Source organism: Chryseobacterium sp. FP211-J200 (assembly GCF_001643375.1).
Lineage (GTDB): Bacteria > Bacteroidota > Bacteroidia > Flavobacteriales > Weeksellaceae > Epilithonimonas > Epilithonimonas ginsengisoli.
The window spans coordinates 1-56453 of sequence record NZ_LSHB01000053.1 but is presented as its reverse complement, the minus strand read 5'-3'; the positions used below and the strand labels follow the sequence as shown (position 1 = coordinate 56453).

At 36.0% G+C, this 56453-nt stretch carries 64 protein-coding genes and 1 tRNA gene (1 of these 65 running past the window's edge); 28 read left to right on the top strand and 37 right to left on the bottom strand.

Going from position 1 to position 56453, the window contains the following annotated elements:
- Window positions 1-663 carry the 5' portion of a DNA topoisomerase IB gene (locus AXA65_RS15045; protein WP_063970896.1) on the bottom strand. Its footprint begins 324 nt before the window's first position, so 663 of the gene's 987 nt are visible here — the first part of the coding sequence; its start codon is at window positions 661-663; its stop codon lies beyond the left edge, outside the window.
- Between the two features lie 160 nt (window positions 664-823).
- Here AXA65_RS15045 and AXA65_RS15040 point away from each other — a divergent pair, with 160 nt between their 5' ends.
- The 7 genes from AXA65_RS15040 (at window position 824) to rluF (ending at window position 6356) form a co-directional block, all read left to right on the top strand.
- Window positions 824-1723: a cell division protein FtsX gene (locus AXA65_RS15040; RefSeq protein WP_063970895.1), complete on the top strand. Its 900-nt coding sequence runs from the start codon at window positions 824-826 to the stop codon at window positions 1721-1723.
- 1 nt (window position 1724) lies between these two features.
- Entirely contained in the window at window positions 1725-2030 is a 306-nt protein-coding gene (locus AXA65_RS15035; protein ID WP_063970905.1) for a DUF3098 domain-containing protein, read from the top strand.
- A gap of 79 nt (window positions 2031-2109) precedes the next feature.
- Window positions 2110-2928 (top strand): undecaprenyl-diphosphate phosphatase, encoded by an 819-nt coding sequence (locus AXA65_RS15030; protein WP_063970894.1) that lies wholly within the window; start codon window positions 2110-2112, stop codon window positions 2926-2928.
- A 179-nt stretch (window positions 2929-3107) separates the two neighbouring features.
- A complete protein-coding gene (gene truB / locus AXA65_RS15025; protein ID WP_063970893.1) occupies window positions 3108-3803 on the top strand; it encodes a tRNA pseudouridine(55) synthase TruB in 696 nt (231 codons plus the stop codon).
- Window positions 3804-3898: 95 nt separating this feature from the next.
- Complete coding sequence (locus AXA65_RS15020) at window positions 3899-4408, top strand: hypothetical protein (RefSeq protein WP_063970892.1); 510 nt, start codon at window positions 3899-3901, stop codon at window positions 4406-4408.
- A 221-nt stretch (window positions 4409-4629) separates the two neighbouring features.
- Complete coding sequence (locus AXA65_RS15015) at window positions 4630-5529, top strand: T9SS type A sorting domain-containing protein (RefSeq protein WP_063970891.1); 900 nt, start codon at window positions 4630-4632, stop codon at window positions 5527-5529.
- Between the two features lie 101 nt (window positions 5530-5630).
- On the top strand, window positions 5631-6356 hold the full coding sequence (rluF, locus tag AXA65_RS15010) for a 23S rRNA pseudouridine(2604) synthase RluF (protein WP_063970904.1): 726 nt from the start codon (window positions 5631-5633) through the stop codon (window positions 6354-6356).
- Between the two features lie 149 nt (window positions 6357-6505).
- Here rluF and AXA65_RS15005 read toward each other — a convergent pair whose 3' ends face one another.
- On the bottom strand, window positions 6506-7843 hold the full coding sequence (locus AXA65_RS15005; protein WP_063970890.1) for a helix-hairpin-helix domain-containing protein: 1338 nt from the start codon (window positions 7841-7843) through the stop codon (window positions 6506-6508).
- Window positions 7844-7913: 70 nt separating this feature from the next.
- Window positions 7914-8246, bottom strand: coding sequence for a MerR family transcriptional regulator (locus AXA65_RS15000; RefSeq protein ID WP_063970903.1), 333 nt, complete (start codon window positions 8244-8246; stop codon window positions 7914-7916).
- A gap of 79 nt (window positions 8247-8325) precedes the next feature.
- On the opposite strand from AXA65_RS15000, the gene AXA65_RS14995 reads away from it, so the two are divergent.
- Complete coding sequence (locus tag AXA65_RS14995) at window positions 8326-9216, top strand: SMP-30/gluconolactonase/LRE family protein (RefSeq protein ID WP_063970889.1); 891 nt, start codon at window positions 8326-8328, stop codon at window positions 9214-9216.
- Between the two features lie 13 nt (window positions 9217-9229).
- Here the strand turns inward: AXA65_RS14995 and AXA65_RS14990 are convergent, their stop codons facing one another.
- Window positions 9230-10537, bottom strand: a complete 1308-nt coding sequence (locus tag AXA65_RS14990) for a DEAD/DEAH box helicase (RefSeq protein ID WP_063970888.1) — start codon at window positions 10535-10537, stop codon at window positions 9230-9232.
- A gap of 386 nt (window positions 10538-10923) precedes the next feature.
- On the opposite strand from AXA65_RS14990, the gene rpsA reads away from it, so the two are divergent.
- Both rpsA and AXA65_RS14980 read left to right on the top strand, forming a co-directional pair.
- The gene (rpsA, locus tag AXA65_RS14985; RefSeq protein ID WP_063970887.1) at window positions 10924-12729 is read left to right on the top strand and encodes a 30S ribosomal protein S1; all 1806 of its coding nucleotides are present in this window, start codon (window positions 10924-10926) and stop codon (window positions 12727-12729) included.
- Window positions 12730-12972: 243 nt separating this feature from the next.
- Window positions 12973-13956 (top strand): EamA family transporter, encoded by a 984-nt coding sequence (locus tag AXA65_RS14980; RefSeq protein WP_063970886.1) that lies wholly within the window; start codon window positions 12973-12975, stop codon window positions 13954-13956.
- Window positions 13957-14007: 51 nt separating this feature from the next.
- Here AXA65_RS14980 and AXA65_RS14975 read toward each other — a convergent pair whose 3' ends face one another.
- Both AXA65_RS14975 and AXA65_RS14970 read right to left on the bottom strand, forming a co-directional pair.
- A complete protein-coding gene (locus AXA65_RS14975) occupies window positions 14008-14277 on the bottom strand; it encodes a YtxH domain-containing protein (protein WP_063970885.1) in 270 nt (89 codons plus the stop codon).
- Between the two features lie 289 nt (window positions 14278-14566).
- Window positions 14567-15910, bottom strand: coding sequence for a hypothetical protein (locus AXA65_RS14970; RefSeq protein ID WP_063970884.1), 1344 nt, complete (start codon window positions 15908-15910; stop codon window positions 14567-14569).
- Between the two features lie 89 nt (window positions 15911-15999).
- On the opposite strand from AXA65_RS14970, the gene AXA65_RS14965 reads away from it, so the two are divergent.
- The 3 genes from AXA65_RS14965 (at window position 16000) to ggt (ending at window position 19468) form a co-directional block, all read left to right on the top strand.
- Window positions 16000-16923, top strand: a complete 924-nt coding sequence (locus tag AXA65_RS14965) for a bestrophin family protein (protein WP_063970883.1) — start codon at window positions 16000-16002, stop codon at window positions 16921-16923.
- Window positions 16924-17484 carry a pentapeptide repeat-containing protein gene (locus tag AXA65_RS14960; protein WP_063970882.1) on the top strand — a complete coding sequence of 187 codons (561 nt, stop codon included), beginning with the start codon at window positions 16924-16926 and terminating at the stop codon, window positions 17482-17484.
- A 295-nt stretch (window positions 17485-17779) separates the two neighbouring features.
- Window positions 17780-19468, top strand: coding sequence for a gamma-glutamyltransferase (gene ggt, locus AXA65_RS14955; RefSeq protein ID WP_063970881.1), 1689 nt, complete (start codon window positions 17780-17782; stop codon window positions 19466-19468).
- 71 nt (window positions 19469-19539) lie between these two features.
- On the opposite strand, the gene rny is transcribed toward ggt, so the two are convergent.
- The 11 genes from rny to AXA65_RS14900 all read right to left on the bottom strand — a co-directional run bounded on the left by rny (window position 19540) and on the right by AXA65_RS14900 (window position 28082).
- Window positions 19540-21111 (bottom strand): ribonuclease Y, encoded by a 1572-nt coding sequence (rny, locus tag AXA65_RS14950; protein WP_063970880.1) that lies wholly within the window; start codon window positions 21109-21111, stop codon window positions 19540-19542.
- A 335-nt stretch (window positions 21112-21446) separates the two neighbouring features.
- Entirely contained in the window at window positions 21447-21734 is a 288-nt protein-coding gene (locus tag AXA65_RS14945) for a cell division protein ZapA (protein WP_063970879.1), read from the bottom strand.
- A 2-nt stretch (window positions 21735-21736) separates the two neighbouring features.
- Window positions 21737-22039: a hypothetical protein gene (locus tag AXA65_RS14940; protein ID WP_063970878.1), complete on the bottom strand. Its 303-nt coding sequence runs from the start codon at window positions 22037-22039 to the stop codon at window positions 21737-21739.
- A 215-nt stretch (window positions 22040-22254) separates the two neighbouring features.
- Window positions 22255-23064, bottom strand: coding sequence for a porin family protein (locus AXA65_RS14935; RefSeq protein WP_063970877.1), 810 nt, complete (start codon window positions 23062-23064; stop codon window positions 22255-22257).
- 1 nt (window position 23065) lies between these two features.
- Window positions 23066-23791 carry a bifunctional demethylmenaquinone methyltransferase/2-methoxy-6-polyprenyl-1,4-benzoquinol methylase UbiE gene (ubiE, locus tag AXA65_RS14930; RefSeq protein WP_063970876.1) on the bottom strand — a complete coding sequence of 242 codons (726 nt, stop codon included), beginning with the start codon at window positions 23789-23791 and terminating at the stop codon, window positions 23066-23068.
- Window positions 23792-23840: 49 nt separating this feature from the next.
- Window positions 23841-24416: a hypothetical protein gene (locus tag AXA65_RS14925; protein WP_063970902.1), complete on the bottom strand. Its 576-nt coding sequence runs from the start codon at window positions 24414-24416 to the stop codon at window positions 23841-23843.
- A gap of 128 nt (window positions 24417-24544) precedes the next feature.
- Window positions 24545-25582 (bottom strand): bifunctional diaminohydroxyphosphoribosylaminopyrimidine deaminase/5-amino-6-(5-phosphoribosylamino)uracil reductase RibD, encoded by a 1038-nt coding sequence (gene ribD / locus AXA65_RS14920; RefSeq protein WP_063970875.1) that lies wholly within the window; start codon window positions 25580-25582, stop codon window positions 24545-24547.
- A 41-nt stretch (window positions 25583-25623) separates the two neighbouring features.
- A complete protein-coding gene (locus AXA65_RS14915) occupies window positions 25624-26277 on the bottom strand; it encodes a hypothetical protein (RefSeq protein ID WP_063970874.1) in 654 nt (217 codons plus the stop codon).
- A gap of 49 nt (window positions 26278-26326) precedes the next feature.
- Entirely contained in the window at window positions 26327-27118 is a 792-nt protein-coding gene (nadE, locus tag AXA65_RS14910) for an NAD(+) synthase (protein ID WP_063970873.1), read from the bottom strand.
- 5 nt (window positions 27119-27123) lie between these two features.
- Window positions 27124-27558, bottom strand: a complete 435-nt coding sequence (locus AXA65_RS14905) for a hypothetical protein (RefSeq protein ID WP_131797837.1) — start codon at window positions 27556-27558, stop codon at window positions 27124-27126.
- Complete coding sequence (locus AXA65_RS14900; protein WP_063970871.1) at window positions 27558-28082, bottom strand: GNAT family N-acetyltransferase; 525 nt, start codon at window positions 28080-28082, stop codon at window positions 27558-27560. Before AXA65_RS14900 ends, AXA65_RS14905 begins: the two co-directional genes overlap by 1 nt.
- Before the next feature lie 48 nt (window positions 28083-28130).
- Here AXA65_RS14900 and AXA65_RS14895 point away from each other — a divergent pair, with 48 nt between their 5' ends.
- The 8 genes from AXA65_RS14895 to pheA all read left to right on the top strand — a co-directional run bounded on the left by AXA65_RS14895 (window position 28131) and on the right by pheA (window position 34973).
- The gene (locus AXA65_RS14895; RefSeq protein ID WP_063970870.1) at window positions 28131-29114 is read left to right on the top strand and encodes a hypothetical protein; all 984 of its coding nucleotides are present in this window, start codon (window positions 28131-28133) and stop codon (window positions 29112-29114) included.
- 228 nt (window positions 29115-29342) lie between these two features.
- The gene (gene gldC / locus AXA65_RS14890) at window positions 29343-29669 is read left to right on the top strand and encodes a gliding motility protein GldC (RefSeq protein WP_063970869.1); all 327 of its coding nucleotides are present in this window, start codon (window positions 29343-29345) and stop codon (window positions 29667-29669) included.
- Between the two features lie 94 nt (window positions 29670-29763).
- Window positions 29764-30915: a cystathionine gamma-synthase gene (locus AXA65_RS14885; protein WP_063970868.1), complete on the top strand. Its 1152-nt coding sequence runs from the start codon at window positions 29764-29766 to the stop codon at window positions 30913-30915.
- A 110-nt stretch (window positions 30916-31025) separates the two neighbouring features.
- On the top strand, window positions 31026-31523 hold the full coding sequence (locus AXA65_RS14880; protein ID WP_063970867.1) for a GNAT family N-acetyltransferase: 498 nt from the start codon (window positions 31026-31028) through the stop codon (window positions 31521-31523).
- Window positions 31524-31531: 8 nt separating this feature from the next.
- Window positions 31532-32602 (top strand): endonuclease/exonuclease/phosphatase family protein, encoded by a 1071-nt coding sequence (locus AXA65_RS14875; RefSeq protein WP_063970866.1) that lies wholly within the window; start codon window positions 31532-31534, stop codon window positions 32600-32602.
- Window positions 32603-32634: 32 nt separating this feature from the next.
- Window positions 32635-33078, top strand: coding sequence for a hypothetical protein (locus AXA65_RS14870; protein ID WP_063970865.1), 444 nt, complete (start codon window positions 32635-32637; stop codon window positions 33076-33078).
- Between the two features lie 55 nt (window positions 33079-33133).
- Window positions 33134-33922, top strand: coding sequence for a DUF2490 domain-containing protein (locus tag AXA65_RS14865; RefSeq protein WP_063970864.1), 789 nt, complete (start codon window positions 33134-33136; stop codon window positions 33920-33922).
- Window positions 33923-34124: 202 nt separating this feature from the next.
- The gene (gene pheA, locus AXA65_RS14860) at window positions 34125-34973 is read left to right on the top strand and encodes a prephenate dehydratase (RefSeq protein ID WP_063970863.1); all 849 of its coding nucleotides are present in this window, start codon (window positions 34125-34127) and stop codon (window positions 34971-34973) included.
- 4 nt (window positions 34974-34977) lie between these two features.
- On the opposite strand, the gene AXA65_RS14855 is transcribed toward pheA, so the two are convergent.
- Genes AXA65_RS14855 through AXA65_RS14845 form a run of 3 tightly spaced genes read right to left on the bottom strand, consistent with a single transcriptional unit; the run spans window position 34978 to window position 37736 of the window.
- A complete protein-coding gene (locus tag AXA65_RS14855) occupies window positions 34978-35601 on the bottom strand; it encodes a hypothetical protein (protein ID WP_063970862.1) in 624 nt (207 codons plus the stop codon).
- A gap of 10 nt (window positions 35602-35611) precedes the next feature.
- Entirely contained in the window at window positions 35612-36349 is a 738-nt protein-coding gene (locus tag AXA65_RS14850; protein ID WP_063970861.1) for a hypothetical protein, read from the bottom strand.
- The gene (locus AXA65_RS14845) at window positions 36339-37736 is read right to left on the bottom strand and encodes an APC family permease (protein ID WP_063970860.1); all 1398 of its coding nucleotides are present in this window, start codon (window positions 37734-37736) and stop codon (window positions 36339-36341) included. The genes AXA65_RS14850 and AXA65_RS14845 overlap by 11 nt, the downstream gene beginning before the upstream one ends.
- Before the next feature lie 427 nt (window positions 37737-38163).
- Here AXA65_RS14845 and AXA65_RS14840 point away from each other — a divergent pair, with 427 nt between their 5' ends.
- Window positions 38164-38691: a hypothetical protein gene (locus AXA65_RS14840; RefSeq protein ID WP_063970859.1), complete on the top strand. Its 528-nt coding sequence runs from the start codon at window positions 38164-38166 to the stop codon at window positions 38689-38691.
- A gap of 18 nt (window positions 38692-38709) precedes the next feature.
- Window positions 38710-39693 (top strand): hypothetical protein, encoded by a 984-nt coding sequence (locus AXA65_RS14835; protein ID WP_063970858.1) that lies wholly within the window; start codon window positions 38710-38712, stop codon window positions 39691-39693.
- Window positions 39694-39700: 7 nt separating this feature from the next.
- Here the strand turns inward: AXA65_RS14835 and AXA65_RS14830 are convergent, their stop codons facing one another.
- Entirely contained in the window at window positions 39701-40969 is a 1269-nt protein-coding gene (locus tag AXA65_RS14830; protein ID WP_063970857.1) for a hypothetical protein, read from the bottom strand.
- A gap of 129 nt (window positions 40970-41098) precedes the next feature.
- On the opposite strand from AXA65_RS14830, the gene AXA65_RS14825 reads away from it, so the two are divergent.
- The 5 genes from AXA65_RS14825 to AXA65_RS14805 all read left to right on the top strand — a co-directional run bounded on the left by AXA65_RS14825 (window position 41099) and on the right by AXA65_RS14805 (window position 45052).
- The gene (locus AXA65_RS14825; protein WP_063970856.1) at window positions 41099-41893 is read left to right on the top strand and encodes a hypothetical protein; all 795 of its coding nucleotides are present in this window, start codon (window positions 41099-41101) and stop codon (window positions 41891-41893) included.
- A gap of 202 nt (window positions 41894-42095) precedes the next feature.
- Window positions 42096-42497: a hypothetical protein gene (locus tag AXA65_RS14820; protein ID WP_063970855.1), complete on the top strand. Its 402-nt coding sequence runs from the start codon at window positions 42096-42098 to the stop codon at window positions 42495-42497.
- Window positions 42498-42717: 220 nt separating this feature from the next.
- Entirely contained in the window at window positions 42718-43674 is a 957-nt protein-coding gene (locus tag AXA65_RS14815) for a D-2-hydroxyacid dehydrogenase (protein WP_063970854.1), read from the top strand.
- A gap of 227 nt (window positions 43675-43901) precedes the next feature.
- The gene (locus AXA65_RS14810; RefSeq protein WP_063970853.1) at window positions 43902-44918 is read left to right on the top strand and encodes an asparaginase; all 1017 of its coding nucleotides are present in this window, start codon (window positions 43902-43904) and stop codon (window positions 44916-44918) included.
- 47 nt (window positions 44919-44965) lie between these two features.
- Window positions 44966-45052: transfer RNA gene (locus tag AXA65_RS14805), tRNA-Ser, on the top strand.
- A 178-nt stretch (window positions 45053-45230) separates the two neighbouring features.
- Here AXA65_RS14805 and AXA65_RS14800 read toward each other — a convergent pair.
- The 16 genes from AXA65_RS14800 to AXA65_RS14725 form a co-directional block, all read right to left on the bottom strand.
- On the bottom strand, window positions 45231-45932 hold the full coding sequence (locus AXA65_RS14800) for a hypothetical protein (protein WP_131797836.1): 702 nt from the start codon (window positions 45930-45932) through the stop codon (window positions 45231-45233).
- Window positions 45933-46051: 119 nt separating this feature from the next.
- The gene (locus AXA65_RS14795; protein WP_063970851.1) at window positions 46052-46345 is read right to left on the bottom strand and encodes a hypothetical protein; all 294 of its coding nucleotides are present in this window, start codon (window positions 46343-46345) and stop codon (window positions 46052-46054) included.
- Between the two features lie 22 nt (window positions 46346-46367).
- Window positions 46368-47153 (bottom strand): hypothetical protein, encoded by a 786-nt coding sequence (locus AXA65_RS14790; protein WP_131797835.1) that lies wholly within the window; start codon window positions 47151-47153, stop codon window positions 46368-46370.
- 45 nt (window positions 47154-47198) lie between these two features.
- Entirely contained in the window at window positions 47199-48164 is a 966-nt protein-coding gene (locus AXA65_RS14785; protein ID WP_131797834.1) for a hypothetical protein, read from the bottom strand.
- A gap of 18 nt (window positions 48165-48182) precedes the next feature.
- Window positions 48183-48953: an SH3 domain-containing protein gene (locus AXA65_RS14780; protein WP_131797833.1), complete on the bottom strand. Its 771-nt coding sequence runs from the start codon at window positions 48951-48953 to the stop codon at window positions 48183-48185.
- 10 nt (window positions 48954-48963) lie between these two features.
- Window positions 48964-49764, bottom strand: coding sequence for a hypothetical protein (locus AXA65_RS14775; RefSeq protein ID WP_131797832.1), 801 nt, complete (start codon window positions 49762-49764; stop codon window positions 48964-48966).
- A 29-nt stretch (window positions 49765-49793) separates the two neighbouring features.
- A complete protein-coding gene (locus AXA65_RS14770) occupies window positions 49794-50297 on the bottom strand; it encodes a hypothetical protein (RefSeq protein WP_131797831.1) in 504 nt (167 codons plus the stop codon).
- Window positions 50298-50391: 94 nt separating this feature from the next.
- Window positions 50392-50826, bottom strand: a complete 435-nt coding sequence (locus tag AXA65_RS14765) for a hypothetical protein (protein WP_063970845.1) — start codon at window positions 50824-50826, stop codon at window positions 50392-50394.
- On the bottom strand, window positions 50816-51505 hold the full coding sequence (locus AXA65_RS14760; protein ID WP_131797830.1) for a hypothetical protein: 690 nt from the start codon (window positions 51503-51505) through the stop codon (window positions 50816-50818). Before AXA65_RS14760 ends, AXA65_RS14765 begins: the two co-directional genes overlap by 11 nt.
- A 15-nt stretch (window positions 51506-51520) precedes the next feature.
- Window positions 51521-51760 (bottom strand): hypothetical protein, encoded by a 240-nt coding sequence (locus tag AXA65_RS14755; protein ID WP_063970843.1) that lies wholly within the window; start codon window positions 51758-51760, stop codon window positions 51521-51523.
- A gap of 25 nt (window positions 51761-51785) precedes the next feature.
- Window positions 51786-52421: a hypothetical protein gene (locus AXA65_RS14750; RefSeq protein ID WP_131797829.1), complete on the bottom strand. Its 636-nt coding sequence runs from the start codon at window positions 52419-52421 to the stop codon at window positions 51786-51788.
- A gap of 161 nt (window positions 52422-52582) precedes the next feature.
- Window positions 52583-53179 carry a hypothetical protein gene (locus AXA65_RS14745; protein WP_063970841.1) on the bottom strand — a complete coding sequence of 199 codons (597 nt, stop codon included), beginning with the start codon at window positions 53177-53179 and terminating at the stop codon, window positions 52583-52585.
- A gap of 27 nt (window positions 53180-53206) precedes the next feature.
- Window positions 53207-53974 carry a hypothetical protein gene (locus AXA65_RS14740; protein ID WP_063970840.1) on the bottom strand — a complete coding sequence of 256 codons (768 nt, stop codon included), beginning with the start codon at window positions 53972-53974 and terminating at the stop codon, window positions 53207-53209.
- A 160-nt stretch (window positions 53975-54134) separates the two neighbouring features.
- Window positions 54135-54809, bottom strand: a complete 675-nt coding sequence (locus tag AXA65_RS14735) for a hypothetical protein (protein ID WP_131797828.1) — start codon at window positions 54807-54809, stop codon at window positions 54135-54137.
- A 37-nt stretch (window positions 54810-54846) separates the two neighbouring features.
- Window positions 54847-56229 (bottom strand): hypothetical protein, encoded by a 1383-nt coding sequence (locus tag AXA65_RS14730; RefSeq protein ID WP_063970838.1) that lies wholly within the window; start codon window positions 56227-56229, stop codon window positions 54847-54849.
- Between the two features lie 33 nt (window positions 56230-56262).
- Window positions 56263-56453, bottom strand: a 191-nt coding sequence (locus AXA65_RS14725; protein WP_317040358.1) for a transposase, incomplete at its 5' end; no start/stop codon positions are given.

The following is a 56453-nucleotide window of genomic DNA, read 5'->3' as shown; positions in this document are numbered from 1 at the left end:
TTCTACGCCCATTATTTCCCGGATATAGTCGTTCAGGTCCTGACTTTCTACTGTGATCAGATTGTTATCTTTATCATAATACTTGAACAGTCTGTAGCCAGGCAATTCTTCCAGATCGGAGATCACTTTTGTCAATTTGGAATTGATGATATGTTTCTCTTGGAATTTCCCCGATTTCCCTTTGTAAGAAAATATCATTTCGTCTCCTTCGATCGTCAAATGTTTCTTTCGGATGGTCGTCAATCCATAACTTTGGTTTTGTTGTGTGTATTTCGGGCTACCCGGGCGGAAATAGGCAGAATCTAAGAGCCTTACCATCGTTGCCAAGACCTTTTCACGTGTCATTTTTTTCTTTCTGAGATGTTGTCCTGTCACGCGTCGCATGTGCTCCAGGTTTTCTGCGAATTGGAGTATTCTGTCAAATTTATCAGCGTCTTTCTTTGCCCGGAATTTGGGATTGTAGATATACTGTTTCCTGCCTTTTTGGTCTCTTCCAATGGCGAGGATCTTCGCACTTTTATTGGTGGTGATCTCTACATCCGTCCATGCAGGTGGGATGACGAGTGATTGGATATATTCTATCTTTTCCTTGTCTTTTAGCTTTTCTTGTTTATTGGTGATATAGGAAAAATTCTTGCCAGAAACCTGTCGTGTTAATTTCATGATTTTGATTTGGTGATTCCTTAAACAATTAAAATGCCGATTTTATATTTTACTTCAAGTGGTCGTCAAATAAAGATGATCTCAGGCTTTTATGATTTTATTAACAGAGATAAAGACCGCTTATTAAGGGAAAATTTCTATTTTAGCAAAAATTTTATTGATGCCAAAGACAGTTGACGATTTTAATAAAAGCAGACTCAGATCCAGTAATATTACTGTGGTCATCAGTATTTCACTGGTTTTATTCCTTGTAGGATTATTTGGATTAATATTGATCAATGCTCAGAAATATTCAGATTATATCAAGGAACAATTGGTCGTGGAAGCTTACTTTGATGAGTATCTCGACCCACGAGATTCCGCAAAAACGTTGAAGTTCCAAGAGGAGACTTTTGCAAAGATCAAAGAGCAGAACTACGTGAAGCAAGCAAGATATATCTCCAAACAACAGGCAACTGTGCTGGCGAAGAAACAATTGGGTATCGATGCCGACGCCCTTTTCGAGGAAGATATTTTCCCTGCCTCTGTAGAAGTGACTTTGAAGCCAGAGTTTGTAGATCCTGCAAAAATTGACGGCGTGGTGACACAGCTGAAAGCCATTCAAGGCATAAAAGATGTCGCCAATGACAACCAGTTGACCATCGATGTTTACAACAACCTGAACAGGATCCTGACCTGGATCTTGGCATTTTCAATCTTATTCTTGATCGTGGCGATTGTCTTAATTAATAATTCAATTAGACTGAAGATATTCTCTAAGAGGTTCATCATCAAAACGATGCAGTTAGTTGGAGCGAAGCGTAGGTTTATTCTGATGCCGTTCATAAAAGAAGCGCTAATTCTTGGATTGATCGGGTCTTTCATTGGACTGTTGGCTTTGGGCGGACTTTGGTATTACTTTACAAGCCAGATCGGAACGCCTTTCGTACAGGACACAAATCAATATGTTTTCCTTGTGATCATCATTTTGCTGGTAGGTGTTTTCATTACCGTTGCAAGTACTATCTTTGCAACCTGGAGATTCTTACGAAGCAACGTGGATGACCTTTATTATTCTTAAAATGGCTAAAAAAACAAATAAATATTCTGCGGATCAGTATGGTAAAGCCACTGAAACTGTAGAGAAAAAAGCATTCTATTTCGGGAGCAAGAATTTCAAATTGATGTTAATTGGTTTGGGATTGATTTTCCTAGGGTTTATCCTGATGATGGGAGCAGATGCTAATACAACTCCTGATGGTAAGTTTGATCCGAATTATTGGAATGAGGATATCTTCTCTTTCAGAAGGATCAGATTGGCACCACTTCTTGTAATTGCAGGATTTGTGATCCAGATCGTTGCGATATTGAAAAGGAATAAAGATTAAAATTTAAATTAAATACAAATACAAACTTTGTCTTGGTAACCAACTGAGACAAAGTTTTTTTTAATAAAACTAAGGAACAATGGATTTAGTCAAAGCGATCATCATTGCGATCATAGAAGGTCTTACAGAATATCTTCCCATCTCTTCAACCGCTCACATGGGTTTTGCTGCTAGTCTGATGGGATTGGAGGAAACCGAATTCCTTAAGATGTTTCAGGTTTCTATTCAGTTTGGGGCGATACTTTCCGTGGTTGTGGCTTATGGCAAAAAGTTCTTTGATTTCAGCAATCTTCAGTTTTATTACAAATTAGCGTTTGCTGTGATGCCGGCTTTGATCATTGGCTTCTTCCTCGATGATATGATTGAATCTGTTTTAGGGAATCAGATCGCTATTTCATCGGTTTTAGTTTTAGGCGGTGTTGTTTTACTGTTCGCAGACAGCTGGTTCAAGAATCCTGTTGTCCACGACGAGAAAGAGATTACCATCAAAAAAGCAGTGACCATCGGTTTTTGGCAATGCTTGGCGATGATGCCGGGAACGAGTAGGAGTGCTGCATCCATCATCGGTGGAATGGCGCAAGGCTTATCCAGAAAAGCAGCAGCTGAGTTTTCATTTTTCCTCGCAGTTCCTACGATGTTGGCAGTAACGCTATATTCTGTTTTTGTAAAAACCTGGGGTAAGGAAACGCCAAATCCACAGAAAGGTTACGAGATGATCTTACAATCTCAGGACCATATCTTGATCTTTATCGTTGGGAATATTGTAGCATTTGTTGTAGCTTGGATTGCGATCAAATCGTTTATCAGTCTATTAAATAAATACGGTTTCAAACCTTGGGGTTGGTACAGGATCGTGGTTGGGATAGCGTTGTTGGTTTATTTTTATTGGTTTAAATAAAATTATTTGGGCAGCTATTTCCGTCTTCCATTCCCAATCTTTTTGCCTTGGTTTTTCCAGCGTCAAAAAAGGATTTCCATTCAAGCCAGACTACATATGATTCTCTGTGATATGAATTTTTAAAGATTCTCAAAACCTCAAAACCTCAAACTCTCAACTCTCCAACTCTCCAACTCAAAATGACAGCAGAAGACCTACAATCCGGACACATATTTCTATTGGACAAACCTTTGGATTGGACCTCTTTTCAAGCTGTCAATAAGCTGAAGTATAAACTCAAAAATGAGTTTAAGGAATTACCAAAGAAATTCAAAATTGGTCATGCGGGAACTTTGGATCCACGGGCAACAGGATTACTGATTGTCTGCACAGGGAAATTCACCAAGAGAATCCCGGAAATTCAGGACGCTCCAAAAGAATATTGGACAGAAATCAAAATTGGCGTTCAGACCGAATCTTATGACACCGAAAAACCCGAAATCTTTCAAACAGATTATTCCCACATTACCGAGGAACTGGTTCGTGACGCTTTAGCAAAATTCATTGGAGAGATCGATCAGAAACCACCAGTCTTTTCAGCACTAAAAATCGATGGAAAACGGGCTTATGACTTGGCAAGAGCCGGTGCAGAAGTGGAAATGAAATCCCGGAAGACCACGATCCATTATCTAAATGATATAGAGATCAATTTGCCTTACGTTTCTTTTACCGTTGGTTGTAGCAAGGGAACATACATCAGAAGTTTGGCGCACGACATTGGCCAGGAACTTGGCGTTGGCGCTTATCTTACGCAGCTTAGACGTACAAAAATCGGAGATTATTCTGTGAACGATGCAACTGCAGATTTCATCAATGATGATTTTATAATTTCTTAATATCATAGAAGCGGATGAATAGAAATTTACTAGTTTTAACTGTGTTGTTTTCAGTTATTGTGTTTGGACAATCACCTGAAAATAGAAGTAAAACAATGGGTTTTTACATCAGTCCAAATTTGCAAATTGGATACAATTTAGGTAATTCGATAAAAGAGGATCAAAATCGGGATTCGCCTTATTATCAGCAATATGTTGCGCCTTATCTTCCTAATGATTTTACTTACGGCATTGGTGTGGTTGGTGGTTACCATATTTTACCATTTTTCGCTCTGGGAACAGGACTCAAGTATAATTATGTTTCCGACAATCTTCACCTGTTGAATTGGACGATCCAACCAAAATTCATATTTGGAAGGGCAGAAGGCAAGTTCATTGTCGAGTTTGAGTACGGAAAACAATTCAACCAATCCAACATCAATAATACCCATTATTTCGGAGGGAAAATTGGCTATCAGGATTCTTTCTCCAGAAACTTGCTTCAGGAAAGCGGATTGTTTATTTACAGATATAGCTCTGGCGTTTCCAACGCTTATTTTATTGGTTTATCGTTCGGTGCAACTGTGTTTAGCAATAGGAAATATACAGTTTACGGTGTACATTAAAGACAATAATTACCAGAAATAAATATTTTATTTATTTTATTTGCATTCATTTGTTTAAATTCGAAGGTAATTGATGAAAATGATGCATGTGCTGTTCTTTTTCTATAATGGTGTTTAAATATGATAATTTGATTGATTTTGATATTTCCTTGTGTTATTCATAGATTTAATGTATTTTAGCTGTTCGTTTAAAATAAACGTTTAATTAATTATTTTATTTTATGAAAAAAATTCTATTTTCTTTAATTGCGACTTCAGCAATGTTCTATTCGGTAAATGCGCAGACAACAAGTTATTCTTTTGAAACATCAGAAGGTTTCTCAGTAGCTGATATTCTTGGACAAAAATCGAATGTGAACACATTCTTGGATACAGAGGTTTCTGTTGCTGGTGTTGCAGCAGTAAGTTCAGAAAGAGCTTCAAGTGGTGTAAATTCAGTTAAAATCACAAATAGTGATGAAATGCTACAAAGTGGAATTTACATAACTTCTTTGCCTGCATACGCTAAAACAACCTTTTCTTGTGACGTTTTCGTTCCGGAATTCGGTGGTTCTGACAATCTGATAGCCCTCTTTACGACTGACGGAGGCTTGGCGAATGTAAACTTTAATTATCAAGGAAATGTTAGAGTGGCTAATTTTTCAACTTCATTATATGAGACTGTTGCAACCTATACTGCAAATACTTGGTATAATTTGAGAGTTGATATCGATTTTCCTGCAAAGCAAGTGAAATACTATTTGAACAATACTTTGATTCAAACCGCTACAACTACAAGAACTGGAACTACATTAGAAGAGCTTGATTTTATCATCGATAATTTCGGTTCTGATGCTTATTTTGACAACGTACAATTTAGAGATACTTCAACTTTGGCGACTTCAGAAGTTTCTAAAAAAGATATGTTCCGAGTTTATCCAAACCCAACTGTTGATGTTGTAAACTTTGAAGTAGCTGGAAAGATCAATTCTGTAGAGGTTTATGATGCTGCTGGAAAATTAGTAAAAACTGCTAACGACGGCGCCAAATCTATCAATGTATCTGCTTTGAGCAAAGGAAACTATGTTGTAAAAGTGAAAACAGAAGATGCTTCTTACACTAAAAAAGTGATCAAGAAATAATCTGTTTCTTTTTAATTCATCTAGAGCTCCACTTCAATAGTGGAGCTTTTTTGTTGTATTAAGTTGTGATAAAGCATATTTTTGCAAAAGATTTAGAAAGCTTGGAAAAAATTAGAATCAATAAATATTTGTCAGAAGTAGGGTTTTGCTCCAGAAGAGCAGCTGATAAACTTTTGGAGGAAGACAGAATCACAGTCAATGGCGTAGTGCCGGAAATGGGAACCAAGGTTTCTGACGATGACGAGATCTTCGTTGATGGAAAGACCATTAGAAAACCGAAAGATGAAGACTTTGTTTACATCGCTTTCAACAAGCCTGTGGGAATCGTTTGTACGACGGATACGAAACGGGAAAAGAACAATATTGTTGATTTCATCAACCATCCAAAAAGGATTTTCCCAATTGGAAGGTTGGACAAACCAAGTGAAGGATTGATTCTCCTGACTTCTGATGGTGATATCGTCAACAAGATCCTGAGAGCCAGGAACAACCACGAGAAGGAATATTTTGTCCGAGTCAACAAACCGATCACAGAGAAGTTTCTCGAGAAAATGAGAAATGGCGTTCCGATTCTTGACACAATTACAAAGAAGTGCGAAGTCGAAAAAATAGATACTATGAACTTCAGGATTGTCCTCACACAAGGTCTCAACAGGCAGATCCGCAGAATGTGTGAATATCTGGATTATGAGGTCAAAAAATTAAAAAGAGTCCGGATCATGAATATCAAACTTGATCTTCCAGTCGGAAAATGGCGTGATCTCACAGCCGAAGAAATGACAGAACTGAATGGACTACTAGAGGATTCCAGCAAGACCTTTGAGTAATTTTCTACCAAACTGGAAATTATTTATCTCTCGCAGATCATTCATGTGAAGCTAATAATTTCTTTTTTGTATATGTACTGCCCGATTTGCTGAATCTGCGAGATTTTGAAATCATTAATTTTCAACTATCAACTATCAACTATCAATTGTCACTTATCATTGATAATATAAAGTCTCATCTTTTCTTCATATTCAGGTTTTAGTTTCAAAAATTTCCAGATCTTCTTATCATCAGGATTTGTGATTCGATAGTAGATAATTTTATCTGCAGAGAACTTAAAATACGGATGTTTTTTCAGCCAGTCTTCAGGAGCGTTTGCTAGTGTGTATTTTGTAACATTAGAATTATCAAGTTTCGCTGTATAGGTCAGTTTTTCGCCCAAAGCTCTATCGATCTCGTAGGTTTCCAATAATTGATTTTTATTCATGAATCCGCCAAGTTTCTTTCTGAAAGCCAATATTCCTGCAGCATCTTTTTCCGTGAATCCAAATTCTCGAAGTTGTTTAAAACTGATCTCATTGAGATTGGTCTTTCCAAAATCCGTTTTTTCCGAGATGACTTGTTTTTCCTCACTTGTTTTTGCTTTTTCAGGAGTAGAAAGTTTGATCCATGGCTTCATCTCTTCGAATTTTTCTTTCGAAATCACAAAACATCTTTCGATATCATCCAAAGATTTAAAACTTCCCCGGAGATTCTTTTCTCGATAATTTATGATGACATTCGCTTGTTTCTCAGAAAATCCTAACGCTTGCCATTGTTCATGATTCAATTCGTTTGGGTCAAAGTAGTTGTGGATTTTCGCTATTTCTTTTTCTTTCTTTTTCTCGAATTTAGTAGCGAGGTTTTCAGGTGTTTTGGCTGCCAGAATAAGGTAAGGTGACATTTGTGAAAATTGGTCATCATTGATGATAAAGCATTCCTTCAGTTTTTCTTTACTGATGAAGCTTCCGCCAAGATAATTTTTATATTTCAATATGGCCGCTGCTTGCTTCTCAGAAAAGCCGAGATCTTCCCAATCGGTTTGAGAATAATTGTCGGGATTGAATTTCCCTTTGATGTTCAGCTTTTTCTTTTCAAAAGTTTTATAAGTGTAGTTCTCCTTTTTAGCTTCATAGTTTGTGTCAGGAAGTAAAATGTAGTTTTTGAGCTGCTCATATTTCTCGGGAGAAACCGCGTAACATTTCTTGAATTGCTCTTTGGAACTGAAATTTCCGCCAACCACTTCTTTATATTTCAAGATCGTTTTGACCTGCTTTTCTGTGAAGCCCAGGTTTCTCCATTGACTTTCATCCAGTTCATTTGGATTGAATTCCGTAAGGATGATTTCCGACTTGGTTTCCGAAATGAAATTAATGACAGGCTTTTCGTAATGTTGATTCTTCTTGTAAAATGAAAACCCAACTTGTGCCAGGATAATTAGAATTCCGAATATAGCAAGGCTGAAAAGCTGCCTCTTCCGAATCTGGAAAGGTAATTTCTGATTCATCTTCTGTGTTTTAACCAAAGTTAAATAAAATGAATCAAATATTGATCAATTGAATAAAAAAAACTTTAAACTAGTCGTTAAGTGAATTTTTAAGTTTCAGAAGTTCTGCTTTAATGAATTCTAATCTGTCAATGATGGTGATGGTTTCCGAGATTTTGGAGTTGGTTGTCAGCGCCACTCGAGCACCATCCAAAGTATAACCTTTTTCTTTGACGAGGTGGTAGATGATCTTCAGATTCTCTATGTCGGAAGGTGTGAAGTAGCGGTTTCCCTTTTTGTTTTTCTTCGGTTTGATAATAGGAAATTCCTGTTCCCAATAGCGGATCAGAGAAGTATTAACGTCGAAGGCTTTCGCAACTTCGCCGATAGAATAATAGAGTTTGTCCGGAAGATTGAGTTTCATTGTTTTGATCGAATTTTCAAAGATAATTATTTTTAATTCTTTTACACAAATTGTATCTTGCAACTTTAGAATTTACAGTATGAAAAGTTTTTGGAAGCTTGGTTATGTGGCATTTTTGATGATCTTGATGAATTGCAAAGTTCAGAATACAAGTGAGAAATTATTTGAAGTTCCACCAACAGTTCTTTCGAGTCAATTTACTTTTACAGAAGGTCCGGCTTCCGATAAAGAAGGAAATGTCTATTTCACGGACCAACCGAATGACAAGATCTATTTCTGGAACTGGAAAACCAATAAGGTGGAGCTTTTTCTTGCCAAAACAGGACGGGCCAACGGAACTTATTTCGATAAAAACGATAACCTGATCACTTGCTCTGATGACAATGGCGAGATCTGGAAGATCAATAAGGATAAAGAGATCCAGGTTTTATCACAAGGTTTCGAAGGCAAAAGACTGAATGGCCCCAATGACCTTTGGATCGATAAATTTGGCGGGATCTATTTCACGGATCCTTTGTACGAAAGGGATTATTGGAAAAATTTCAAAGCTGAGATTCCTGAGAAAAATCTGTATTATAGAAATCAAAACGGAACGATCACAAAACTGGAAACCTTTGTCCAACCCAACGGAATTGTGGGTAGCCAGAAACTCAAAAAACTATATGTTTCCGATATCAATGCCGGAAAAACTTATGTTTATCAAATTTTAGGAGAAGGCAAACTTTCAGAAAAGAAATTGTTCTGCGAAATGGGATCAGACGGAATGACGCTTGATAGTCAGGGAAATCTTTACCTCACAGGAAAAGACGTGACGATTTTCAATAACAAAGGAGAAAAAATAATCAACATTCCGATCGAGGAAGAGTGGACCTCGAACGTGACTTTTGGTGGGAAAAATAATTCAACATTATTCATTACCGCTTCAAATTCTGTTTACGCTTTGTCAATGAACGTTTCCGGGATCCAATAAAAAAGATCGCTTATTAATAAGCGATCTCTATTTTTACTTTCTTGCCTTTCAACTTTTCGTTGGCTAGTTTTTTCAGCAATTCGATGGTCTTTTTACGATTGACAGCGACGTAAGAAGTGGTGTCCTTGACTTCGATCAAACCAATGTCATCTTTCTCAAGTTCTCCTTTTTTGATGAGGTAACCTACGATGTCTACTTTGTTCACCTTGTCTTTTTTTCCGGCACTGATGTATATCGTCTGGTTCGGTGTTCTTTCTGGAACACGGTTGCTTTCCGAAACGTTTTCTTCCGGCGTATTGCTTTTGATGAATGGGAAATTCTCGTCCTCGGTCATGATTAAATAAGCAAAACCTTTCGCGTTCATTCTTGCAGTTCGTCCGTTTCTGTGGATGAACGCATCTTCTTTTGGAGGTAATTGATAATGAACGATGGATTCTACTTCGGGAACGTCCAAACCTCTTGAGGCCAGATCTGTTGTGATCAATATTCTTGCCGAGTCATTTCTGAATTTTAGCAAAGCGCGCTCACGCTCGTCCTGTTCCATTCCACCGTGAAAGGTTTCTCTCTGGATTCCTTTTTCTCTTAGTAATTCTGAGATCCTATCAACGGCATCTCGGTGATTGCAAAAGATCAAAGTTCTTTTGTTCCCGATTTTACAGATCAATTGGAACAATGTATTCAACTTATCTTCGGAAGTCGTCATCACTTTTCGAAGTTGGATGTTTGGTTTTGATTCGTTTTCTTTAAGGAAATTGATCTTCTTTTCATTGTCCAGTTCTACAAATCTCGGGATGTTGTCCATCACAGTTGCAGAAGTCAGGATTCTTTGAGAAAGACCTGTCAAAGACCCAATGATGTATTCCATATCCTCTTGGAAGCCTAGTTCCAAAGCTTTGTCGAACTCGTCCAAAACCAAAGTTTTGATTGTTTCCGGATCGAAGTTTTCGTTTTTCAAATGGTAAGCAATTCTTCCTGGTGTTCCTATCAGAACTGCTGGTGCCTCAATCAAGTTATTGACCTCGATTTTTTTGTCGTGACCACCATAAGCGATAGAAACTTTGAAATCTGTTCCCATCGATTTGAAAACCTGCTCGATCTGCAAAGCCAATTCTCTAGCCGGAACTAATATCAAAGCTTGAATTCCTTTAACATCTGTTTTTAAATTCCTGAGAACAGGAAACAGAAAAGCTAAAGTTTTTCCGGAACCTGTTGGAGACAACAAAATAATGTCGGTTTCGTTTTCTGAAGCGGTGTATGTAGATTTCTGCATTTGATTCATATCCTGAATCTGCAGTTTTTCGAATATCGGTTGTAATTCCATTTTGCAAAGATAAGAGATTTGGAAGATGGTTGAAAATTCTAAATTGCATTGTCTAGTTAAATATAACGACAAAACCAATAGCCCCGATAGTAACGGTTACCCCACAGCAAGCGATGGACAAAAGCTCTGGCGCGAGGAGTAATAGTGGATAGCGGGAAATAGCTCCTAAAAATTCGCATAATATTTATTTGATTATCAGTAAGTTATAATTAAATTCAAGTTCTTTGAAAATATTGTTCATTTCAAATATTTTGCTTAATTTTGCACCACTTTTGTGAACGCACTTTCGGCGAAGTAAAACATTAACAATTAACATCTTCCATATTTTTCAGGAGTCACAGCAAAGCCAAAGTCTGAAGTAATTAGGAATACAAATTTTTTAGAAAATGTCAAAAGAGACAAATTCAGCAGAGGTTCTATTGAACCAAAACGTAACACCAGAACAATTTGATTGGGATTCTTTCGAGTCAGGTCTTAACGCAGAAGACAGAAGCGAGAAGAAAGAATTGGAAGAGATCTACAACGGTTCTCTTAACAATCTTGCAGACAACGATGTGATCATCGGGAAAGTTGTAAGATTGACAGATAAAGAAGCGATCGTAGATATCAACTTCAAATCTGAAGGTGTGATCTCTCTAAACGAATTCCGTTACAACCAAGGCCTGAAAGTAGGTGATGAAGTTGAAGTAATGGTTGACAGAAGAGAGGACAAAACAGGACAATTACAGTTATCTCACAGAAAAGCTAGAACGCTTAAAGCTTGGGATAGAGTAAACGAACTTCACGAAACTGGAGAGATCGTAAACGGTTTTGTAAAATCTAGAACTAAAGGAGGTATGATCGTTGATGTTCACGGAATCGAGGCATTCTTGCCAGGTTCTCAGATCGACGTTAAACCGATCAAAGATTACGATCAGTTCGTAGGTAAAACTATGGAGTTCAAAGTTGTGAAAATCAACCCTGAGTTCAAAAACGTAGTTGTATCTCACAAAGCACTTATCGAAGCGGATCTTGAAGGACAGAAGAGAGAGATCATCGGTCAATTAGAAAAAGGACAGGTTCTTGAAGGAACTGTTAAAAATATTACTTCTTACGGTGTATTCGTAGATCTAGGAGGTGTTGACGGATTGATCCACATCACAGACCTTTCTTGGTCTAGAGTGAACCACCCATCTGAGATCCTTGAGGATGGACAGACTGTAAAAGTGGTTATCCTTGATTTTGATGACGAGAAAACTAGAATCCAATTGGGTATGAAGCAATTAGAAGCTCATCCTTGGGATGCTCTTTCTGCTGACATGAAAGTTGGTGACAAAGTAAAAGGAAAAGTAGTAGTTCTTGCTGACTATGGTGCATTCGTAGAGATCGCTCCAGGTGTAGAAGGATTGATCCACGTTTCTGAAATGTCTTGGTCTACTCACTTGAGAAGCGCAGGAGATTTCGTAAAAGTAGGTGATGAGGTAGAAGCAGAAGTATTGACTTTGGATAGAGAGGACAGAAAGATCTCTCTAGGTATCAAGCAATTGAACAAAGATCCTTGGGAAAATATCGAAGCTAAATATCCAGTAGGTTCTCAACACGTTGGAACTGTAAGAAACTTCACAAACTTCGGAGTATTCGTAGAATTGGAAGAAGGAATCGATGGATTGATCTATATCTCAGACCTTTCTTGGACCAAGAAGATCAAGCACCCATCTGAGTTCTGTGCAGTTGGAGATAAATTAGATGTTATCGTATTAGAACTTGATACGCAAGCAAGAAGATTGTCTCTAGGTCACAAACAATTGACTGAAAACCCTTGGGATAAATTCGAAACTAAATACGCTGAAGGAACTGTACACGCTGGAAAAGCTACTGAAGTACACGACAAAGGTGCATCTATCCAGTTCGAAGACGTAGAAGTTGAAGCTTTCTGCCCATCAAGATTATTAGAGAAGGAAGACGGATCTAAAATCAAAAAAGGTGACGAAGCTCAATTCAAAGTGATCGAATTCAACAAAGAATTCAAAAGAGTAGTGGTTTCTCACACAGGAATCTTCCGTGACGAAGAGAAAAAGAATGTAAGAGATAACTCTAACAGATCTAACAATAACAGCAACACATCATCTTCTTCTAACAATGAAGAAAAATCAACACTTGGTGATATCGATGTATTGGCAGAATTGAAAAGAAAAATGGAAGAAGGAAACTAATCCAAAATTCTTTTTCAAATAATAGAAACCGCCTTGTTTTTAACGAGGCGGTTTTTTTATATCATTAATTTTATTAAGCGACCTAAAATGGTTTAAAATCAATGATTTGCAGATTGTGTTTTGTTTAAAATTTCAAAATCAAGATTTCCCTGTGAATACATCAATAACTTTCTAAATCAGATAGATTCTAGATATAATTAATTTTAAATTTTATATCGTAAATTCGCCCGCTCAAAAATAGTTATGGAGAAAAAAAACATATTAAAAGGCGTTCTGTTTGTCGGAATCGGAGCGAGTATCTACGGAATGCTGGCAACGTTTGTAAAGATGTCCTACAAGGATGGATTTACCACTTCTGAGGTGACAACAGCGCAGTTTGTATTAGGATTTATAGGATTGTTGATATTGAATTTGATCCAAACCAAAACCTCAAAAAAACAATTATCAAAACCAACTTCCAAGGAGATCAGAATGCTGATGTTGGCAGGAACTTCTATGGGATTCACTAGTTTGTTCTATTACATCGCGGTTCAATATATCAATGTTTCCATCGCCATCGTTTTGTTGATGCAATCCGTTTGGTTCAGCGTAGTTGTTGAAAGTTTTATCGCGAAGAAATTCCCAAATGCCAGAAAAATAATTGCTGTGATCATCGTTTTGACAGGAACCGTTCTAGCCACCAACCTGATCAATATGGAAGGCGAGATCGACTGGCACGGCATCTTCTGGGGCGTTTTGGCAGCGGCATCTTTCACGATGACAATGTTCACCTCAAATACGATCGCAACCCATTTGCCAGTCCTAAGGAAAAGTATGACAATGTTGACTGGCGGTTTGATTGTGGTATTTTTATTCTTGTTCTTTGCCCAAATTGGACCTTTACATTTTGAAGGACTGAGATCTTTCTATCTCAATTTCACAGAAAATACACAACACATTCGACCATTCGATTATTCCATTTTCTGGACTTACGGATTTGTTTTGGCATTGTTTGGAACCATTATTCCACCGATTTTGTTTAACGTTGGATTCCCGAAGGCAGGTTTGGGATTGGGAAGTATCATCTCGTCTTTGGAGCTTCCGGTTTCAGTGACAATGGCTTTTATGTTATTGAACGAAAAAGTAATTCTCATCCAATGGCTAGGAACTGTATTGATACTTTTCGCAATCGTCTTGATGAATTTACCATCCAAAAATGAGGTCGGGCCAGCCAAAGCTTACCATTAAAATATTTGCATAAAAAAAACGTCTCATTTTACTGAGACGTTTTTTCTATTTTTATTGTGCAGCGTTCTGAACATCTGTTTTCACTTCTTCAGCTTTATTTTTGAACTGATCTGCTGTTTCATTAGCTTTCTCTTTCAATTGTTCTGCTGTTTGGGTTGCTTTATCTTTCAGGTCATTTCCGAATTTCGTCAGATTATCTTTCGCTGTGTTGATGGTATCTTTCACTTTTTGCTGATCTTCCGGAGAAGATTTTTTGTATTTCCACCAAGCCAAAGCTCCTAATCCTAACAATGCCAAAAGGCCATTTGTTTTATTTCCCATGATATAATTTTTTATTGTTAAATATTAATTACTCAAGTTACAAGAAAAATTTGTGCCAACAATTTAATATTCAGAATATTTTTGGCGTGCCCCTCTCCAAAGCTTGTCCAATGCTCGGGTCGCGCTGTCCGTTCCTATCTTTTTATTTTTTCAGGACGCTTGGGTTCCCAAATTTTGATTTCAGACAAAAAAATAAAAAGGATATCCACTACCATCGCTCACGCGCTTCGCAGAGCTGAACCTTTTCAAATCAAATGACGTTTCTCAAAACCCTAAAACTCTCCAACCCTCAGACACTCAAACTTTCCAACTTACCAGCCAATTCCTTGGTCAATTCTCTTCGACTGAATTCATTAATATTAGCCGAATTCTGAATCGATTTTCCATTTTTCCAATCTTCATAAAGCAAAAATATAAATTCCTGAATCTCAAAAGTTTCAGAATAATCAAAATGTTTCCCAGCTTTGGTTTTGTGCAAAATCGTTTCCACATCCGCATTTTTCGGTCCAAAAGAAATGATTTTTTTTCCAGTCGCCAGATATTCAAACAACTTTCCCGGAATAATACCTTTGGAACTTTCATTTGGGAAATTGGTGATCAAAAGAAGGTCAGAACTTTCCATTTCCTTCACAGATTCATCGTGCGCCAAATAACCAAGATTCTTTATGTTATTTTTCAAAACAGAATTCTCGATCTGATTCAGGATCTTATCATCCACTCGTCCCACAAATTTCAATTCAAAATCTTTAGCAAAATCCTGATATTTTTCAGAAAGTGCAATCAAAGCCTTCCAAAGATTCTCCGGATTTCTTAACTGCTCCAAAACGCCAACATAACTCAAAGTGAATTTTGTAGAATTGTTATTTTGTAAAATCGTTAAACTGTCAATATCATTTTTTACAATTTCACGATTTAACGATTCAACATTTTTATCAAATCCATTCGTCACACAAAAAGCATTCGCGCCGTTTTTCCTGAAATTCTCTGCATCCGTATAACTTGTCGCTAGCGTCAAATCAGCATTTTTAAAAACCGATTTCTCAAGTTCTCTATGTTTTCTGTCAGAATCAGAAGTCAGTTTCAAATGTTTATAATAAGAGATCTCTGTCCAGGGATCACGGAAATCAGCGATCCATTTCAGGTTTGGTAATTCCTTTTTCAGTCCTAGTCCGATCAAATGCAAACTATGTGGCGGACCAGTGGTGACAATCGTATCAATATGATTTTCGGTCAGATAATTCTTTAAAAATTTGATTGAAGGTTTCACCCAGAATTTCCTTGCATCTGGAATGAAAAAATTCCCTCTTATAAAGATTGAAAGCTTAGAAACCAAAGACTGATTCTTCCCAACATCAAACTGCCCTCCTTTGAACTTTTTATTACTCTTACTGAATTTCTCCGCGATCTGATAAGGTTCCCAAATATTAGTTTTCACTATTTTCAAATCTTTAGGAACTTCTTTAGTCAAAGTTTCGTCCACCAAAGGGTAACTCGGGTTTTCTGGCGTGTAGATGATGGGTTCCCAACCAAACTCGGGAAGGTATTTTGCAAACTTCAGCCAACGCTGAACGCCGGGTCCACCAGCGGGCGGCCAATAATACGTGACAATTAAAACTTTTTTAGAATTTTCCATTTAAGAATTTCGGCTTCATCAAACTATTCAGTAATTTTATATACTTTTTTGAAAGGTCTAAAATAGGACTTTTTATAATTTATTTTACCATGATCATTAGAGAAAGAACCAATTGGTTGAAAATGCTGTTCGTCTGGAAAGGTTCTGTTCTTCGCAAGATCATTCCACAATTGTTGGTCATCACGATTTTTTCGCTGGTTGTCCTCTATTTCAAAGGGAATATCTACGATTATAAAGTGCATCTCAATCCCGCGATCTTTACTTTGCTAGGTTTATCTCTGGCAATTTTTATGGGATTTTGCAACTCTGCCAGCTACGATAGGTTTTGGGAAGGACGCAAACTTTGGGGATTATTGGTCATAGAAACAAGGTCTTTAACACGTCAGGTTTTGACATTAATTAATGATGATTCTCCCGATTCAAAAATTAAAAAACAGGAATTTGTCAAAATGATCTCAGCGGTTTGCTGGGCGCTCAACTTCCAACTGAGAAACAAAGATGCGAATGACAGACTGAAAGAATTATTGTCTGATGAGAACTTCGAAAAAATAAAGGATAAAAAATTCAAACCGATTATTTTGTTGGATATCATGGGCGAGTGGATCAATACTCAGAATCGAGAAAAGAATATGGACACCATCGTTTTAACTTCCTTAGATCATCAACTGAATCAATTATCAAACATCGTAGGTGGTTGTGAAAGGCTTGCGAACACGCCTTTACCGTTTGCCTACAACGTTTTGCTCCACAGGACGGTCTATATGTACTGTTTTTGGTTGCCATTCGGTTTGGTAGACGCTGTCGGTTGGATGATGCCGATCATCGTTTTGCTCATCAGTTATACATTTATTGCGTTGGATGCTATCATCAAGGAGATCCAGGATCCGTTTGATGAGGAGGAGAATGATCTCGCGCTTAACGCGCTTTGCAAAACGATAGAATTTTCCATCTTTGAACAGGCGCAGATTTCACAACCAAAAATTGAAGCTTCCAATTCTTATTTTATAGACTAAATGAATTATTTCTCAGAACAAAAATTTACGAAAACCGATTTCACTGAATTGGATAAGGCAGATTATGAAAATTGTGTTTTCACCGACATCAATTTTTCTGGTCAGAATCTGTCCGATTTCAAATTCTCAGATTGCGACTTCAAAGATTGTGATCTCAGCAATGCGAAGATCCATCAGACGGCTTTTCGTGACGTCATTTTCAAGAATTGCAAGATGATCGGACTCAATTTTGAGGATGCGCATTCGTTCAATATATCTTTCAAATTTGAAGATTGTATTTTGGATCATTCGTCGTTTTATCAATTGGACATTCGGAAAACAACGTTCAAAAATTGTAGTCTGAAAGAAGTAGATTTTACAGAAGCTAACCTTTCAAATTCATTTTTTGACCAATCCAATTTGACAGACGCGGTTTTCGATAGAACAATTCTTGACAACGCCAATCTCAAAAACGCTATCAATTTTTCCATCGATCCCAATAAAAATCAACTCAAAAAAACCAAATTTGCAAAAGATAATCTCTCTGGATTGTTGGACAGATTACAGATCATTATCGATTAAAAATTAAAATTTTATGGCAGCTATATCCGTCTTCCGCTCCCAAACCTAACGAAGTGGTTCGACGAAGTCAATCTTTTTGCCTTTGCTTTCCATCCGCAAAAAGGATTTCCGCTCAAGCCGGGCTGCAGATCGAGTATAAAACAAACGTCAACATAAAAGCGAAATTTTGTCATTAGATCATAGTAAAAACTTTTGAAGTTGTTTAGAGAAGTCAACGACTACGAAGACAATTTAGATTCCTACGGAATGACATAATTGAAAAAAAAATTATCAAAGAAAATTAAAAAATATCAATATGAAAAAAGTATTATACGCAGCTTTCTTCTTATCCATCACCGTTTCTGCACAATATACAGACATTAACATCATCAAAGAGGTCAAAGTGCAAAACAAAGGTGTCGTGGTTTGTGCCCATCCTCTGGCAAGTGAAGCCGGTGCACAAATGTTGAAACAGGGCGGAAATGCCTTCGATGCTGTCATCGCCACCCAGTTGGCTTTAGCGGTCGTTTATCCGCAGGCCGGAAATCTCGGTGGTGGCGGATTTCTGGTCGCAACAACGGCGGAAGGTAAGAAAATAGCCTTGGATTACCGTGAAACTGCGCCTTCCAAAGCGTCGTTTGATATGTATTGGGATAAGAAAGGAAATGCTAATACAGACCTTTCACAATATGGGAGATTGGCGGTGGGCGTTCCAGGAAGTATTTCCGGAATGTTCGAAACTTTGAAATATGCAAAATTGCCGTTCTCAAAATTAATTGAGCCAGCAATCGCTTTAGCAGAAAAAGGTTTCGCGATCACGGAACCCGAAGCTACGTTACTGAATACACACAAAGGAGATTTCCTGAAAAATAATAAGAACAAAACAGTTTTCGTAAAAGATCAGGATTGGAAAATTGGAGACTTGCTCATTCAAAAAGAATTGGCGGAAACATTGAAAAGAATCCAAAAAGGTGGCGAGAAGGAATTTTATCAAGGCAAAACGGCAGATCTAATTCTTGCCGAAATGAAATTAGGAAACGGCATTGTCCAATCTCAAGACCTTAAAAATTATAAAACGAAAGAAAGAACGCCCTTGGTCTTCGATTACAAAGGTCATCAGATAGTAGCGATGCCATTGCCCTCAAGTGGCGGAACTTTGCTAGCTCAAATGTTGAAAATGGCGTCTTACGAGGATCTATCCAAGTACCAGCAGAATTCTGCAGAGGCAGTTCAGATCATGGTAGAAGCAGAGAGAAGAGCCTTTGCCGACAGGGCTGAATATATGGGCGACCCGGATTTTATCGAGGACAAAACGCAAATGCTGATCTCTGACGAATATTTGAAAAACCGTTGGAAATCCTACAATCCGAAACAAGCGACGCCAAGCAAAGATGTTGGAAATATCATCAATACCAATCCAAAGGAAAGCATGCAAACGACGCACATCTCGATCTTGGACAAGTTCGGAAATGCCGTCTCTGTGACTACAACGCTTAACGGATATTATGGAAGTAAAACCGTGGTTTCCGGAGCTGGATTCTTCCTGAATAACGAAATGGACGACTTCTCCATAAAACCTGGTGTCCCAAACATGTTCGGTGCCGTTGGTGGAGAAGCAAACAAAATTGAACCGGGGAAAAGAATGCTATCTTCTATGACGCCAACATTAGTATTAAAGGACAACAAAGTTAAAATCGTCGTAGGAACGCCGGGGGGAACTACAATTCCGACGTCGGTATTTCAAGCGATCGTAGGCGTCATTGATTTTAAACAAAATGCCAACTTCTCTGTCAACGCTCCGAAGTTCCATCACCAATGGTTACCAGAAATCGTGAAAGTCGAAAATAATTTCCCTGAAACGACCATCAAAGCTTTAGAGCAAAAGAATTACAAATTTGAAAAAATCAAAAAGATCGGAAAAACTGAGATGATCGTGGTAGATGATAATAAAACCATTCACGCTGTTGCAGATGGGAGAGGTGATGATTCTGTTGCGGTGGAATAAGTTTTTATACAATATTAAATAAGAAAGGCTTCCAAATCTGGAAGCCTTTTGTTATTATATCAAACTGAAAATTATCTCGCGATATTCACAGATCTTGTTTCTCTAATAACCGTTACCCTTACTTGTCCTGGATAAGTCAACTCATTCTGGATCTTCTCAGAGATGTCATAAGACAATTGATGAGCATTTTCATCATTCACTTTGCCGCTTTCCACCATTACTCTAAGTTCTCTACCAGCCTGGATAGCATAAGCACTAGAAACACCATCAAAACTCAAAGCTGCAGCTTCTAGGTCTTTCAACCTTTGGATGTAAGATTCCAAAACTTGTCTTCTTGCACCTGGTCTTGCTCCTGAAATTGCATCGGCAACCTGGATGATCGGCGATAGGAGAGAGGTCATTTCGATCTCATCGTGGTGAGCTCCGATTGCATTGATGACTTCCGCATTTTCACCATATTTCTCCGCCCATTGCATTCCAAGAAGTGCGTGTGGCAATTCAGATTCCTGCTCAGGAACTTTCCCGATATCGTGTAATAGACCTGCACGTTTAGCCAATTTTACATTTAATCCTAATTCGGCTGCCATTGTTGCTGCAATGTTTGCAACTTCTCTGGAGTGTTGCAGAAGGTTTTGTCCGTAAGATGAACGGAATTTCATTCTACCAACTACTTTTACCAATTCTGGATGAAGACCGTGGATTCCAAGATCGATGATGGTTCTTTTACCAACCTCAATGATCTCTTCCTCGATTTGTTTTCTTGTTTTTTCAACCACTTCCTCGATTCTCGCTGGGTGGATCCTACCGTCTGTCACCAATCTGTGAAGGGACAATCTCGCGATCTCTCTTCTCACAGGGTCGAAACAAGAAAGAAGGATAGCTTCCGGCGTATCATCTACGATAATTTCAACACCTGTTGCTGCTTCCAACGCACGGATATTTCTACCTTCACGCCCGATGATCCTACCTTTGATCTCATCAGATTCGATATTGAAAACAGAAACCGAGTTTTCAACGGCCTGCTCTGTACCAATTCTTTGGATAGTCTGGATAATGATTTTTCTCGCTTCATTTTTCGCATTCAACTGCGCTTCTTCCATAATGCTTTGAACGTGTGCTGACGCTTTGGTCTTAGCTTCAGCTTTCAAAGATTCTACCAATTCGGACTTGGCTTCTTCTGCCGAGTAATTGGATATTTTCTCAAGCATCTCTACTTTTTGAGCTGTTGCAACTTCCAGATCATGTTGTTTCTTCTGAACAACTTCCAGTTTTTTGTTGTAATCGCCAACTTGTCTTTCAAGGTCTTTTTCTAATTTTCCGGCTTTGCTAAGCTCGTCGTTCAGTTTGTTTTCCTTGTCTTTGGTACGTTTTTCAGCCTCCTGCATTTTTCTTTCTCTTGATTGGATATCCGCATCGTGCTGGGATTTCAGTTCAAGGAATTTCTCTTTTGCCTGAAGGTGTTTTTCTTTCTTTACAGCTTCGGCTTGTACATTGGCTTTTTCTATAATGTTTTCGGCTGTCTTTTTAGCATCTTCTACTACGTATTGCGCTTTTGTGTTCAAAGAACTCTTTCCGAAGAAAAGTCCTGCAACCGCTCCTACGATGAGTGCTACGACACCGATGATAATGGTAATTGTGTCCATAAATTTATATATATGTTGAGTTTTGTTTTTAATTTAATGTACAAGGTAAAAAGTACAATGTACAAAGACTTCTCAGGTCCTTTTTTTATTTAATATTATTTTTCTTGATCTTAGTACTTATACATTTTGACTTTGTACATCATACATAAAAAAAACCTACAACAGTTCAGTTATAGAGTAAACTCCATAAAAACACGATTTGAACTGATTTTCATTCTCTGTAATCTGCGCAAGGCAGCACGCCATCAAATGAACTTTCGTCCGGTAATTTTTAATTGTTGAGTTTACTTCTTTGTGTTAGAACTATTGTAGGCAACTTGTAAATTCGAAAAATCTTATTTTTCCAATTGCTCTAGGAGTGCATTGATCTTCACCAAGCGCTCGTTTGTATTTTTAATATTTTTCTCATTGTTTAAAGAATAGACTTCTGCGTTGGTCCCGAGTTTCAAAACACACATGGCAAGTGCATCCTGCTTATCTCTCACATCGAAATTGGCTTCGAAGTCCTTTATCATACTTTCTATCTGCTTACCGACTTTTCTGAGGGTTTCTTCCTCGGCTGCTGGTACGTTCAGCGGATAGTTTCTTCCGGCAATATTTATAGTTATTCTTCTGAAATCCATAGTTATAGGCCGGTGTTTTGTAATTCAGAAACACACATATCTATTTCTTTTACCAATCTGTTGATGTGATTTTTCATCAGTCGGTTGTGTTCTGCGTTTCCTGATATTGCTGAATAAAGTTTTAATTCTTTGTTTTCTTCTGCTAAGATCTGGTTTCTGCGTTTCTCCTCCATGTATTCCTCCCTCAATTTTTGTAGCTCCTCAGACGTTTCTGCGTGTTTTTCCGAAAGATTCTTAAACTTCTTGTAAAGATTGAGGATCCTTTTTTCTAAAGCAGAAAAGTTGTTTTCTAATTCGCCTAACATAACCAGAATTAAATTCTAACTTTTACAAAAATAGGAAAAATTAATGATGATTTAATACGTTATTTCTCTTTTGTTAGATAGATGTTGCTTCTGTTTGATTTTTAATGATTTAACTTTAAGTAGTCCATCAAAATAATTAAAAATGAAAGCGTTGAGAATCTTCTAGTTTGATATTCGACAAAAAAAAGAGCCTTAAAAAAAGCTCGATTTATATTTTATTCAAATTTCAGGACCAGCATAAAAGCTCTGGTCTGCATCGTCGATATGGCTGGCGTCCAATAAGGTGGTGTTGTGGCTTTGTCGGCAACCAATTCATTATTAGTAAAGAATGTCCCACGAATCGCTGGCGTAAATTTAAATCTGCTGAAATACAACTGGATCCCGATCTCTGCGCTCCAACCAAAATTGTGCGTGGTCGTACGGAAAGTGTTTTGCTGATTATCATCCAAAGAAGTTTGATTGGATTGCAGATTCACCAAATAATTGATCCCTGCAGCGGCATAAGGACGTGAGTTGTACCAACGGTCGCCATGCACTTCCAACAAGATCGGAATGTCAATGTAAGTGGATTTTACAATTTTTTTAATTTGTTCTTCACCTGGTTGTGTGATGACCTCGGAAAAAGTGCCATCGGGAAGTGGTACACCTCCAGGAAATAGACTATTGACGTGGTCAAACGTGTTGAAGGTCAAATCTCTTTGTACAAAGTGCAAACCTGGTTCTATACGGAGGTCAAAGAATTCATTAAGTCTCATTTTCCCTATCAAACCGGCGCCGAAGCTGTATGTAGATTTCGATTCTACAAGATTCTGATTACCATCCATCCCATAGATCGGGCTGAGATTCATTTTATAGTCAAAGTTGTTGGCAGCAAGAAAAAATCCATAGCTGAATTTCTTTAGGTCAAAGTCTTCCAGATTGTCCATTCTGTCTTTGGTCCTAAAAAGATTATTGTAGGTCTGGGCATCGAGATTGCTGCCAAGAAGTACTGCAAATGATAAGATCTTGAGTAATTGCTGCTTCATTCTATTTTGTAGCTTTATAAATGGTGGCTATTCCTAAACTTAGTTTTTTGTATTCTACCTTCTTGAAACCGGTGTTCAGAAGGATGGTTTTCATCTTTTCTCCAAAAGGGAACGCGTTCACAGAATCCGGAAGATATGTGTAGGCACGGTTGTCTTTGGAAACCAAACGCCCAATGGCAGGCAAAATGTTTTTGAAATAAAACATATAGAACGGTCCCAAAAATCCTTCTACTTTTGAGAATTCTAAGATATAAATACTTTTGTTCTCTTTCACAACTCTTCGCAACTCTGCCAAACCTTTTTCCAGATTTTCAAAATTACGCACTCCAAATGCAACGGTAACGCCATCGAATTTATTGTCTTCGAATGGAAGTTGTTCTGCATCGCCTTTCTGCATAGAGATCTTGCCGTCCAGATTTTGCTTTCTGATTTTCTCTATTCCAACATTCAACATTTGTTGGGAAAGGTCCAAACCTACAACGTCTGCGCCAGTTCCTTTTTGTACAGTAATTGCCAAATCTCCCGTTCCAGTTGCAACATCCAACACCAATTCTGGCTTATCATTAGAAAGCATCTTAACCAATTTGTTTCTCCAAAGTACATCAATTTTCATTGACAGAACGTGATTCAAAAGATCATATTTCGGCGCAATATTGTCAAACATATCTTCTACTTGACTTTTTTTGCTGTACTCTGAGTTGTATGGTGTTACGTTGTTGTGTTCCATTTTTTATGAATGATAGTTAATAAATGATTTTTGATAATTAATTTCAAAATCATTTAAAATTGTAGTAATTTTTGTAATAATTGATGAAATCTTGCTTTCTGAAGATTTTGGTTCGGCTTTCTACCTTTGCCACGTTTTTTACGATTTTGTCATAATCCTCGTCCAGGTTATAATAGAAATCTTCTGTGTAAAGTTTGCTGATCTTTTTAACGTCGCCCAGATAATGCTTTTTATCGATCTCTATCCCTGGTTTTGCGGTCATTAGCGAATCTTTATTCAGTCCGTAACCATAATATTGGTAATTGACGTAATAATCTTTATTCGTAATGTTTAGTAATCCTCTGATCTTGTTCACTGTAAAGGCAGAATCGTAGATCAACTTTTTATTCTGGTCAAAGACTGCAATTTTATTTTTTCCTTTATGAAGGTCAACTTTCAGGTATTGTCCGGCGGAAAGGATGTTTTCCTCGCCATTGTTGAGCTTAAAATAATAAGTTTCCGGCGTCGGATTATCCACCAAATAGTAGTTGGGTTTTGACAGAAATACGAAGTAAATAGCAAACGCAATTCCCATTGTCAAAAGAGAAATAATCAAACCTTTAATAGATGGACTCAGATTTTTCATAAGTAGATTCATTGTTTTTCGAGTCTGGAATTGCATTTAATGAATGACAGTTTCAAGACTTAGAAAATCAAATTAAAGGTGCGAATTTACGGATTTTTTTCCGAGCGTTGATTTTTATAATTCTGATATTAATCAAGACTTTGATTCGTGAAAAACAAAACTTCGCAATCTCTCAGCATTTCCGTTTTTTCTGGCTTGAAATTGAAATTTGGTGCTTTGGTTCCATTCTCAAGATTCAGATTTGGATTTTTGAAGATCACTGTTTCGTCCCAAAGATTTTGATCAATGAATTGTTGCAATGTAAATCTTCCGCCTTCGATAATAATCGACTGAATTTGCAATTCATACAACTTATCTAAGATTTTGTTTAATGAATTTTCTTTTTCTATTTTAATGAATTTCAGATTTTTATCTTCAGAATTTTTAATTGAATTAAAGATGATAGTTTCCGCTTCTTCATTATAAATATTAAAATTCTTAGGAACATCAAGATTAAAATCAATCAAGATCCGGATTGGATTTCGACCTTCGATCTCTCTCACTGTCAAACTTGGATTGTCGTGGAGCGCTGTGTTTTTTCCAACCAAGATAGCGTGTTCCTCACTTCTCATTTGATGAACCAATTGCTTCGAAAGTGAATTGCTGATCTGTGTTGGTTTGAAATCTTTGTCCATAAAACCATCTGCAGATTGTGCCCATTTCAAAATGATGAACGGCCTTCTCTTCTCGTGATAAGTGAAAAATCGTTTATTAAGTGCTCTGCATTCATTTTCTAAAACGCTGGAAACAACTTCAATTCCAGCATCAATAATGATTTTTTTGCCTTTTCCGTTCACTTTGTCGTGGCTGTCCATTGCACCGATCACCACTTTCTTGAAACCAAGTTCCACGATTTTCAAAGCACAAGGTGGCGTTTTCCCAAAATGTGCGCAAGGTTCCAAAGAAACATAGATCGTAGATTCTGGGATCAGATGTCTGTCTTCCACTTTTATAGAATTGATCGCGTTGATCTCAGCGTGCGGTTCACCAGCTTTTTTATGAAAACCTTCACCAATGATTCTGTTATTATGAACAATCACAGAACCAACCAGCGGATTTGGGTAAGTTTTTCCCAAAGCCTTTTCGGCCAATTCTATGCAACGTTTGATGTAAATTTCGTCCTTCATTAATATCTGACTTCTAGCCTCTAAAATCTAATTTCTTCAATTTATTTCTTCGCTTCAACTGCGGTAGGTTTGTAGGTCACAGGCGGAATTGCCATTGTGATGACGCCTTCCATCAGTCTGCTTCTTTCCTTTGATAATGATTTGGTAGCATACTTCAAATCACCTGCTATTCTTTTTGAATAAGAAAATATGACAAACGATTTTTTGCCACCAGCGTCATAATTTTTGAAACGGTCGAGGTTATATTCTGCGTAAGATTCGCCTTCTTTCGGAACAACGGTTACGAGGTAATCTACCACGATTTCTTTACCGTCTGGACTTTCCGTCACATTAACGAAAGAATATTTGTCCTGAGTTCTCTCTTTTCTTTTTTCAACATATTCTACTTTTTGTTTTACCGCAGTTTCGATATCGATCTCTTTATCAAAATAGGAAATGTTGATGAGTTCTTTATAATTATTAAAATCATCATCTCGCAAAATATATTGCTGTTGTGCCCAAGTAGGCGAGTTTTGTTTGCTCCAGGTCAAGATGTATTCATTTTCCCGAAATGTCAGCGGACCTGGAATATTGAGTCTGTCAATCACTTCAACCGGAGCTGAAACGGCTATTTCTTCTTGTTTTGTTTCCTGAGAATTAAACGCCGAAGTGAACGCGAAAATGCTAATAGCAGAAAGCAGAATTTTATTTTTCATAAATAATGATTTATTGATGTCGTGGATTTTATATCTTTTCTTGTGAATATTATTTCAATTCCGTCGGAATCTCACAAACAGGAATCGGATTCATCTTATGTTGTGTCGCTCTGTTGAATCTCAGATAAATGGTCATCACTTCTTTTTCTCTTCCATCAAAATCAGCTTCGGTTTTTCCAGCTTGTTGCTGTTCCATCGCCCACTCCAATTCTGGGTAGGTTGCACCAATTTGGTCTTCGTCTGTTCTTTCCACTTCCCAAAGTCCATCGGTTGGTTTTGCCACTTGAATACTTTCCAAAATTCCCAATTCTTTTGCAATTTCATAGATTTGAGTTTTGTAAAGGTCTGCAATAGGAGAGATGTCCACACCGCCGTCACCATATTTTGTGAAAAAGCCAACACCAAAATCCTCCACTTTATTTCCTGTTCCTGTAACCAAAAGTCCATTGATCTGTCCGTAATAGTAAAGGGTCACCATTCTCAATCTCGATCTTGTATTGGCTTCAGCCAGATTTTTGCTCGGTGAATCATCTTTATAACCTTCCGTTGTTTTTTCGAAACTTTCAAAAGTTGGTGTCAGATCCACACGGAAACCTTCTACATTTGAGAAATTAGACTTCAAAAAATCGATGTGATCTTGAGCCCTGTCTACTTGATCGGCTTTTTGACGGATCGGCATTTCCAAGACCAAAACCGGTAATCCCGTTTTCGCCACCAAAACTGAAACCACGGCAGAATCTATTCCTCCAGAAACGCCTACTACAAATCCTTTTGAGTTGGCTTTTGTTGCATAATCTTTTAACCAATTGACGATATGATCTATTACTTTTTGTGTCTGCATTGTTTTTATTTTATTTTAATTTCTTCAAAGACATATTCTTTTTCTACTCTGTCTACTTCGATTGTCTTTCCAATCAAACTGTTTTTCACGTACAAAAATTGTTTGATATTAAGTGGCTCGCCATATCGGGTCAGCTTTTCAACTTTCACAATATTTCCTTGTATGCTATAATTCGTTTTATATTTATTTTCAGAAATGACTCCACATTCGTTTTCATTTTTTTCATTAACTAAAACAAGATCATTTTTGAAATTTAATTCCAGAAAAACGGTGTATCCAGCACAGGGTTTCGGCTGATTGGTTTCTACACACATACTTCCTACAGATGTTCTGAAGGTCTTATTCAAAACTATTTTGTTGTCTTTATTTTGAGTTTGTGAACACGCTGGAACAGACATCAAGAATAAGAACAAAAATAATAATAAGTGATTCGCTTTCATTAATTGTTTTTTTCTAATTCGTACCAATAGCAATTGTCGCCATTATCAAGAAAAGCGCCTTTGTTTTCGAAACCTAATTTTGTGAGGATACGATTGGAAGATTGATTTTCCACGTCAGCGTAAGCATAGATTTTATCAGCCCTTAATTGGTTAAAACCTAATTCCAACGATGCTTTTGCAGATTCGGTTGCATAACCTTTTCCCCAGAATTCGGGAAGAAATCTATAACCCAGTTCGTAAACATTTTTGAAACCGTTGACTTCATCTGTCAAAAGTTTAATGCCGCTCCAGCCGATAAATTTGTTGGTTTCTTTTTCAATGACAGCCAGTCTCCCGGTTCCGTTTTTTTCGTATTGGTTCAGCAGACTTTCGATCAACTTTAAAGTTTCTTCTTTTTTTGTAAATGCTTGGATGCCCACATACTTTACAACTTCCGGATTGCTGTCTAATAAAAAGAGATCTTCCAAATCTTCAGAAGTTATTTTTCTTAAAATCAATCTTTCGGTAATAATTGGAAGCTTCATCCTTTAAAATTCTTATTTTTGCTTTTCGAAAATCTTAATGTAAAAATAATGAAGTTTTTCCGATATATCTCTTTTTCGGCCATAATTGTTTTCAGTTTGTCGGCTTGTAAAAAGGAAAACGAAAACAAATGGGATGTTGAGATCAAGAATCCTGTCAAAAAAGTAAATCTCACCGATCTGTCTGGCGAATTCTATAATTCATCAATCAAGTTGGAAGATTTCAAAAAGAAGTATCCTTGGTTTCAAGGCTCAGTTCCCGACGCTGATTACGATGGTAGAAGAAAAGATACAATGGAAGTGCGCATCTATAAAGAAGCGATTTCTAAAATAGATAAATCCAAATTAAATAAAGATCTGTTAGGTCTATTTTCTCATATCAAAAATTATTTTCCGAAGTTCCAGCCGCCTCATATTTATCTTTACTCATCTGTGATCGATCCTCAAAATGTGACGGATCCGATTTTTCTGAGAGAAGATGAGAATATGCTTTTCGCTGATATTACAGGATTTATGGGCGATGGAAATAAGAATTACAAAGGTCTCGATCTCTATTTTCAAAAATCGATGAACCCGGAAAATTTGGTTCCGAAAATTTCTGCGTTTTTTGCGGCAAGATTAGTTCCTGCACCTATCGACCAGCAAAAATTTTTGGATCAAATGGTCTATCAAGGAAAAGTTCAGATCCTGCAGGATGCTTTCCTGCCTAATGTTCCCGAATATTTGAAAATGAATTATTCCAAACAACAATACGATTGGGCGGTTGCGAATGAAGCCAACATATGGAATTATTTTGTGGAAAACGATTTGCTATTCAGTGCGGATGCCGATCTTTCTGAGAGATTCATCACACCTGGGCCATTCTCCAAATTCTATACAGAAGTTGATAGAGAGAGTTCACCACAGATTGCGATCTGGACAGGCTGGCAAATTTGCAAACATTATCTGAAAGCTCATCCAGAAGAAAAATTGAATGTCTTTTTGAAAAAAAATGCAACAGAGATTTTCAACGGATCAGATTACAGACCGAAGTAATATTAATAAATAAGTATTTGGGCAGCTTGATCCGTCTTCCGTTCCCAAACCTAAAGAAGTGGTTCGACGAAGTCGATTTTTTTGCCAAAGCTCTAGCCAACACAAAAAAGGATTTCCACTCAAGCCGGGCTGCGGGACTTGGCATCATAATTAGTTTAAATGATAATTTAATAGTTTCAAAATCATTTAATCATTTAATTTTTTAATCAATAAATTTTAATATAAACAATGCGTAAAACAAAAATTACAATAGATATCGAACTGGACGAGAATCACGTTCCAGAAAAAATGACTTGGAATGCAGAAGATGGCGGCGTTCAAAATCAAGAAACAAAAGCTGTGATGATCTCCGTTTGGGACGAGAAAACTTCTGAAGCTTTGAGAATCGACCTTTGGACAAAAGATATGCCTGTCGATCACATGAAACGTTTTTACCACCAGATCATCGTTTCTTTGGGACAAACTTATTTGAGAGCAACTGGTGAGGAAGATGTTGCTGGTTGGCTCGAAGAAGTAGCTGAGGAATTTGCGGTAAAGTCGGCGATAAAAATGTAAATTGTAAAATAGCAAAACTGTAAAATCGTTTATAAAAGTCAATGATTTAACAAATCATCAAATCAGCGATTTTACGACTTAACAAATTAACAATATGAAATTCAATACAAAAGTTATTCACGGAGGACAACAGCACGAGCCAGCGACTGGCGCAGTTAACGTTCCTGTATTTTTAACATCAACATTCGCACAAAAAAGTCCGGGACAATTGATTTCTGGCTACGAATATTCAAGAGGTGCAAACCCGACAAGACAAGCTTTAGAAGATTCTTTAGCAAGCATTGAAAACGGCGCGAGAGGTTTGGCTTTCGGTTCAGGTTTGGCGGCAATTGATTGTGTCCTTAAATTATTAAATCCAGGTGATGAAGTCATTGCGGTAGACGATCTTTATGGTGGTTCTTACAGGATGTTCACCAGGTTATTCGAAAAATACCAGCTGAAATTTACGTTCATCGGTTTTGATAATGTAGAGCAATTGGAAGGAGTTATCACTGACAAAACAAAACTGATCTGGCTAGAAACACCAACGAATCCATTAATGAAATTAGTGGACATCAAAATGGTAGCTGATACTGTAAAAGGAAAAGATATTTTGGTAGCGGTAGATAATACATTTGCAACACCTTATATTCAAAAACCTTTGGGTCTGGGCGCGGACATTGTGATGCATTCTGCAACCAAATATTTGGGTGGGCATTCTGATGTGATTGCTGGAGCATTGATAGCAAAAGATGCAGAATTGGGAGAAAAACTACATTTCATCCAGTTTGCGAGCGGTGGAATCTTGGGTCCTCACGATTCTTATTTGGTTTTGAGAGGCATCAAAACTTTGGCGCTTAGAATGCAAAGACATTCTGACAACGGCTTCGAAGTGGCAAAATATTTGGAAACGCATTCTTTGGTTGACAAAATATACTATCCAGGATTGTCTTCTCATCCACAATATGATTTGGCAACACGTCAAATGACCGAGTTCGGTGGAATGGTTTCTTTCACTTTCAAATCTGGAAAGAAAGAAGATGCAGTGAAATTCTTGGAAAACATTAAAGTTTTCACTTTGGCAGAATCTTTGGGTGGCGTAGAATCATTGGCTAACCTTCCAGCTTTGATGACACACGCATCAATCCCGGAAGATAAAAGAGCTGTTCTTGGAATCACCGATGACTTGGTAAGATTGAGTGTCGGAATTGAAGATGCAGAAGATCTGATTGCTGATTTGGAACAAGCATTTAACTCGATTAATTAAATCGTAAAATTGTTGATTGGTAAAATCGTTTTAAAGTTTTAATCAAGTTAACGATTTAAAAGTTTAACGATTCAACAAATTTACAAATCAACATTTTAACCATAAAAAAGATGACTTTTCGAGACGCCACTTTAGATGACCTTCCAAAGATCGTAGAGATCTACAATTCTACGGTGGCGTCGCGATTGGTTACTGCCGATCTGGAGCCAGTTTCTGTTGAGAGCAAAATTGATTGGTTTAATGAACATCATCCAGCAACACGTCCGCTTTGGATCGTGGAAGATGCTCAGAAAAACACGATTGGCTGGGTCAGTTTTCAGGATTTTTACGGACGACCGGCTTATCATAAAACGGCGGAAATCAGTATTTATATTGATGAAAATTTCCGAGGCAAAGGTTATGGTCAACAAATTTTAAAGTTATCCAAAGAAAAATGTCCTAGTTTAGGCATCGAAAATCTTCTCGCATTTATCTTCGCTCATAATTTGCCAAGTTTGACCTTATTTGAAAAATTCGGTTTCGAACTTTGGGCAAACCTCAAAAATATCGCTGAACTCGACGGCGAAAAGCAAAGTCTTATCATCTTAGGTAAAACCATCAAAGACTAAATTTATATATGGAAAACTACACGTATTGTCTGTACTGGATCATTTCCATATTAGCTATCTTCTCTGTTTTGATTCCTTCAGTCAAAAATACTTTTTGGACGTTTAGGATCTTCGATTATCCTCGTTTTCAGAAGTTTGTCATCTTGTTGGTTCTCATTGTTTTATGGAAATTCGCTATTCATGAACCGACGGATTACGATAAAATCCTTCTGGTGTCAGAAATTGTAGTTGCGCTTTACCTATTCTATATCATTATTCCTTACACGAGATTTGGAAAGACGATGATCGATAAAATTCTGCCAGAACCTAATGAGACAACGCTCGATATTTTGGTTTGTAATGTTTATCAACACAACCGCAATTACCAAAAACTGATCGACCTGATCAAAGAAAATGACCCTTCCGTTTTGTTCTTTCTTGAGACCGATGAAGAATGGAAAAAGGCCTTGGAAGTGGTTACAAAAGCTTATCAATACAAAATCGAGGTTCCGCTCGCAAACACTTATGGCTTATTGTTTTACAGTCATTTTCCGGTTAAAAATTATGAGATCAATTATTTGATCGATGATGATATTCCGTCCATTGTTGCCGATCTGGAATATAATAATAACATCGTCCGATTGTACGGAATCCATCCAACGCCGCCTGTTCCTCAGGAAAATCCTGAAAGTACGGAACGTGATGCAGAAATTCTATTAGTAGGCAAAAAAGCTGAAGAATATGGGAAACCAGCCATTGTTTTTGGTGACCTGAACGATGTCGCCTGGTCACAAACTACCAAATTATTCCTCAAATCCAGCGGTATGTTGGATCCCCGACGAGGCAGAGGAATGTTCAATACCTTTCACGCCAAATACTGGTTTCTGCGTTGGCCTCTAGACCATTTTTTTGTGAGTCCACATTTCCGACTGGTGGATATGAATGTCACAAAGTCCGTAGATTCTGACCATTTTCCGATTTGGATATCGCTTGTCATTAGAAATGAAGATACGGAAGGTCAACTGGAAATTACTGATGAAGAAGAAGAGGAAGTGATTGAAAAAATAGAGGAAGGTATAGAAAAAGGTGATGCCAATTAAATTTTGTATCTTGAAAACTAAATTTATTAATCATGAAAAAGATCATTTTTAGCTTCGTACTTTCCTTCGCTTTTATTTTAAATTCAGCGCAGACAACCGCTCCGAAGCCAATTGTCATTGTTCAGAATGTGGTGATGGGAAATCTGACCTTGAATAGTTTGGATCCAAATAAGATCGAACAGGTTCAGGTTTACAAAACACCTTCTACCGAAACTGCGAAATTTGATGATCTGATAAAAAATGGTTTGATCAACATCACGCTCAAAGAAAAGATGACCATCGAAAGTCTGACGATTGCAGAAGCGAAGAAACGATTCAAATTACCTTCAACTGCATTGGTTTTCCTTAATGATATCGAAGTTCACGATGGGAATATTCTGATTGCCGAAGATCTTTTGAAAACTTCCAGCGTGATCAATCCTGACAAAAAAACGAACAATTTCAGCGCAGCCGTTTTAAAGATAAAAACTGATTAAAGTTGTTTTTCCCTTTCTGAATCTCTATTTTTGCTGAAATCGATATTTCAAAAATATGTTTTTTACCAAGGCAAAATTATTTTTCAGTTCAGCTTTTCTAATTTCAATTTCATCCACATTTTCCGCGCAAAACAGAATCAGCGATCATAATAACATTGGTTGGTACGCTTACAACGGAACTTTCAAACTCGATTCCAGATTTTCCATTCACACAGAATATCAGTGGCGAAGAAATGATTATATCACCACTTGGCAACAAAGTCTTTTGCGGTTAGGACTCAATTATCAGGTGAATCCAAATTTGCAATTACGAGTAGGTTACGCTTGGGCAGAGACTTTTCCGTACGGCGAAATCCCAATCAACGGAATGGGAAAAGATTTCACAGAACACAGGATCTATGAGATGGCAACTGTCACAGATAAAATTGGAAAAATCGATATGTCACACCGTTTTATGCTGGAGCAGCGTTGGGTCGGGCGATATTCCAATGCTAACTTGACTTCTGAAGATCAATATCCATTTATGAATAGGGCGCGATATATGATCCGTCTTCAAATGCCTTTGAAAGGAAATTCTATTGCGGACAAAACGCCTTACGTTGCTGTTTATGACGAATTGATGATCGGATTCGGTAAAAATGTCGGGGAAAATATCTTTGACCAAAACCGAATCGGAATTTTATTGGGTTACAAATTCAATAATTTGGTAAGAGTAGAAGGCGGTTATTTGAATCAAATCGTACAATTGGGAAGGGAAGTGGAAGGCAAAAATGTATTCCAGTATAACAATGGATTTATCGTTAGTGCGAATTTCAATTTTGATTTTTCTAAGAAAACGGATTAACCACAAATCGAAGATTCGACGAAGTCAAAAGGCACAAAAGTTTTTTGATTGAAAAGGTTTCGACTCCGCCCAACCTGACATTGTGAATATTTGGTAAATTAGAATTCGAGTTGTCATCCTGAGCGGAGTCAAAGGATTTTTTGTTTAAGAATAAATCTACTTTTGTGACTTTTGTGGTTCAAAAATTCTTTAATTTCGCAAAATGAAAATCGCATTCCTAGGACCCGAAGCTTCTTTTACGCAGTTGACCGCAACACAGTTATTCCCAAATGACGAATTGATCCCAAAATCAAACATCTTGGACTGCTTCCTGGCGATTCAAAACAATGAAGTGGACAAAGCGGTGGTTCCATTGGAAAACTCGATTGAAGGAACGGTTTCTATGACCTTGGATTATCTTTATCAAACGCCCGAGATCAAAATCGAGGCTGAAGCGGTGATGCCGATTGCACATCATCTGATGATCCATCCAGGTCAGGAAAATCAAGATTCTATTGAGAAGATCTATTCTCATCCGCAGGCTTTAGCGCAGAGTTTTCATTCACTCAATAAAAATTATCCCGACGTTCCGAAACAGGAATTTGCTTCCACTGCTGCGGCGGCAAAACGGGTTTCCGAAAATCCAGAAAGAAAAATTGCGGCTGTTGCGAATAAATTTGCTGCCGAATTGTACGGTTTGAAGATCCTTAATGAGAACGTCCATGACGTGGAGGAGAATCACACCAGATTTATCATAATTTCCAAAACCGAGAATTCTTACGAGAATCATCTGGAAAATATCGGAAAGAAAACTGCGATGCTGATCACTTTACCGCAAGATCACGCTGGAGGATTGCATCAGGTTTTGTCGGTTTTTGCGTGGCGAAATATGAACCTTAGCAAAATCGAATCACGTACTTTGAAGACCAAATTGGGAAATTATTTCTTCTTCGTGACCGTTGTTGGCGGTTGGGACAATGTGCTCTACATTAATTCTGTGGACGAACTGAAAGCGATCGGCGCTGATGTGAAGTTTTTGGGGAATTACAAGGAATATTTGTTGGAAGGATAATCGATCATAACATCGGAATCTCTCTTTGAATATTTTCTCTCGCCATCTTTTCATATTTCTCTTTGAAGTGATCTGTTTTGAAAATCTCATCAAACTCCAGGAAGTGAGTTAGAACTTTTTTTCGTCCAGGATTATAGAGAAAATCTGGATATATAGAATATTCCTTTCTGATTTGTTGAATGTAATTGTCATAAACTTTCCAATCTTTTCCAAGAATGGCTAAGTCGGCATCGAGTAGAAAATTGGTGTCAGAATCATCACTTCTTTTATGAGATTTTGTCGCGAGAATTTGATTGTAGATTTTTGTTATTCTCTCATTGGAAATATTAAGTTTATCCAATCTTGTTTTTGCAACTTCTGCACTTTTTTCTTCGTTATCTTTAGAAGTTGCTTTATAAATGATGTCGTGATAAAAAACTGAGAACAACATAATATCATAATCTGAAATTTCATCTTTCACATTTTCCAATTCCAAGATCATGTTCTCAAGATGATTTAGATTGTGGTATTTTCTGCTTTTTTGAGAATATGATTTTTCAATTTCTTGCCAATAATCAGTTTTTAAAATTTCATCATTGGAATATTTTGAGATTAAATCAGAAAATATATAGTTTGAATTAATTGACATTACTTAAGAATTAAAAATCTAAAAATAATAAATATTCTGAATCTGAATTTTTATAAGTAGGAGAATAAACTATAATATTTTTCTTTATTAATGCCAACATTTTCTTTTCATTAAGTCCAATTTTTTTAATGGATTGTATTTCGATAATATTATTTTCACTATCAGTTTTGACTTTATAAACTCCAAATTTGTTTTTTATTTTTTTTCCAAAAATAATTTCAAACTCATTTGTTGTCATTTTTTTTATATGATCCCAATTCTCGGATTCATCATCGTAGTCTATAAATTTTAAATCTTTGAACAGGCTTTTGTTTTTCTCTAAATAATTGAATTGTTTGCTGTATTTATTGACTTCATTTAGACTGTTATCATAAATTTTATACATACTGCTACAAAGAGACACAACATAGTCTCCATTTTGATTTTTACTCGTGAGAAGAAGATATTTTTCTCCAGCTTTGACAAGCTTTTCACAACTTCCGGAACGAGCATTATTAGTGCTGCCAAAAATTATTAATTCTTCAAATTTGTTTCCTTTGTATAATTTGTCGAAATTTATTTTAGCTCTATAAATTCTTGATCCAAATATTTTTTCTTGCAGCTCTTCATTTCCATAAGTAGATTCTACGGTAATTATTGCAACAATGTCGGCTTCAAAATAATCCTGCGCAATGACATCTTTTTTGCACTTACAAGCTGAAAGTTTAAATGATAAGAAAATTAATAACAGCAATAATTTAATCTTCATTAGTATTTATGCTTTTCTTATTAATAAAAAAATAAACCGGCAACCCAAGCAAAATCAATCCCAATCCTGGCAACGTATAATCTGGTTTATAGATCAAAAGCAGAATACAAAACGCCGTTCCAATCAAAAGGTAAAGCACAGGCGTGAAAGGATAAAGAAAAGTTTTGTAACCTCTTTCCATTTCAGGTTTTTTAATTCTTAGGTAGATCACACCGAAAACAGTCAGCATATAAAACAGAACGATCACGAAGGAAACCATATCCAAAAGATTTCCGTATTGTCCGCTCAGACAAAGCAAACTTGCCCAGATTCCCTGCATCCAAAGTGATTTTTCCGGAACGCCATTTTTGTTGTTTTCAACCGCAGATCTCAGGAACAAACCATCTTTTGCCATGGTTTGGAAAACCCTTGCACCAGCCAAAACAATTCCGTTCACACAACCAAAAGTCGAGATCATTACAAGAACTGCAATGATAATCGTTCCTGCATTTCCAAACATTTTCTCCGCTGCGGAAACCGCAACTCTGTCATTCGCTGCAAAAGCGATAGAATCTCTGTCAAGCGCGTTCAGGTAAACAAAATTTACCAAAAGATAAAGAATCATCACAGCAGAAGTTCCCAAGATCATCGCTTTCACAACATTCTTTTTAGGATTTTCGATTTCTCCTGAAATGAAAGTCACATTTTCCCAAGCCACAGAACTGAAAACCGAACCAACCATCGCTGCAGCAATTCCGCCAAGGATTGTGGCACCGGAAATTACCGTCCATTCTGTGTTTTTCAGGTTTTGGAACGCTTCCCAGCCGAAACTCATATTGGAACTCCAATTGGATTTATCAATCAAAATAAAACCTAAAACAATCAATCCAAGAAGTGCGATAATTTTTGAAGAAGTAAAAACATTCTGCAAGATTTTCCCGAATTGAACACCTTTCGTATTCACAAAAGTCAGGAAAAGAATTACGACAATCGCTAAAATTTGAATCCATGTAATTTGAAATTCGCCACTTTTAAAAATTGGTGCTGCGTCATTCAAGGAAGGAACAAGATAAGCTGTAAACTTCCCGAAAGCCACAGCTACAGCTGCAATCGTTCCGGTTTGGATCACCGTAAACATGCCCCAACCGTAGAGAAATCCCATAGGTTTTCCAAAGATCTCCGTAATGTAAGTGTATTGTCCACCCGCTTTTGGGAACATTGCCGAAAGTTCGCCGTAGCTGATCGCAGCTGCAACGGTCATCACAGTTGTGATCAGCCAGACCACGATCAGCCAGTAGCCGGAACCGAGATTCCGCATGATGTCGGCGCTCACGATAAAAATCCCGCTCCCGATCATGGATCCCATCACGATCATCACTGCGTCCCAAAGTTTGAGTTTCTTTTCCATAGTTTTTTATTCTTCATCAAATATAAAAACATCTTTGGTATTTTGATGACGGCGAACGAATTAAAAGTTTTTATAATAGTTTAACGATATTAATTTATTTATAACAATTGTCTAAAAAGAAGATTTACCAATAATTTTTATCAATAATATGGATGAAAATATTATTTTTGATAGAAATAGCAAACAAATGAAAAGTTACTTATCACATATTCTATTTTTTAATTTTTTTTGTTACTAATATAAAAGCATGAGATTTAAGAGAAAAAGTAATTTTGAATGGCTTGAATTTCAAAAATTAAGAAAATGCCCAAATGGATAGCAGTGATTCAAGCTTATCAATTAACGGGAATTGTTTTCATTCCGCTGTCATTGTAAGGTTAAAAAGAAAAGAGATATTCGATAAAACTATAACTAAAAAAATATTAAAATGATCATTACTGCAACTGTATTCTACATTTCACTGGCTGTTTTGGCCGCTGTTATCTATGGTGTATGTCTTTTTATCGAAAACAAGTATGATAAGGAAGATTTCAAACGCAAATCGTTTTTGGTCATCTTGCCGCTTGGAATCCTGATCTATATGTTCTGCCCGAAAATTTACATCATCCAAAATTGTACTACCAGCGAGGAAAAAGTGATGGTTTTTCCAACTCAAGGATTTACATATGGTAATGGGAAGTGCTACGTTATCAATCAATCGACAGAAGTCTTGGGAATTGTGACTTACGTTTACGGGAATCCGCCGGAAGAGAAAGTAAAGGAAAAATCTATCAATGTCGAGATCTTGCCAAAAGCTACGCAAATGATCCCGAAAGGTGTGATCTCTTATTTACTAGAACCTGCGCCAACTACAGTACGAACAAAGTCGGATTATGAGTTCCATCACAGGTTGTTTTGCGTGTCTCAGGAAGACGCGGGAACGGATGGTCAAGAAGGAGATTACAGCACAGAATAAAATTTTGAAACATAAACAATGACAAAATTTCAATCTGTGAACGATGGAAAAGCTTACGAAATATATCCTTTACGAGGCTATATTTCTATTCTGGTCTATCTTCTGCTATTTCTTCTGATAGCGCTAGTTCCTATTCTTTATTTTATCTCAGATGATTTCATCATTGAAGAAGTTTTGAAGCTCGTGTTTTATTCTTTGCTTATCAATCTGATCATCTTTTTTCCAGTTGGTCTTATTTTGTATCATTATTCATACCATTTCGATTGGGCAGAAAAGAAGGTCTATAAAAAGATATTCTTTTATAAAAAGATTAAAATGAAAGCTGAAGATATCGAGATTGAGAAAAACAGCTACAAGGTCATTGACAAAACCGACCGATTTTCAAACGTTATCAACTTGATATTCTTCGGCATAAAATTGAAAGGTAGCTCAGAGAAAGCTAACGAATTCATTGGTCTCATCAATGAAAAATGGCTCAATAAAATCCCTGAAACTAGAGATGAAAAAATCATTGGTCTTAATAATTTGGAATATTTTAAATCTATTGATGATAATGAATTTGAGTTGATCACAAGGAACAAGCTTCATATTGTATTGTTTCTTGTTTTCTGTATATTATTCATTTATCAGCTTTACAATTTGCAGTCAAAAAGTACTTCGGATATTGAGTTTATAGATTTCATAACAGGAATTCCGGCTTTTATTTTTCTAATCATTATTTCAACTCGAAAAATTTTCAATCTTAAAGAGAGAATGGTTTATACTAAATTTTTATGGGTCATTCCCTATGAAAAAATGAATCTTGACCTGTTTTATAATTTTGAGGTCACAAAACATCATACCAATGGTATCTACACTGGAACTTCACTCAATATGCTTTTCTCGAAGAAGTCCAATCCAAACAAGTACAGACATCTGACCATCGTTTCTGCCACCAAAAAAACAAAACCCTTTGAAGCTGTTATGACAGAGATCGGGTTTCTATTGTCGAAGATGAAGTGATCGTAAATTACTTTTTGCGTTGTATTGTTACACCTGTGATGGCGCCGTTTCCATCGTAGATCAATGCTTTTCCTTCACAATTTTTGTTGATTTGGGAAACAGTTTTGGATTGAACTTTTCCATTCGTCGTACTGATGAAAGTTTCTTTGCCGTCGACAATCGTGTTGGTGTTTTCAGAAATATAAGTTTCATCGGTAGAAACAACTTTCATTTTAGAAAAGCGGTTTTGCTCCTTGTTTTCGTATTCATAAAAATTGGTACTCAGTTTTTTTCCAGAAGAAAAGGATTCTTCCCGAATCACTCTTCCAAGATCATCGTAGAAGAAATGCTGTTGAGATGTTGGATTGTTTCTTTCGTCAAAACTTATTTTTTTTGAGATTTCGAATTTGTCGTTTAGAAGATATTCATCGCGAGATCGGCTGTTGTAGAATCTGGTAACAATGCGTTGCGGAAGATATTTGAATTGGGTTTCGTAGTCCTTTTTATGATTCAAATGAAAAACAATAGAATCTACCAAGCCTAGAGTATTGAAATGGTATTTCTGTCCGGAAATTTCTCCGTTTCTTTCATATTCACTGCTCATGATCTGCCCATTTTTGTAAGTCACAGAAGAGCTGTAACTTAGTTGTTTCTCAGCAAGGTCGATAAAAACTTGGGTTTCAATTGTCCCATCACAATTAATTGCGCTTAATCCGAAAACAGGAGGCGAAAAATTGCGTTTTAAATTTTTCAGAAGGCTTTGTGCGTATTTCTGATCTGGTTTGTAAGCAATCGACCAAATAGAATCTACTACAGATCTTGTAGCATTTTCTTGTTTGAGTATAGTTTTAGTTTGCTTTTTTGTATTCTTTAGATCATTTGATAAGTAGAGTTTCACCAGAGGCAGGTATTTTTCGATATCATATTCGATCATTGGTTTTTCTGAACCGTCAAAGAGGATCATTGCAGTTCTTTTCGTCATTTGGTTGACGTCTACAAACCATGTTTTTTTTCCTTTGGTAAATTTAAAGGTCTTTGCATTGGTTCTGCCAACTAACATCAGATCTGCTGCTGTGCCAAATAGACCATAGATGTGATCTGCTGTTCCTGTATGCTTTTTTACCAATTCTTCTTCGGCTTGGATATTTTCGTTTTCAACAAAAAAAGCAGCTTTGGAAGGTGACGTAATTCCGAAGTCTGATCTTTCACCTTCTTTCCAATTGCGGATAATTTTGGGAGAGCATGATATGCTTGTCAATAAAATGATAATCGTTGATATTAGGAAATTTTTAATCATCGTAGTTTATGTTTTTTCTAAATCAAATATATTCAATTATAACCAAATTTTCATTTTTCTATAACAAGTGATAAATAATCGGAGGTTTTTTATTAATATATTTACCAATGAAAACTAATAGCTGATAAAATGAAAATAGATTTGAAAAGAAAACTCGTTTTTACATTTTCCATTATTGTAGCCATATTTATGCTGATTGGATTTATTTTTTATACGAAACCACCAATAGTAATTACCGAGATGAAAGCGGTAAACGATCTTTCTGAAAAGATAAAGCCTGTGTTCTCTGAGACTTCGGACAGTGCTTTGGTTCTCATTCCTTACAAGATTACAATTTCCAACAACAGATTCCGAAGAATAAGTCTGTCCAAAGTGTTTTACAGATCCAATCATTCTGAATATCTGATTTCCTCCTCTTCTGCCAGTGGTAATGCGCTTTATTTTGATTCAGATGGAAAGCAACTGAATCAATATTTGATCAAGAGCAATTCTGAGGAAGGAGACAATGGGGAGATTTCTTTGATGACAAAGTGGAAAAAATGGAAAGAAGAAAATCGTGACATTATTTTTCCGTTCAGTTCAAAAAGTATTTATTTCTATAAGAGCACAATGCTTAAATACAAAACAGACCGCAACACATTTGCCGATCTAAGTGATGATTTTCAAGAAAGACAAATACGATCCATCTCAGAAGTTCCTATTGTAAGATTTTCTAAAAAAAAGATAGATTCTCTTTACCAAGCGGATAAAAACAAGAAAATTGCTTTTGTGTTGGCGACCAATAAAAAACATGGTTGGTTTGAGATCCATTATCAAATGAAAGACGGGACACAAAAATTCTACAATATGTATGATTCTATCCGTAAAATGAATCGTGAAGAGCTTCTTAAATTATTCAGTGGTGATCCAATCGAAGGTCTGTAATTTTTTGAAATTAAAAGAAGTTGAAAATGCAAATCTGTTTTTTTTAACTTAAAAATATTCGCTCACTTCCTATTTTGGATAAAACTAAAAGGAAATTTTTCTTTAAAATATTCTATAAAATTAAGATTCTATTAAGCATTCGATAATAGTTTGTTAGTTCACAGAGAAAAGCCTAATTTTGCAACTTCAATTTTACCACAATATGGAATTAGAATACGTAGAACATCTGAGCCCAATGCTGAAAGGCGACATCAAGAATTATCTGATCGATATCGACGGAACGATCACCGAAGATGTTCCTAATGAAGAACCAGAAAGAATGGTGACTTGCGAGCCTTTTCCGGATGCTTTGGAAACGATCAACAAATGGTATGACGAAGGTCACCAGATCTGTTTTTTCACTTCCAGAACAGAGGACCTGAGAGAGGTGACAGAAACTTGGTTGAACAAACACGGTTTCAAATACCACAGCGTTCTACTGGGAAAACCAAGAGGCGGAAACTACCACTGGATCGATAACCACCTTGTAAAAGCGACTAGATACAAAGGGAAATTCACAGATATGGTTGAAAGACAAGTGACCATAGAAGTTTTCCGTGACTAAAAATATTTCAAATCAAAAAATTCCCGCGTTCAATTCTCGGGAATTTTTGATTTGATGACAAAACCCGTAGCCCTGATAGCAGCGGCATCCTTTTTTGTTTCTGATAACTTCGATTTCGCTAAGTCACCGGAAACAAAAAAGATATAGCGGATAGCAGGAAATGGCTCCTAAAAAAATCAATAATGAACAGAAATGTTCTCCCTAAAAATATTAATTTAAAATGAAAGTACTTGCAAATGACGGATTGACGCAGTCTGGAATCAATGCGCTATTAGAAAACGGATTCGAGGTGATCACTGATAAAGTGGCTCAGGAAGATCTAATTACTTATATCAACGAAAATCAGGTGACGGTGCTGCTTGTAAGAAGTGCGACGAAAGTGACCAAAGAAATGGTGGATAACTGCCCAAGTATGCAGATCATCGGTAGAGGTGGCGTTGGGATGGACAACATCGAGGTGGCTTACGCGAGAGAAAAAGGAAAACACGTGATCAACACGCCGGCAGCTTCATCGGAATCTGTGGCGGAATTGGTTTTTGCACACCTTTTCTCAGGCTGCAGATTCTTGCAGGATGCGAACAGACAAATGCCAGTGAAAGGAAACACCGAGTTTGCAAAACTTAAGAAAAAATACGAAGCCGGAATCGAACTGAGAGGTAAAACCATCGGGATCGTAGGCATCGGAAGAATCGGACAAGAGGTTGCAAGAATCGCACTTGGACTGGGAATGAAAGTGATCGCTTCTGATACAAGAATTGGAAAAGCGAGCGTAAGAGTAGATTTTTACAACAGCCAATACATCAATGTGGAGATCGAGACTGAGCCATTGGAGCAATTGATCCAGCATTCAGATTTCATCACGCTTCACGTTCCTGCTCAGGATGGCCCGATCATTGGCGCTGCAGAGTTGAATAAAATGAAACCTGGCGCAGCTATCGTGAACTGTGCGAGAGGTGGTGTGATCGATGAAAATGCTTTGATCGAGGCTTTGGACTCTGGAAAATTAGCATTTGCAGGTCTTGATGTTTTCGAGAACGAGCCTACACCTTCCGATAAAATATTGAACCACCCGAAGATCTCTTTGACGCCTCACACAGGTGCTGCGACGGAGGAAGCTCAGGACAGAATCGGAACAGAGTTGGCGAATCAGATCGCAAGTATCCTTTTGGTTAAATAATTTAACTTAAACATAGATAAAATGCTCGTTTTTTAACGGGCATTTTTTATTTTCACCATTCAGATTAAAATTTTACTTTTGTTGGGATTTTATGGCAGCTTTTCCGCCTTCCGTTCCCAATCTTTTTTGCCAACGCTTGTACCCAAGCAAAAAAAGGATTTCCACTCAAGCCGGGCTGCAGTTTTCAACCTCGAAACAAACTATTGCCAGAGATTTGGCGTTCAACTATGAATAGAAAAGTACTTCTCATCTACACCGGCGGCACGATCGGGATGGAAAAAGATTACGAAACAGGAAGTCTGGTTCCATTTGATTTTTCCACGATCTTCAAGAGAATTCCGGAAATGAATCTCCTGGAATGTGAGGTTTCCGTCCATCCGTTCGAGAATCCCGTAGATTCTTCTGATATGGGTCCGCAGGAATGGCGAATGATCGCTGACTGGATCTACAAGAACTACGGCAATTTTGATGGCTTCCTGATCCTCCACGGAACAGATACAATGTCTTACACGGCATCAGCTCTCAGTTTTATGTTGAAGAATCTTGGGAAACCAGTCATTCTTACAGGATCACAACTACCAATTGGAGATTTACGAACCGATGCGAAGGAAAACCTTTTGACAAGTCTGTATTACGCCAGTCTTTATGAAAATGACGAAGCGGTCATCAAAGAAGTCGCGGTCTATTTCGAATATAAATTACTGCGCGGAAACCGAAGTCTGAAATATTCAGCGGAGTTCTTCGATGCTTACCAAAGTCCAAATTACCCGATCCTTGGTCAATCTGGCGTTCATCTGAATGTCGATAAGAATGTATTGTGGAAGCCAAAAGGCGAATTCGAACTCGATGATTATCTTAATGAAAATATCTTGTTTTGCAGGATCTTCCCTGGAATGAACTTCGAATCTTTGTTGGAGATCAAAACCGCTGAAGCTATTATCTTACAGGTTTTCGGTTCTGGAACCATATTTAACAATGAGAAAACTCAGAATGTTCTGCAGGAACTTAGGAATAGAGGCGTTGAGGTCGTCGTTATCAGTCAATGTATTTCGGGCGGAATTAGTTTTGGGAAATACAGCAACAGTAACATCTTCACAAAGATCGGTGCCATCAGTGGAAAAGATATGACCGCAGAGTCCGCCATCACAAAAGCAATGCATACTTTGAACAATCCAAAATACAAAAAGAGCTTTGCAGAGCTGTTTATCGAAAACATTTCGGGAGAAATTACAGAAGAGTTTTAATATTCTTTTGAGAATTCAGATATTTCATTATATTTGCAACCTCAAATAGAGAGGTGTCCGAGTGGTTGAAGGAGCTAGCCTGGAAAGCTAGTGTGCGGGTAACTGTACCGAGGGTTCGAATCCCTTCCTCTCTGCAAAACAAACCTCCGATAGAATTTCTATCGGAGGTTTTTGTTTATCATTACATTGTTTTTAACACAATTTTTAAGTGGGTAATGATAATGATCTGCAGTTTCAGTTTTGATATCTCTCTTCATTGAAATATTATGATTTTCGTAAAACGTTTTATATATCTATTCTTTGCCAGAATTTTCAAAACATTTCATAGATACGTTTGCCCTTGATATCAAAATATTCGTCGATGTGATTCCAGGCGTCCAACATTTTCTTTAAAAATCCAAAACTTGACAAAAGTCCAGCAATTGCAGGTGCTACATATTGACTGACACCAAGATAAAGCAATACCAACATACATACGATCATTCCTATATTGTAGATCAGAACATCTTTGAGTTTGAAAAATTGGGCGATGTTTCTTTGTGATAGATAAGGAATAAGAGATCCGGCATTGAGCATTACTAATATAAATGAAGAAAGGATCATTTTATCTGAAAATGAAAGCATCTCTGCGGAAGAACCTTTGTCGAAAATAAGTAGATTCATCGGAAATGCAACAAAAATAAACGCATATGCAAAAACTCTAAGCATAAAGATACTTAGTTGTCTTTTTCTATCCGGAGAGTTGGAATCATTGATATAAGAAAGTCTGAAATCGAGAAAAATAAGTAATAAAAACAGGCTTAGAATGAAGCCCCATATTCCGTACATGAAATTTCGGTCATATGAGATTCTAGACTCTGAAAAATACATTTCAAACTCTGCATGAGGACTGAAAGGTAAAATATTTTTTTCAAAATGATGCTGGAATACCCAATTTACAACAGGGTCAACAGAAAATAGTATTCCTATTGAGACGATCAAACATAAAATATTTATTACCGAGATGTTTTTCATATTATTCTATTTCTTTTTTATCGAGGCGATTGACATAGCCTTTATCAATTGACCATATTTTTTTGGTCGCCCTTTTTGGTTTGATACTCAAATTGTATCTGTAACCATTTATAAATCATTTATTGTTCGCAATATCTCCCAACATTTCCTCTCAAATCCTTCACATACAATCTTCTTGCGCCGTAATGTAAAGTTATGGTGTCAACGATTCCGATTAATGAATCTTTATTATTCCAAAAGATGCTGTCGTTTTTTACAGAGCAATATTTTTCGTTAAAAACAAAAACATCAGGAAGAAAAGCACCATTATCTCCGCAAAATTTCCAAGTGGTATTTTCCAAATTCTTTTTCTCTTTTTCTGAATTACAGCTTAGGGAAATGATTAGGATTAAAAATAGAATTAGTTTTTTCATTGGTTTTCGAATGTATATCAATTTAATTGATCTTCGCAAAATAATATTTGTAAGTTTTAAATTCATTTCCGTTTTCATCCAGACTAGATTTGTACATTTTAAAATAAATCTTGTCATCATTCTTCCAGCGGATTTCTTCTATAGATAAGCCATTATCTACAAAACAACTCGAATATTCTTTTAAAAAATGTTTTGAAGGCTGTGTTTTATCAATTTTCAAAACGGCGATACTCAATGTTTTAGATTCGTATTCCGGATTTTGAAAATATACCATAAACTTATTATTCATCGACATTTTTGGGAGAGAGACACTCCAATCTCCCAAAGAAATTATTTCGTAAACAAAATTGGTAGAGCGATGAATCAATGTCATTTCTGCAAATCCTAATCCTTCGGTAACAGAATTATTTTGCACAGCAAACAAATCCAAATTTTTATTGAATCCTAAATATTCGCTTCCATTGTGCTCATTGTCGCCGTATTCTTTGAATTTTAGTTTTTGCTTAGAGGTTTGAATATAAAAACAGTTGTTACTTTTTTCAATTTTATCCACAACAAAATCTTTGGTTTCCGCTTGCACATTAAATTCAGCTTCCGAGGTAGGATCTATCACGAATTTCGGAAGTTTCTCAAAAGTATCAACAAATCCAATCTCGATTTTATCCTTTACGGTATCAATCTCAGAATTGGTTTCATTGTTTTTTATGGATGTTTTCTCGGTAGTTTTTTCATTTTTCTTCTCGCAAGATTGCACTCCGAAGCCTAGTGAAATTATTATTAATAGGAGAGAGGTTAATATGTTTTTCATATTGATTTTTGTGCTTTTTTTTAATATTTGTTAATTTCCTCGTACCTAAAATGTGCTGTGATGGATTGGGGAAATTTCTTTTTTTAGCAAAATAAGTTCGTTTTCTTTGAGTTCGAAAATATGTTTTTCAGACCAATTCCAAGATGTTTCTTCACGCATATTAATTCCGCTTGCTTTGAAAGAAACGATGATTTTGTTGCCCGAAGTTTCTAAATTTATTTCATCAAAGGTTTCCTGAATCGTTGCTCCATCAGGTGTTGTTGGGCAATTTTCAAGTTCTTTCAAAATTTCGTTATCATTTCTAAACCAAAACCGAAGAAGACTCAAATGTTTTTGCGAGCATTGATAACCCAAATCTAATGCACCAAGGATTTTACATTTCATATTGCTTCTATTTTCATTTGCATCTCCGTCCCAACGGCATTCGTTTCCGATGAAAGTTGCAACATAAGCCAAGGCTACTTTTTCGTGTTCGGAAATTGTTTTTATATAATTTTCATTAAGTATAATATGGTTGATATTGGTTTTTAGATCCTTGTCATATTGAGTTTCACGCCATAAAAATTTTGTTTTTTTATCAGTAAGTTTAACAGGTTTTATTTTTTTTGCGGAAACCAAAAACTCCCGATAATCCAAGAAATCCGAATCTCCTGCAGCTCTCATGCTATCCATTTTCCACTTAATTTCTAGCTCATTTCCTCTGAAAAATTGCAGGTCTTCATGATTATAAATCAAATGAATCGTATCCTTGTTTTTTTTCACCAGAAATTGCCAATCGTCTGTATAATCTATAAACTGTATAAATTTCACGGTATCGGTATAGATTTTTCCAAGCTCAATATTTTCGTTAGGCCTTATCTTACTTTTGAATTTGCTGGGAATTTTTTCTACTTCTGTTTTTTTCTGGGTTGAATTTTCTTTTGTTGGATTTTCAGTTTTCTTCTCGCAAGATTGCACTCCGAAACCAATGGAAATCATTATTAATAGGAGAGATATAAATCTATTTTTCATTTGTTTAGTTTTAAATTTTTAGCAACCTCTTGTGTAACTCCAGAGATTGGGCTCTCCGTTGTCATCAATGATTTTTAGCCAGCCTTCAGTTTGGGATTCTATATTTTCTGCTTCTTCCAAATCGGTGTTGCAGGGATGCTCTTTGTATTTTGTGACTTTCACTTTGCACCATTGTCCGGAGATATTTTTTGTAAGTTTTATTTCAAATAAATCTCCTCGCACCGAGCCAATTATTTCACTTTTTGAGTTGGGTTCTTTTCGCAATCTCAATCCGGGTTCGTTGGCATAATAGCCTAAAACACCTTTGCTTTGCTCAATCATTTGGTCACGCCAGTTCACCGTCTTAAAACCGTTCTTTTCAATTTCAGCAACGCTGAGCCAATAGCTTTTTGAAGAATCAACAACCTTTACAAAGCCTTCGGCAGAGTCCGTATAATTGATGGCGAAAATTTCAGAACTGATCTCCCGAAAATTTTCTATTTTTACTTTTTTGTCGCCTGTAACCAAATAAATTTTATAAGGGACCTGGTTGTCTTCTTTGATGTTACCCATCCTTTTAAGAGTTCCAATGATTTTTCCTTTCGGGTTGTCATATACCGAAAAACCTTGTTCGGGCGAAAGAACGCAACAATATTTTTCCGAATATTTCAAACTGTCAATTTTGGGAACAATGATGCCTTGTTTGGTGGCTATTTTTTCGGTTTCAGTTTCAGTTTTACTTTGACACGAATGCATTGTAAAAGCGAAAAAAATTATCAATGATAGAAGGATATTAAATTGATTTCTCATTTTGCGTTTTTTACTTTTCAACTATTTTTACCTTAAAAAACTTTGTGTTCACACCAAAATTGCTGTCTTCTGTAAGAAATAAAGTTTTCTCATCCGCCCAAAATGAATCTCCGATGATGCAAAGCCAAATTTTTGTCAATTTTTCAAATTCTTCATCCAACTGAATGACTTTTACATACTCATTATTAATGCTTTTTTGAATAAAATAGGAAGAACATTGTTGTCCACCGAAATGCCCGTTTAACCGGAAATTTTCTTTAGGAGAAAAAACAAAAACATCAGGATTTCCCGTTTCTTCGGTTTCTTTTCCGTTTTTTAAATTAAAACTTACATCGCTTGCGTGACCGCCTTCGCAAAGCAATATATCTTCTTGTGGGTAATATGCAATGAAAAAAGAATAATCAAAATCTCCATTGTTTTCATATTTTTTTCCGTTTCTGAAATGTATTTTTTTAACACCTGGATTTGCGCCAAAGTCTTTGTTTTCATCAAATTCTACAATTCCTTTCAGAAGTTTTTTTGCTTCATTAATGTCTGTAATTTTTGCAATAATTTTCTTTTTCGGAGCTGTTTTTTTCTTCACAGAATAATATTGCAAAGAATCAATTTTTTCAACGGTAATGGAATATTGCAGCGTTTTTTCAAGCATCTCAACTGAAACTGTTATTGAATTTACGCTGTCTTCCGTTTTTTCAATTTCGGATTTGGGAATATTTTCTAATTCGTATTTCTTTTCTTTTTTACAAGATTGTAAACAGAAAACAAAGGAGATCATTAAAAAAAAGAGAGCAGGAGTGAGAGTGTTTTTCATCTTGTGTTTACTTTAGATATTCTTAAATGTTAATCTGTTAAAATGCCTGACCGTATCAATTTCGCTCCAAAATCAGTAAAAGATTGTTGTGCACTTTCTGTGAAAATTTTTTCGATGTATTCATCAGATTTTTTATTTCTGATAGTGTTGATATTGCCATAACTGAAAACGTAAGTCTCGTCAAATGTTTCGGTTATTTGCTCATCAATGTACATATCTACTTCGAATGTCACTTCAATTGACACTTGGTTAATTTGATTGATTTCTTTCACTTTGTAAGTCATCGCACAACCACTTCCGCAACTTATTACAAAACTTTGGTTTTGTATTTCGCTAATTTTTTTTTCAGAAATAGTGCTTTTTGTTTTTTTTGTTGTAATAGATTTTATACTGTCTTCTAATTTTTTATTTTCATACATTTCAAAATCTGCTCTTTTTGGTTCTCTTCCACGTTCCCAACCTGTGATGAAAATATAAGTCAAAACACTGAAAAACACGAATAAAACGGAAACAATGATAAGAATCTTTTTCATCAATGTCAATTTAGAAATGTTGGATAGAATGATTATCAACACGCATAAGACGATTAAAAATAGTATAAGTTGAAAAATTTATTTCTATTATTAGTTAATAACTTGTTTCAATGTTTTTTAGTTTCCAATTTCCTTTTTTATTTTTTTCAAATTGAATGTAAAAACTGTCGTTATCAATAATGTATTTTTCACCAGATTTTTCCGGATATACTTTTAAGATTAAGTTTTTTACTTCCTCGGAAATAAACTCGTTCTGAGAAAATTCTTCTTTTGAGATATTTTCATTGAAAGGAAAATCACAAAAATTCATTAATTCAGATTTATTATTCAAAGATTTTCTTAGTTGCTCATAAAACTCCGGGAAATCTTGATAATCATAATTCTCAGTCAAGTTTTGATGAATTACAGAACTATCTTTTTGAGCCGAGTTTGTTAACCCTGAATTGGAATTTTTCAGGGTTTTCTTCTCGCAAGATTGCAAACCAAACCCAAAAGAAATTAATAATAGAAAGGATATTTTATTTTTCATTTTTTTTAGCAGAAGAAATTAGTTTTGTACTTCCATCTTTAGAGATTTGTATGTGTTCTTCTTTCACAAATGCTGTCTTTTCTTCATCTGTGTCAAATTCCTTTACAAATAAGTCTCCTTCACGATTGAGATAACCAAGTCTCATTCCAACAGCAAATGGATAATTTTGGCATGAATAGATATTTACTTTCTCTTTAAATTTAGATTTTGAAAAAATAAGCAAATCAATTTCTTGGAATGTTGGAGGCCAATCATATTGCCCATTTTCGGTTTTATAGGATTTGATGTAAACAAAACTTATATCTTTATTTGAAATTGAATCTAAGATAAATAATGAATCAATTTTTTGATTTTTTTCAGTTAAAAAAGTGTTGTAAAATTTAGTCTTTATCAACCGACCTTTAACCGAATCAAAATAATCTAAATCATTTAGTTTTTCTTCGAAATAAACGGCTTCTTTGGTCATTGGTGGTGCTTCACTATCATTATAAGTTTGAGTATTCCAATAGTCAGGAAATTTCACATCAAGTATTTCTTTGCGTCCTATTTCAGTAAATTGAAATGTTTTTTTAGTTGAATTTGTAATACCAAGATTGGAATTTTTCGGGATTTTCTTCTCACAAGATTGCAATCCAAGCAAAATCATAAATAATAGGAGAGAAGTGGCTGTATTTTTCATTTCAGAAATTTTAAATTAAATAGCTTCATCACTAAGTCCAAAAAGAATGATGAAGAACAGGAAAATCGAAATAATAGGCACAAGAATAATGGTCAATATCTTTAACCAAGGTTTTTTATTCGATTTTAGGATAAGAAAAAGTCCCGATATAAGGAAAAATCCGAAAATCCAATAATTAAGAATAACATAGAAACTGATGCTTGCTAAAGCTAAAGAAAGTGTTCCGAGAGAATAATAGATATTGTTTTTGTTCATTTTGCGTGTTTTCTAATTAAAATTTTTATTCGTTTTTGATGATTACTTTGAAATTTTTATAGTTTGGATATAGCTTTTTATCAATTTCCAAGGCCATATTGGTTCTGGAATGTTTTCCTGCTGTTGCACAGGGAAAATTGGGTTCGTGCCAAATAATAAATAAGGAATCGCTGATTATTTTGGCTTCCATTTCGGTTGTTTCTGCTACAAAACAGCCACCACCAATCACGAAAATATATTTTGCTTTGTGTTTATAAAAGGCGTCCAACTTATCAGTAGTAGCCTTGTTTTCAAGCTGAGTAAAATTCTCAACATTTTTTAAGACCTGGAGCTCGTCATTTGCATTTTCTAACCATTTGTTTTGGTCTTCATCACTGAAAAAAAATTCTTCAAATAATATGCCCTCTGTTTTTGGTGCATTGCGTTGTGTAAGCAAGGATACAGCAGGTAAAATTGCAATTATAATCGGAACTGCGATTATTGTAATCGCTTTTGTCGCCGTTCTTTTGCCGGATTTTAGGATGAGAAAAATGCCTGCTAAAACCACTAATGAAAATAGCCAAAAATATGGAAATGACATAAAAAATACGATGTAAAGTATGATGCATCCTAAGGTTTGAGTAAGTATTCCCAGGTAGTAATAAAGATTGCTTTTGTTCATTATGTGTTTTATTTCAATGAATAATTTTTATAGTTTAGAAATAGCTTTTTACCAATTTTTCAAAGCCATATTATTTTTTTGCTTCCAATTCTGTCGGTTCTACCGTAAAACAAGCAACACCAATCAAGAAAATATATTTTGCTTGTAAAATGCGTTCAACTTTAATAAGTAAAATCAAATGGCGTAAAATCTTTTAGCTTGGGTAGTTCTTGCATTTTTTGTTTCGTTTTTGTGTACTTTAATATCTTGACTGTTTGATAATCGGTGTGTTTATCGACCTTTTCGCCTGTTGATAAATTGTAATCTGTATGTTCGATGTATCCTGCGCTTGCATTGGTGTACGTATATCCAATCAACTCGAATTCTCTGTTTTGAAACCTGAATTTATGAATCATACTTCCTCTAATCATGCCGTTTCTAAAGATTAAAATTCCGTTTTTTATTTGCAAATTTTCCAGTATCAATTCGGTTCGTTGGTCACCATAAGGATATTTTTCCATCACCGCTTTTGTCGAGGTGAGTACGGTTTCGTATTTTCCATTTTTATTTTGAAAGAATATTTCCAGCAAATAGGGATGGTGTTTATCGGTATTATCTTCTTTCACGACTACCAGATCCGGAATATTATCTTTATTCAAATCTCCAGAAATTTTATAGACAATTGTATTGTAATTGCTCTTTTTTTCCTGAGAAAAAGCAAAATTTATCGTGAAAATTAATGCCAAAGTAAGAAGAAGTTTGTGTTTGATGTTTTTCATTTTGAATCTTTGTCTGTTACAGTTTCTTTAGTTTTTCAATAATTTCGAAGTTTCTTCATCATCATAATCTCCGTGTAGCAAACTATTTTCATTTAGCGTAAAACTTAATGTCTCGAAAGTAGGATATGTACTTGTGGCTCGGTATTTTCCTGGCGCTAATTTTTCTCTTTTTTTGGTGCGCATGTAAGCTAATCCATCAGTATTGGCAATGCGTTTATCTAAATCTTCAATAGCTATTTGTGTATAAGAATTTTTCGGTTCTGGTGGCAACGGAGGAGGTAAGTTTGATACATAATCATCAACAACCGAGGTCACAACCTCTCTCTTTCTGTCTCTAATCAATTTGTCACCCAGTTTTTTCTGAAAATAATTTGACATATCATCAAGCCGTTTGCCAACGTTATTGGATACAGGTCCATACACCATAATTAAGTAGTTTTCTAATGTTAATAAAATAACACTTTCGCTTTGTTTGTCTGTTTTTGGCAGAATTTTTTCCATTTCATCAACCAAATCGAACTGAGCAACCTCAAAACCACAACTCGTTTTTTCTTCTTCTTCTTCTAAATCTTTATAAATTTCGAAATAAACGGCTTTCACATTTTTAATTTTCCCACCCATTAAAAAGCCTTTGGTTTTTGAAGCATCAGAAATTAAACCCGGATTTTTGTGAATATCATATTTAGTTTGCAATTCCTGTGGAATTTCTGCGATTTTCATCCCTTCGAAAAGCGAAGCGTCGCCATGAAAACTTTTCGGGAATTTTATTTCTTGGGCTTGGATGTTATAACTCATTGCCAAAAAGACAATTATAAATATTTTGTTGAAGGTGTTTTTCCTCACTTGGTTTTCAGTTTTTTTTTCAATTTTTTGTCCTAATTCTTAATTTTTACACTTAGTTTTCATCGTTTCATTTTTTTTAATTTATTGTGAAACAATTTCCGATTTGTATTTTTTATACATCGCAGTAGGATTGGCTAAAATTTAAAAATGTGATTATATATTTCCCATTGTGTTTAGCAATTCCGAAAACGATATCGCCCTCTTTTTCTGCGAGATGTACCAGTTTGCTGATTTTTTCCATCTGTTTTATTTTAGCGATTTCATCTTTTGTGAATGAGATGTCATATTCGTTATTAAGCGGATTTTCCACGATATATGTGAAAATGGTGATTTTTTCATTATCAATAAACAAACCTTCTTTGCTCCATTTATATGTTTCACAATCATAGGTTGGTGGATTTTCATAGATGGGTTTGTAGCGCTGTATTGACTCGTCGCCGAACTTATGGTAAGAAATGTGAGCGTTATCAAAACTAATTTTGTCCATCGTTACAAAATTCAATAAAGTTCCCGGACCAGGAATAAGATAAAACCCCACGTTTGCGTCTATATATGAATTGAGCGTTTTTTCGTCCTTTGTTTTGAAGGCATTTATAACTTTGAAAATTTCATTTTCCAGTTCAAGTTTTGTATTTTCATTTTCGTTTTTTGGAAGTTTCGGAAGTTTCGGAAGTCTTTTTTCGGGGACAATTATTTCCGATTGTTTATTAATTGATTCTTCCTTTTTCTCATTTTGACAACTTAAAAACGCTGTTAAAACGAATAATGACAAAAATAATCGCATCATTTTATTCTTTATTTATTTCCCAATCTTTCAACACTTATCACTTATAAAATTCATATTTTACCAAAATTGCTGGAGAATCTTCATCATTTGTAAAATATTGAAAGGTTTTTAGAATACCTTTTTCTATTTTGTACTTTAATTTTGAAGATTTGCGTTCATTTTCGGATTTTACTACTATTTCGCCGTTTTCATTCATTGTAGATACAGTAGTATTTGTCATTTCAAACGACGGGTTCTTAAAATGATAAGTAATGGTCAATGGCAATTGATACTGGTTGTTGCTGTAGCAAGTTGTAGATTCGTCGGGAGAATCTGTGCGTGAAAAATATTCGCAAATTTGATTGTTTTCGGTTTTTATTTCCCAATGAACAGGACTTTTCAAATTCATCATTTCATATTGTTCTTTTTCAGTATAAAATTGCTTGGTTGACAAAAAAAGCTTCCCGAAAAGTTGAAAAGTTTTAAGAAATTGATTGTTTTTTAGCGAAATATTGTTTCCTTGAAACGCTAATTCTGCATAGGGTTTATCATTTTTTAAAACGCTTATTGGCAAATTGTTTTTATAAATAAATTTGTATATCTCGTTTTCATGGTCATTAAAACCAGTTAATTGTCCTGTAGTATTGAAGGTGAAGGTTGCTTTTTTCTCAGGAGAGATTTCTAAATGAATTGTTTTTACATTCGTAAAATCCATCAACTCAAAGGGAAGATTATGCTCCTTTAAAATTTCTTTCTGCAAAAATAGATTGATGTTGTTTTTTACATTTTCATCGGCAACAGTAGTTTTCATAAGGTTTTCTATCAATAAACTATCTTGCTTAAAATCTGAGTAATAGGAAGAAATTTTTCTATCGCCACGAATTTTTGAGATTTGTTCTGTCGCAAAAACCATTTTTTTGCTTTGCAGAATTTTATCAGTTGGCTTTCCGCTCCAGTATATAAAACCCTCGTGTTGCTCTTGGCGATTGAGAAAATTAACATTTTCCTTTGTGGAATTTTGTGCTTTGATTAATGTATTTCGGAAAACGTGATGATACGTTACTTCATTTTCCGGAAAATTTCGGTGGAGTTCTTCCCATTCTCGTTTTCCCAAATTTTTCAATGTGTAATATTCTTCATCAGACGAATTATTTTTATCGGGTTGTTCACGATATATTCTGCTTTCCCAACTACTCATTTGTTGAATGTCGTAGATTACTATATGCGGTTTCCCCGCTTCCAAAACTAGGGTGTCACAATTGGCACACATTTTTTCATTTTCATATTTTTTCTCTTCTGACGAGACCGACATCATCGGTGGTGGAGAATCCGTAATTGTTTTTGAAATTTCAGTGACGCTTTTTTTGGTAGGTTTTTTCTGCGCAGAAAGAGTTCCTGAAACAAAAAATAATGTTGTTAAGATTATAATTGATTTTTTCATTTGATTTTTTACTTAAATTAACCTGAGTTCGGTTTATGCGAAGTTTAAAAATAATTGACCGTCATTTACTTTTTTCAAGTTGAGTGACGGTTTTTTTGGAAAGAAGCAATAAGCGGTTAGCCCTCCCAAAATGTTCATCATAAAATTGTTCACGCTTCTATGTCTGGTGTGTTCTACCTGACAATGGTTCTTCAATTCATCATTTATTGTCTCAATGATGGCTC

Excerpts from the sequence above, each read along its gene's own strand:
- AXA65_RS14995 (WP_063970889.1), top strand. The coding sequence starts at position 8,326 with ATGAAAAGTTTTTGGAAGCTTGGTTATGTGGCATTTTTGATGATCTTG.
- AXA65_RS14810 (WP_063970853.1), top strand. The coding sequence starts at position 43,902 with ATGAATAGAAAAGTACTTCTCATCTACACCGGCGGCACGATCGGGATG.
- AXA65_RS14745 (WP_063970841.1), bottom strand. The coding sequence starts at position 53,179 with ATGAAAAACATCAAACACAAACTTCTTCTTACTTTGGCATTAATTTTC.
- AXA65_RS14815 (WP_063970854.1), top strand. The coding sequence starts at position 42,718 with ATGAAAGTACTTGCAAATGACGGATTGACGCAGTCTGGAATCAATGCG.
- ggt (WP_063970881.1), top strand. The coding sequence starts at position 17,780 with ATGAAAAAAGTATTATACGCAGCTTTCTTCTTATCCATCACCGTTTCT.
- AXA65_RS14840 (WP_063970859.1), top strand. The coding sequence starts at position 38,164 with ATGATCATTACTGCAACTGTATTCTACATTTCACTGGCTGTTTTGGCC.
- AXA65_RS14925 (WP_063970902.1), bottom strand. The coding sequence starts at position 24,416 with ATGAAAAATCTGAGTCCATCTATTAAAGGTTTGATTATTTCTCTTTTG.
- AXA65_RS14775 (WP_131797832.1), bottom strand. The coding sequence starts at position 49,764 with ATGAAAAACACTCTCACTCCTGCTCTCTTTTTTTTAATGATCTCCTTT.
- AXA65_RS14835 (WP_063970858.1), top strand. The coding sequence starts at position 38,710 with ATGACAAAATTTCAATCTGTGAACGATGGAAAAGCTTACGAAATATAT.
- AXA65_RS14850 (WP_063970861.1), bottom strand. The coding sequence starts at position 36,349 with ATGAAGATTAAATTATTGCTGTTATTAATTTTCTTATCATTTAAACTT.
- ubiE (WP_063970876.1), bottom strand. The coding sequence starts at position 23,791 with ATGGAACACAACAACGTAACACCATACAACTCAGAGTACAGCAAAAAA.
- AXA65_RS14885 (WP_063970868.1), top strand. The coding sequence starts at position 29,764 with ATGAAATTCAATACAAAAGTTATTCACGGAGGACAACAGCACGAGCCA.
- AXA65_RS14770 (WP_131797831.1), bottom strand. The coding sequence starts at position 50,297 with ATGAAAAAGATTCTTATCATTGTTTCCGTTTTATTCGTGTTTTTCAGT.
- AXA65_RS14940 (WP_063970878.1), bottom strand. The coding sequence starts at position 22,039 with ATGTTAGGCGAATTAGAAAACAACTTTTCTGCTTTAGAAAAAAGGATC.
- AXA65_RS14945 (WP_063970879.1), bottom strand. The coding sequence starts at position 21,734 with ATGGATTTCAGAAGAATAACTATAAATATTGCCGGAAGAAACTATCCG.
- AXA65_RS14830 (WP_063970857.1), bottom strand. The coding sequence starts at position 40,969 with ATGATTAAAAATTTCCTAATATCAACGATTATCATTTTATTGACAAGC.
- AXA65_RS14795 (WP_063970851.1), bottom strand. The coding sequence starts at position 46,345 with ATGAAAAAACTAATTCTATTTTTAATCCTAATCATTTCCCTAAGCTGT.
- ribD (WP_063970875.1), bottom strand. The coding sequence starts at position 25,582 with ATGAAGGACGAAATTTACATCAAACGTTGCATAGAATTGGCCGAAAAG.
- AXA65_RS14880 (WP_063970867.1), top strand. The coding sequence starts at position 31,026 with ATGACTTTTCGAGACGCCACTTTAGATGACCTTCCAAAGATCGTAGAG.
- AXA65_RS14845 (WP_063970860.1), bottom strand. The coding sequence starts at position 37,736 with ATGGAAAAGAAACTCAAACTTTGGGACGCAGTGATGATCGTGATGGGA.
- AXA65_RS14765 (WP_063970845.1), bottom strand. The coding sequence starts at position 50,826 with ATGAAAAATAAAATATCCTTTCTATTATTAATTTCTTTTGGGTTTGGT.
- AXA65_RS14800 (WP_131797836.1), bottom strand. The coding sequence starts at position 45,932 with ATGAAAAACATCTCGGTAATAAATATTTTATGTTTGATCGTCTCAATA.
- AXA65_RS14785 (WP_131797834.1), bottom strand. The coding sequence starts at position 48,164 with ATGAAAAATAGATTTATATCTCTCCTATTAATAATGATTTCCATTGGT.
- rny (WP_063970880.1), bottom strand. The coding sequence starts at position 21,111 with ATGGACACAATTACCATTATCATCGGTGTCGTAGCACTCATCGTAGGA.
- AXA65_RS14990 (WP_063970888.1), bottom strand. The coding sequence starts at position 10,537 with ATGGAATTACAACCGATATTCGAAAAACTGCAGATTCAGGATATGAAT.
- AXA65_RS14965 (WP_063970883.1), top strand. The coding sequence starts at position 16,000 with ATGATCATTAGAGAAAGAACCAATTGGTTGAAAATGCTGTTCGTCTGG.
- AXA65_RS14905 (WP_131797837.1), bottom strand. The coding sequence starts at position 27,558 with ATGAAAGCGAATCACTTATTATTATTTTTGTTCTTATTCTTGATGTCT.
- AXA65_RS15035 (WP_063970905.1), top strand. The coding sequence starts at position 1,725 with ATGGCTAAAAAAACAAATAAATATTCTGCGGATCAGTATGGTAAAGCC.
- AXA65_RS14980 (WP_063970886.1), top strand. The coding sequence starts at position 12,973 with ATGGAGAAAAAAAACATATTAAAAGGCGTTCTGTTTGTCGGAATCGGA.
- AXA65_RS14900 (WP_063970871.1), bottom strand. The coding sequence starts at position 28,082 with ATGAAGCTTCCAATTATTACCGAAAGATTGATTTTAAGAAAAATAACT.
- AXA65_RS15015 (WP_063970891.1), top strand. The coding sequence starts at position 4,630 with ATGAAAAAAATTCTATTTTCTTTAATTGCGACTTCAGCAATGTTCTAT.
- AXA65_RS14750 (WP_131797829.1), bottom strand. The coding sequence starts at position 52,421 with ATGAACAAAAGCAATCTTTATTACTACCTGGGAATACTTACTCAAACC.
- AXA65_RS14975 (WP_063970885.1), bottom strand. The coding sequence starts at position 14,277 with ATGGGAAATAAAACAAATGGCCTTTTGGCATTGTTAGGATTAGGAGCT.
- AXA65_RS14935 (WP_063970877.1), bottom strand. The coding sequence starts at position 23,064 with ATGAAGCAGCAATTACTCAAGATCTTATCATTTGCAGTACTTCTTGGC.
- AXA65_RS14915 (WP_063970874.1), bottom strand. The coding sequence starts at position 26,277 with ATGAAAAATAAAATTCTGCTTTCTGCTATTAGCATTTTCGCGTTCACT.
- rpsA (WP_063970887.1), top strand. The coding sequence starts at position 10,924 with ATGTCAAAAGAGACAAATTCAGCAGAGGTTCTATTGAACCAAAACGTA.
- AXA65_RS15040 (WP_063970895.1), top strand. The coding sequence starts at position 824 with ATGCCAAAGACAGTTGACGATTTTAATAAAAGCAGACTCAGATCCAGT.
- AXA65_RS14820 (WP_063970855.1), top strand. The coding sequence starts at position 42,096 with ATGGAATTAGAATACGTAGAACATCTGAGCCCAATGCTGAAAGGCGAC.
- AXA65_RS14760 (WP_131797830.1), bottom strand. The coding sequence starts at position 51,505 with ATGAAAAATACAGCCACTTCTCTCCTATTATTTATGATTTTGCTTGGA.
- AXA65_RS14755 (WP_063970843.1), bottom strand. The coding sequence starts at position 51,760 with ATGAACAAAAACAATATCTATTATTCTCTCGGAACACTTTCTTTAGCT.
- AXA65_RS15030 (WP_063970894.1), top strand. The coding sequence starts at position 2,110 with ATGGATTTAGTCAAAGCGATCATCATTGCGATCATAGAAGGTCTTACA.
- AXA65_RS14960 (WP_063970882.1), top strand. The coding sequence starts at position 16,924 with ATGAATTATTTCTCAGAACAAAAATTTACGAAAACCGATTTCACTGAA.
- truB (WP_063970893.1), top strand. The coding sequence starts at position 3,108 with ATGACAGCAGAAGACCTACAATCCGGACACATATTTCTATTGGACAAA.
- AXA65_RS14740 (WP_063970840.1), bottom strand. The coding sequence starts at position 53,974 with ATGAGTTATAACATCCAAGCCCAAGAAATAAAATTCCCGAAAAGTTTT.
- AXA65_RS14970 (WP_063970884.1), bottom strand. The coding sequence starts at position 15,910 with ATGGAAAATTCTAAAAAAGTTTTAATTGTCACGTATTATTGGCCGCCC.
- AXA65_RS14780 (WP_131797833.1), bottom strand. The coding sequence starts at position 48,953 with ATGAGAAATCAATTTAATATCCTTCTATCATTGATAATTTTTTTCGCT.
- AXA65_RS14730 (WP_063970838.1), bottom strand. The coding sequence starts at position 56,229 with ATGAAAAAATCAATTATAATCTTAACAACATTATTTTTTGTTTCAGGA.
- AXA65_RS14895 (WP_063970870.1), top strand. The coding sequence starts at position 28,131 with ATGAAGTTTTTCCGATATATCTCTTTTTCGGCCATAATTGTTTTCAGT.
- AXA65_RS15005 (WP_063970890.1), bottom strand. The coding sequence starts at position 7,843 with ATGAATCAGAAATTACCTTTCCAGATTCGGAAGAGGCAGCTTTTCAGC.
- gldC (WP_063970869.1), top strand. The coding sequence starts at position 29,343 with ATGCGTAAAACAAAAATTACAATAGATATCGAACTGGACGAGAATCAC.
- AXA65_RS15020 (WP_063970892.1), top strand. The coding sequence starts at position 3,899 with ATGGGTTTTTACATCAGTCCAAATTTGCAAATTGGATACAATTTAGGT.
- AXA65_RS14855 (WP_063970862.1), bottom strand. The coding sequence starts at position 35,601 with ATGTCAATTAATTCAAACTATATATTTTCTGATTTAATCTCAAAATAT.
- AXA65_RS14865 (WP_063970864.1), top strand. The coding sequence starts at position 33,134 with ATGTTTTTTACCAAGGCAAAATTATTTTTCAGTTCAGCTTTTCTAATT.
- AXA65_RS14735 (WP_131797828.1), bottom strand. The coding sequence starts at position 54,809 with ATGATGCGATTATTTTTGTCATTATTCGTTTTAACAGCGTTTTTAAGT.
- AXA65_RS15000 (WP_063970903.1), bottom strand. The coding sequence starts at position 8,246 with ATGAAACTCAATCTTCCGGACAAACTCTATTATTCTATCGGCGAAGTT.
- AXA65_RS14870 (WP_063970865.1), top strand. The coding sequence starts at position 32,635 with ATGAAAAAGATCATTTTTAGCTTCGTACTTTCCTTCGCTTTTATTTTA.
- AXA65_RS14825 (WP_063970856.1), top strand. The coding sequence starts at position 41,099 with ATGAAAATAGATTTGAAAAGAAAACTCGTTTTTACATTTTCCATTATT.
- nadE (WP_063970873.1), bottom strand. The coding sequence starts at position 27,118 with ATGCAGACACAAAAAGTAATAGATCATATCGTCAATTGGTTAAAAGAT.
- AXA65_RS14790 (WP_131797835.1), bottom strand. The coding sequence starts at position 47,153 with ATGAAAAACATATTAACCTCTCTCCTATTAATAATAATTTCACTAGGC.
- pheA (WP_063970863.1), top strand. The coding sequence starts at position 34,125 with ATGAAAATCGCATTCCTAGGACCCGAAGCTTCTTTTACGCAGTTGACC.
- AXA65_RS14875 (WP_063970866.1), top strand. The coding sequence starts at position 31,532 with ATGGAAAACTACACGTATTGTCTGTACTGGATCATTTCCATATTAGCT.